57 protein-coding genes, 1 pseudogene and 2 riboswitches (1 of these 60 running past the window's edge) are annotated in these 57,671 nt (G+C 27.9%); of the genes and pseudogenes, 42 read left to right on the top strand and 16 right to left on the bottom strand.

Annotated elements, in window-relative coordinates:
- Positions 1-341 precede the first annotated feature (341 nt).
- From J2Z24_RS10795 to J2Z24_RS10820, 6 genes are all read left to right on the top strand, one after another.
- Positions 342-737 carry a hypothetical protein gene (locus J2Z24_RS10795; RefSeq protein ID WP_035152128.1) on the top strand — a complete coding sequence of 132 codons (396 nt, stop codon included), beginning with the start codon at positions 342-344 and terminating at the stop codon, positions 735-737.
- 132 nt (positions 738-869) lie between these two features.
- Positions 870-1,292, top strand: coding sequence for an efflux RND transporter periplasmic adaptor subunit (locus J2Z24_RS10800; RefSeq protein WP_146750582.1), 423 nt, complete (start codon positions 870-872; stop codon positions 1,290-1,292).
- Between the two features lie 118 nt (positions 1,293-1,410).
- Positions 1,411-2,097 (top strand): response regulator transcription factor, encoded by a 687-nt coding sequence (locus J2Z24_RS10805; RefSeq protein WP_035152133.1) that lies wholly within the window; start codon positions 1,411-1,413, stop codon positions 2,095-2,097.
- A complete protein-coding gene (locus tag J2Z24_RS10810) occupies positions 2,075-3,580 on the top strand; it encodes a sensor histidine kinase (RefSeq protein ID WP_307861364.1) in 1,506 nt (501 codons plus the stop codon). Before J2Z24_RS10805 ends, J2Z24_RS10810 begins: the two co-directional genes overlap by 23 nt.
- A gap of 315 nt (positions 3,581-3,895) precedes the next feature.
- Positions 3,896-4,243 (top strand): GNAT family N-acetyltransferase, encoded by a 348-nt coding sequence (locus tag J2Z24_RS10815; RefSeq protein WP_111947571.1) that lies wholly within the window; start codon positions 3,896-3,898, stop codon positions 4,241-4,243.
- A 133-nt stretch (positions 4,244-4,376) separates the two neighbouring features.
- Positions 4,377-4,655 (top strand): hypothetical protein, encoded by a 279-nt coding sequence (locus J2Z24_RS10820; RefSeq protein WP_035152139.1) that lies wholly within the window; start codon positions 4,377-4,379, stop codon positions 4,653-4,655.
- A gap of 165 nt (positions 4,656-4,820) precedes the next feature.
- On the opposite strand, the gene J2Z24_RS10825 is transcribed toward J2Z24_RS10820, so the two are convergent.
- The gene (locus tag J2Z24_RS10825) at positions 4,821-5,627 is read right to left on the bottom strand and encodes a hypothetical protein (RefSeq protein WP_035152142.1); all 807 of its coding nucleotides are present in this window, start codon (positions 5,625-5,627) and stop codon (positions 4,821-4,823) included.
- A 203-nt stretch (positions 5,628-5,830) separates the two neighbouring features.
- On the opposite strand from J2Z24_RS10825, the gene J2Z24_RS10830 reads away from it, so the two are divergent.
- Positions 5,831-6,334, top strand: a complete 504-nt coding sequence (locus J2Z24_RS10830) for a hypothetical protein (RefSeq protein ID WP_051593436.1) — start codon at positions 5,831-5,833, stop codon at positions 6,332-6,334.
- Between the two features lie 52 nt (positions 6,335-6,386).
- Here the strand turns inward: J2Z24_RS10830 and J2Z24_RS10835 are convergent, their stop codons facing one another.
- Complete coding sequence (locus tag J2Z24_RS10835; RefSeq protein WP_035152144.1) at positions 6,387-6,617, bottom strand: DUF1292 domain-containing protein; 231 nt, start codon at positions 6,615-6,617, stop codon at positions 6,387-6,389.
- Positions 6,618-6,852: 235 nt separating this feature from the next.
- On the opposite strand from J2Z24_RS10835, the gene J2Z24_RS10840 reads away from it, so the two are divergent.
- A complete protein-coding gene (locus J2Z24_RS10840; RefSeq protein ID WP_242990668.1) occupies positions 6,853-10,104 on the top strand; it encodes a DEAD/DEAH box helicase in 3,252 nt (1,083 codons plus the stop codon).
- Between the two features lie 164 nt (positions 10,105-10,268).
- A complete protein-coding gene (locus tag J2Z24_RS10845) occupies positions 10,269-12,113 on the top strand; it encodes an LTA synthase family protein (protein ID WP_051593437.1) in 1,845 nt (614 codons plus the stop codon).
- Between the two features lie 111 nt (positions 12,114-12,224).
- Here the strand turns inward: J2Z24_RS10845 and J2Z24_RS10850 are convergent, their stop codons facing one another.
- A complete protein-coding gene (locus J2Z24_RS10850; RefSeq protein ID WP_035152150.1) occupies positions 12,225-12,713 on the bottom strand; it encodes a hypothetical protein in 489 nt (162 codons plus the stop codon).
- Between the two features lie 226 nt (positions 12,714-12,939).
- Positions 12,940-13,049: riboswitch (TPP riboswitch) on the top strand.
- A gap of 68 nt (positions 13,050-13,117) precedes the next feature.
- Between J2Z24_RS10850 and tenA the strand changes: the two genes are divergently transcribed.
- From tenA to J2Z24_RS10880, 6 genes are all read left to right on the top strand, one after another.
- Positions 13,118-13,777, top strand: a complete 660-nt coding sequence (gene tenA, locus J2Z24_RS10855; protein ID WP_035152152.1) for a thiaminase II — start codon at positions 13,118-13,120, stop codon at positions 13,775-13,777.
- Positions 13,778-13,783: 6 nt separating this feature from the next.
- Complete coding sequence (locus J2Z24_RS10860) at positions 13,784-14,536, top strand: ABC transporter ATP-binding protein (protein ID WP_035152155.1); 753 nt, start codon at positions 13,784-13,786, stop codon at positions 14,534-14,536.
- A complete protein-coding gene (locus J2Z24_RS10865) occupies positions 14,533-15,276 on the top strand; it encodes an ABC transporter permease (protein ID WP_035152158.1) in 744 nt (247 codons plus the stop codon). The genes J2Z24_RS10860 and J2Z24_RS10865 overlap by 4 nt, the downstream gene beginning before the upstream one ends.
- Entirely contained in the window at positions 15,273-16,283 is a 1,011-nt protein-coding gene (locus tag J2Z24_RS10870; protein WP_035152161.1) for an ABC transporter substrate-binding protein, read from the top strand. Before J2Z24_RS10865 ends, J2Z24_RS10870 begins: the two co-directional genes overlap by 4 nt.
- Positions 16,284-16,606: 323 nt before the next feature.
- Entirely contained in the window at positions 16,607-17,671 is a 1,065-nt protein-coding gene (locus J2Z24_RS10875; RefSeq protein ID WP_085059176.1) for an HD-GYP domain-containing protein, read from the top strand.
- A gap of 291 nt (positions 17,672-17,962) precedes the next feature.
- Positions 17,963-19,366, top strand: coding sequence for an APC family permease (locus J2Z24_RS10880; protein ID WP_035144608.1), 1,404 nt, complete (start codon positions 17,963-17,965; stop codon positions 19,364-19,366).
- A gap of 138 nt (positions 19,367-19,504) precedes the next feature.
- Here J2Z24_RS10880 and J2Z24_RS10885 read toward each other — a convergent pair whose 3' ends face one another.
- The 3 genes from J2Z24_RS10885 to J2Z24_RS10895 all read right to left on the bottom strand — a co-directional run bounded on the left by J2Z24_RS10885 (position 19,505) and on the right by J2Z24_RS10895 (position 23,230).
- On the bottom strand, positions 19,505-20,722 hold the full coding sequence (locus J2Z24_RS10885; RefSeq protein WP_035144606.1) for an alanyl-tRNA editing protein: 1,218 nt from the start codon (positions 20,720-20,722) through the stop codon (positions 19,505-19,507).
- A gap of 146 nt (positions 20,723-20,868) precedes the next feature.
- Positions 20,869-22,476 (bottom strand): putative ABC exporter domain-containing protein, encoded by a 1,608-nt coding sequence (locus J2Z24_RS10890; protein ID WP_035144604.1) that lies wholly within the window; start codon positions 22,474-22,476, stop codon positions 20,869-20,871.
- Positions 22,477-22,519: 43 nt separating this feature from the next.
- Positions 22,520-23,230: an ABC transporter ATP-binding protein gene (locus J2Z24_RS10895; RefSeq protein WP_035144617.1), complete on the bottom strand. Its 711-nt coding sequence runs from the start codon at positions 23,228-23,230 to the stop codon at positions 22,520-22,522.
- Between the two features lie 270 nt (positions 23,231-23,500).
- Here J2Z24_RS10895 and J2Z24_RS10900 point away from each other — a divergent pair, with 270 nt between their 5' ends.
- The 4 genes from J2Z24_RS10900 (at position 23,501) to J2Z24_RS10915 (ending at position 28,912) form a co-directional block, all read left to right on the top strand.
- Positions 23,501-24,181 carry an ABC transporter ATP-binding protein gene (locus tag J2Z24_RS10900; RefSeq protein ID WP_035144602.1) on the top strand — a complete coding sequence of 227 codons (681 nt, stop codon included), beginning with the start codon at positions 23,501-23,503 and terminating at the stop codon, positions 24,179-24,181.
- A gap of 13 nt (positions 24,182-24,194) precedes the next feature.
- A complete protein-coding gene (locus J2Z24_RS10905; RefSeq protein WP_035144600.1) occupies positions 24,195-26,720 on the top strand; it encodes an ABC transporter permease in 2,526 nt (841 codons plus the stop codon).
- A 248-nt stretch (positions 26,721-26,968) separates the two neighbouring features.
- Positions 26,969-27,664, top strand: coding sequence for a response regulator transcription factor (locus tag J2Z24_RS10910; RefSeq protein ID WP_035144599.1), 696 nt, complete (start codon positions 26,969-26,971; stop codon positions 27,662-27,664).
- 6 nt (positions 27,665-27,670) lie between these two features.
- On the top strand, positions 27,671-28,912 hold the full coding sequence (locus J2Z24_RS10915) for a sensor histidine kinase (protein WP_035144597.1): 1,242 nt from the start codon (positions 27,671-27,673) through the stop codon (positions 28,910-28,912).
- A 232-nt stretch (positions 28,913-29,144) separates the two neighbouring features.
- Here J2Z24_RS10915 and J2Z24_RS10920 read toward each other — a convergent pair whose 3' ends face one another.
- The 3 genes from J2Z24_RS10920 to J2Z24_RS10930 form a co-directional block, all read right to left on the bottom strand.
- Entirely contained in the window at positions 29,145-29,501 is a 357-nt protein-coding gene (locus J2Z24_RS10920; protein WP_035144595.1) for a YmaF family protein, read from the bottom strand.
- A gap of 77 nt (positions 29,502-29,578) precedes the next feature.
- Positions 29,579-31,480, bottom strand: coding sequence for a sensor histidine kinase (locus tag J2Z24_RS10925; protein ID WP_035144594.1), 1,902 nt, complete (start codon positions 31,478-31,480; stop codon positions 29,579-29,581).
- A gap of 107 nt (positions 31,481-31,587) precedes the next feature.
- Positions 31,588-32,910 (bottom strand): YjiH family protein, encoded by a 1,323-nt coding sequence (locus J2Z24_RS10930; protein WP_111947544.1) that lies wholly within the window; start codon positions 32,908-32,910, stop codon positions 31,588-31,590.
- A gap of 194 nt (positions 32,911-33,104) precedes the next feature.
- On the opposite strand from J2Z24_RS10930, the gene J2Z24_RS10935 reads away from it, so the two are divergent.
- The 3 genes from J2Z24_RS10935 (at position 33,105) to J2Z24_RS10945 (ending at position 35,581) form a co-directional block, all read left to right on the top strand.
- A complete protein-coding gene (locus J2Z24_RS10935) occupies positions 33,105-33,818 on the top strand; it encodes a response regulator transcription factor (protein WP_035144592.1) in 714 nt (237 codons plus the stop codon).
- Between the two features lie 57 nt (positions 33,819-33,875).
- On the top strand, positions 33,876-34,679 hold the full coding sequence (locus J2Z24_RS10940) for a lipid II flippase Amj family protein (RefSeq protein ID WP_035144590.1): 804 nt from the start codon (positions 33,876-33,878) through the stop codon (positions 34,677-34,679).
- A 353-nt stretch (positions 34,680-35,032) separates the two neighbouring features.
- On the top strand, positions 35,033-35,581 hold the full coding sequence (locus J2Z24_RS10945; protein WP_035144588.1) for a hypothetical protein: 549 nt from the start codon (positions 35,033-35,035) through the stop codon (positions 35,579-35,581).
- A 91-nt stretch (positions 35,582-35,672) separates the two neighbouring features.
- On the opposite strand, the gene J2Z24_RS10950 is transcribed toward J2Z24_RS10945, so the two are convergent.
- Positions 35,673-36,200 (bottom strand): biotin transporter BioY, encoded by a 528-nt coding sequence (locus J2Z24_RS10950; RefSeq protein WP_035144587.1) that lies wholly within the window; start codon positions 36,198-36,200, stop codon positions 35,673-35,675.
- A 247-nt stretch (positions 36,201-36,447) separates the two neighbouring features.
- Between J2Z24_RS10950 and J2Z24_RS10955 the strand changes: the two genes are divergently transcribed.
- From J2Z24_RS10955 to J2Z24_RS10970, 4 genes are all read left to right on the top strand, one after another.
- Complete coding sequence (locus tag J2Z24_RS10955) at positions 36,448-36,945, top strand: GNAT family N-acetyltransferase (RefSeq protein ID WP_035144585.1); 498 nt, start codon at positions 36,448-36,450, stop codon at positions 36,943-36,945.
- Positions 36,946-36,998: 53 nt separating this feature from the next.
- Complete coding sequence (locus J2Z24_RS10960) at positions 36,999-37,253, top strand: TfoX/Sxy family protein (RefSeq protein WP_035144583.1); 255 nt, start codon at positions 36,999-37,001, stop codon at positions 37,251-37,253.
- 143 nt (positions 37,254-37,396) lie between these two features.
- Positions 37,397-38,110: a stage II sporulation protein P gene (locus tag J2Z24_RS10965; RefSeq protein ID WP_051593096.1), complete on the top strand. Its 714-nt coding sequence runs from the start codon at positions 37,397-37,399 to the stop codon at positions 38,108-38,110.
- Positions 38,111-38,386: 276 nt separating this feature from the next.
- Positions 38,387-39,277, top strand: a complete 891-nt coding sequence (locus tag J2Z24_RS10970; RefSeq protein WP_173680186.1) for a M23 family metallopeptidase — start codon at positions 38,387-38,389, stop codon at positions 39,275-39,277.
- Between the two features lie 67 nt (positions 39,278-39,344).
- Here J2Z24_RS10970 and J2Z24_RS10975 read toward each other — a convergent pair whose 3' ends face one another.
- From J2Z24_RS10975 to thiD, 3 genes are read right to left on the bottom strand one after another with little or no spacing between them, the layout of a single operon-like run.
- Positions 39,345-39,842: an NUDIX hydrolase gene (locus J2Z24_RS10975; RefSeq protein WP_035144581.1), complete on the bottom strand. Its 498-nt coding sequence runs from the start codon at positions 39,840-39,842 to the stop codon at positions 39,345-39,347.
- A 9-nt stretch (positions 39,843-39,851) separates the two neighbouring features.
- Positions 39,852-40,508 (bottom strand): HAD family hydrolase, encoded by a 657-nt coding sequence (locus J2Z24_RS10980; RefSeq protein WP_035144580.1) that lies wholly within the window; start codon positions 40,506-40,508, stop codon positions 39,852-39,854.
- 36 nt (positions 40,509-40,544) lie between these two features.
- A complete protein-coding gene (gene thiD / locus J2Z24_RS10985) occupies positions 40,545-41,360 on the bottom strand; it encodes a bifunctional hydroxymethylpyrimidine kinase/phosphomethylpyrimidine kinase (RefSeq protein ID WP_035144578.1) in 816 nt (271 codons plus the stop codon).
- Between the two features lie 69 nt (positions 41,361-41,429).
- A riboswitch (TPP riboswitch) is annotated at positions 41,430-41,528 on the bottom strand.
- Positions 41,529-41,726: 198 nt separating this feature from the next.
- Between thiD and J2Z24_RS10990 the strand changes: the two genes are divergently transcribed.
- Together J2Z24_RS10990 and J2Z24_RS10995 are read left to right on the top strand one after the other, a co-directional pair.
- Positions 41,727-42,065, top strand: a complete 339-nt coding sequence (locus tag J2Z24_RS10990) for a DUF4440 domain-containing protein (protein ID WP_051593095.1) — start codon at positions 41,727-41,729, stop codon at positions 42,063-42,065.
- Positions 42,066-42,168: 103 nt separating this feature from the next.
- Positions 42,169-42,750, top strand: a complete 582-nt coding sequence (locus J2Z24_RS10995; RefSeq protein WP_035144577.1) for an HAD family hydrolase — start codon at positions 42,169-42,171, stop codon at positions 42,748-42,750.
- Between the two features lie 259 nt (positions 42,751-43,009).
- On the opposite strand, the gene thiH is transcribed toward J2Z24_RS10995, so the two are convergent.
- The 3 genes from thiH to thiS are packed head-to-tail and all read right to left on the bottom strand — an operon-like array spanning position 43,010 to position 45,203.
- Positions 43,010-44,170 carry a 2-iminoacetate synthase ThiH gene (gene thiH, locus J2Z24_RS11000; RefSeq protein ID WP_035144576.1) on the bottom strand — a complete coding sequence of 387 codons (1,161 nt, stop codon included), beginning with the start codon at positions 44,168-44,170 and terminating at the stop codon, positions 43,010-43,012.
- Between the two features lie 11 nt (positions 44,171-44,181).
- A complete protein-coding gene (locus tag J2Z24_RS11005) occupies positions 44,182-44,952 on the bottom strand; it encodes a thiazole synthase (RefSeq protein WP_035144575.1) in 771 nt (256 codons plus the stop codon).
- Between the two features lie 53 nt (positions 44,953-45,005).
- Entirely contained in the window at positions 45,006-45,203 is a 198-nt protein-coding gene (gene thiS, locus J2Z24_RS11010) for a sulfur carrier protein ThiS (protein WP_035144574.1), read from the bottom strand.
- 301 nt (positions 45,204-45,504) lie between these two features.
- On the opposite strand from thiS, the gene J2Z24_RS11015 reads away from it, so the two are divergent.
- The 14 genes and pseudogenes from J2Z24_RS11015 to J2Z24_RS11075 form a co-directional block, all read left to right on the top strand.
- The gene (locus J2Z24_RS11015; protein ID WP_035144572.1) at positions 45,505-46,041 is read left to right on the top strand and encodes a GNAT family N-acetyltransferase; all 537 of its coding nucleotides are present in this window, start codon (positions 45,505-45,507) and stop codon (positions 46,039-46,041) included.
- Positions 46,042-46,152: 111 nt separating this feature from the next.
- Positions 46,153-46,359, top strand: coding sequence for a M48 family metalloprotease (locus J2Z24_RS11020; RefSeq protein ID WP_338078437.1), 207 nt, complete (start codon positions 46,153-46,155; stop codon positions 46,357-46,359).
- Positions 46,334-46,792, top strand: a complete 459-nt coding sequence (locus J2Z24_RS11025) for a M48 family metalloprotease (protein ID WP_051593094.1) — start codon at positions 46,334-46,336, stop codon at positions 46,790-46,792. Before J2Z24_RS11020 ends, J2Z24_RS11025 begins: the two co-directional genes overlap by 26 nt.
- 663 nt (positions 46,793-47,455) lie before the next feature.
- Positions 47,456-48,424 carry a glycosyltransferase family 2 protein gene (locus J2Z24_RS11030; RefSeq protein ID WP_035144570.1) on the top strand — a complete coding sequence of 323 codons (969 nt, stop codon included), beginning with the start codon at positions 47,456-47,458 and terminating at the stop codon, positions 48,422-48,424.
- Positions 48,408-48,833, top strand: a complete 426-nt coding sequence (locus J2Z24_RS11035) for a GtrA family protein (protein ID WP_035144569.1) — start codon at positions 48,408-48,410, stop codon at positions 48,831-48,833. The genes J2Z24_RS11030 and J2Z24_RS11035 overlap by 17 nt, the downstream gene beginning before the upstream one ends.
- A gap of 65 nt (positions 48,834-48,898) precedes the next feature.
- On the top strand, positions 48,899-51,094 hold the full coding sequence (locus tag J2Z24_RS11040; RefSeq protein WP_035144568.1) for a glycosyltransferase family 39 protein: 2,196 nt from the start codon (positions 48,899-48,901) through the stop codon (positions 51,092-51,094).
- A 50-nt stretch (positions 51,095-51,144) separates the two neighbouring features.
- A pseudogene (locus J2Z24_RS11045) lies at positions 51,145-51,690 on the top strand (UTP--glucose-1-phosphate uridylyltransferase); the annotation flags it as partial.
- Positions 51,691-51,804: 114 nt separating this feature from the next.
- Positions 51,805-52,479, top strand: coding sequence for a response regulator (locus tag J2Z24_RS11050; protein ID WP_035144567.1), 675 nt, complete (start codon positions 51,805-51,807; stop codon positions 52,477-52,479).
- The gene (locus tag J2Z24_RS11055) at positions 52,479-53,981 is read left to right on the top strand and encodes a HAMP domain-containing sensor histidine kinase (protein WP_035144565.1); all 1,503 of its coding nucleotides are present in this window, start codon (positions 52,479-52,481) and stop codon (positions 53,979-53,981) included. The genes J2Z24_RS11050 and J2Z24_RS11055 overlap by 1 nt, the downstream gene beginning before the upstream one ends.
- Positions 53,982-54,240: 259 nt before the next feature.
- Entirely contained in the window at positions 54,241-54,825 is a 585-nt protein-coding gene (locus J2Z24_RS11060; protein WP_035144563.1) for an HMA2 domain-containing protein, read from the top strand.
- 106 nt (positions 54,826-54,931) lie between these two features.
- The gene (locus tag J2Z24_RS11065; RefSeq protein ID WP_241392959.1) at positions 54,932-55,219 is read left to right on the top strand and encodes a hypothetical protein; all 288 of its coding nucleotides are present in this window, start codon (positions 54,932-54,934) and stop codon (positions 55,217-55,219) included.
- Positions 55,220-55,242: 23 nt separating this feature from the next.
- On the top strand, positions 55,243-56,880 hold the full coding sequence (locus J2Z24_RS11070; RefSeq protein ID WP_307861365.1) for an HAD-IC family P-type ATPase: 1,638 nt from the start codon (positions 55,243-55,245) through the stop codon (positions 56,878-56,880).
- A 26-nt stretch (positions 56,881-56,906) separates the two neighbouring features.
- Positions 56,907-57,452 carry an HAD-IC family P-type ATPase gene (locus tag J2Z24_RS21775; RefSeq protein WP_307861366.1) on the top strand — a complete coding sequence of 182 codons (546 nt, stop codon included), beginning with the start codon at positions 56,907-56,909 and terminating at the stop codon, positions 57,450-57,452.
- On the top strand, positions 57,453-57,671 hold the 5' portion of the coding sequence (locus tag J2Z24_RS11075) for a hypothetical protein (RefSeq protein ID WP_035144561.1). The gene runs 627 nt beyond the window's last position; only the first 219 of its 846 coding nucleotides appear in the window; it begins with the start codon at positions 57,453-57,455; its stop codon lies off the right edge, out of view.

The raw sequence follows: 57,671 nt of genomic DNA on the forward strand, positions 1-57,671 counted from the left end.
GGCGAGATTTTCATACGTGCCTTAAGGCACAATGCTGGTAAAGTGCCCTTATAGGGCTTAAGAAAAACCACCAGCTTAGCTGGTGGATATTTATTATGTATATGTAGTATTCATGTCAAAATATTTTGATGTAACTATTCAGCTATTAAAATAATGTTATTAATAATTTGTTTACAACCTTGTCACCTTGTTAACATGTAAAAAAGGTAATATAGTTTCTAGCTTACTGAAGATAAAAAACTTGATTAGGTGATTAGTAGCTTTAAATGAAGTTTACTTAAGATAACAGTGCAGTAAGCATTGTGGAATATAGCTATGGTATAAAAAGAGGAGGAATAAATATGGAGGAATTTTTAAATATTGGCTTTGCAAGGATTAGTACTTATATAGTTATAATACTTTCACTTATATATTTTTTAAGAAGAATAAATGAAAGTTTTTTTTCAAATAAAAATGAAATGTTAAAACTTACTAATTGGGTATTAAGAAGTTATCATAAAACCTTAGGAATAACATTAATATTTACAGGGCTTATTCATGGCGTTTTTTCATCGGAATCTGTATTAAGTATTAATTTAGGAACGATAAGTTGGGTGTTAAGTATAATTCTTGGATTGAATTTTATGTTTAGAAAATATTTTAACAAAAAAGGTTGGATATATTATCACAGAGTTTTAAGTGTTTTATTTATTATTGTATTGTCAGCACACATTTTAATCGTAAAAGTAACTGGATAGAATAAAAATATAATTGAGAAAAATGATTCAGAAACATATGTATTCAATTATAATGATACCAGAAGAAATTATACAAAATCATTAACATATGTAGATGGGGTTATAGAGGCTATAAGTGATGCTCAAAATGAAGTGAATTATGCAATGGATGCCATAAAAGATAAAGTATTTGAAGGAACAGTTGAGTATATTTCACAGGTAGGTAATAGTAGTAATAATGTAACTACTTATGATGTAACTACTTATGATGTAACTGTAGGTATAAAGAATCCTACTAACATAAAAATTGGTATGAATTCAAATGTAAATATTTTAGTTCAAAGTAAAGTCAATGCATTGGTAATACCTGCAGAAGCGTTGATTAAAAAAAATGAAAATAAATATGTTATGGTAGCAAGTAGTGAAAATAACACTGGCAGTTCAAAAGCTAGTGATAATAATTCAAGCAATAAAGAAGCAAAAGATTCACAATCTAATGAAGAAACAGAAACAAATAAAAGACAATCTGACTCAGAAATAGGAAAAATTTTTTATCCAGTGAAGTGGCTATATTGATAACTTTCATTTATTATAATATGGAAGGTAAAGTTGGCAACGGTACTGGATAACTTATTATAATTTTTATTTGTACTCTGAAAAAATTGACCATAATTTTTTAAATAGGGGGTAAAAAATGAAAGAGAAAATTTTAATAGTAGATGATGAAGAGAGAATGAGAAAGCTCATAGTTGCATACTTAAAAAGAGATGGGTATGAAACTATAGAGGCTGAAAATGGGGAAGAAGCTCTTAATATTTTTAAAAATGGAGGGATACATTTAATAATATTAGATGTTATGATGCCTGTTATGGATGGTTGGACAGCATGTAGAGAAATAAGAAAAATTTCTAACATACCTATAATATTTTTAACTGCAAAGGGAGAAGATGAAGATGAACTTCTAGGTTATGAGCTAGGTACAGATCAGTACATTAAAAAACCATTTGATATAAGAATACTTATGGTAAAGGTTAAAGCTTTAATCAATAGAGTTTATCATTCTGAAATTGAGGAAAAAAAGGAGTTTTATTTTGATGGAATACATATTGATGAATTAGCTCATAAAGTAACTTTAGATGGAATAACATTAAATTTATCTCCAAAAGAATATGAGTTATTGCTATATTTTGCTATTAATAATGGTATTGTTTTAACTAGAGAAAAAATATTAGATTATATATGGGGAATGGATTTTGATGGGGATTATAGAACGATAGATACTCATATAAAGAGACTTAGAGAAAAACTAGGGGAAAAGGCCTACTTAATAACTACTATAAGAGGGGTTGGTTATAAATTTGAAAACAGAGATAAACAGTAAAAAAAGCATAACCAAAAAGCTTTTTATTATAACTACTATTATGTTTGCACTTTTTATAGGGATCACATTGATAATTCAAACGGTGTTTTTTCAAAAATTTTATGTAAGTAAGAAAAGAAGTGGATTGAAAAGTAATATTGAAAAATTTAAAAAAGATTATAATAAAGATACTAATAATGAAAGAATTGTTGAGATTATAGATGAATATGAAGGAAATTATAATATAAAAATTGTAATACTGAATAATGCCAATGAATTAAAACTAATAACAAAGCCAACTAAAAATAAGCTAGATATAACAAAATTAAGAGAAATTACGGAATTTATAAAACAATGGATTGAACGTACTAATGCTACCAATTTACAAAGTTTTAAAAAGAGGAATGAAACTGTAACACTATTAACACAAAAGAGAAAGGATAAACCACAAAATATAATTGTTATTTCATCTAATAATGAAAGAGATGAAATAATCTTTGCCTTGGCTTCTCTTCAACCTATTGATGAAGCGGTATCTGTTATAGAAGAATTATATAAATACTTTTCAATAGGAGCAGTTTTTTTTATAGTAATTTTGGCATTTATATATTCAAATATGATAACAAAACCTCTTATAGAGATTAATAAAGTTGCAACAAAAATGGCTAAATTAGACTTTTCAGAAAAATGTAATGTGAAAAGTGAAGATGAAATAGGAAATATGGCTTCTTCTTTGAATTTCTTATCAGAAAATCTTAATGAAGCACTTACATCATTAAAAGAGGCAAATGTAAAGTTAGAAGAAGACATAGAGAAAGAAAGGAAAATGGAGAAGGCCAGAAGGGAATTTGTGGCTGCAGTTTCTCATGAATTAAAAACTCCTATAAGTCTTATAGATGGATATGCTATGGCACTAAAAGATAATATTTTTGGAGAAGAAGAAAAAGATTATTATTTAGATATAATAATAGATGAAGGAAGAAAAATGGGAAGTTTAGTAAATGACATGTTGGATTTATCTAATTTAGAATCTGGAAGTTTTAAACTTACAAGAGAAGAGTTTGATATATGTAATCTTATAAAATTCACATTAAAAAAATACAAAAATATTATTAAAGAAAAAGCAGTAAAAGTAGAATTAAATCTATTAGAAAATATAATGGTTTATGCTGATTGGAATAGAATAGAACAAGTAATTACTAATTTTATTACTAATGCTTTAAGACATGTAAATGAAAATGGTACTATATATGTGGGTATGATAGATAAGGGTAATACAATTTCCATAGGGATTGAAAATACTGGATCAAGAATACCAGAGGAAGAACTGTCTAAAATATGGGATAAATTTTATAAAGTTGATAAATCCAGAAATAGAAAGTTAGGAGGAACTGGATTAGGTCTTTCTATAGTGAAGAATATTCTTACTGCTCATAGGTATTCCTTTGGAGTAGAAAATACGGATAGAGGAGTAAAGTTTTATTTTATAGTTAAAAAAATGTAAAGTAGCTCTTAAATAATAAAGCTCAGCTATTTTATATCATAGAGTAAAAAATTTTTATGGATTTTATTTAGCGAGTTTATTGGAGCCACAGAAAGATTTTTTAATAATAAATTTAATGATTATTCAGATAGTCAATATTCATATACGGAATAATATATTCACTTGCATCTTACCTAACGTAATAATTTATACTTACTTTATATTATTAAATTTATATTATTAGTTGTAGGAGGAGAAGAGATGAATCTGAAATTTTAGCATAATTGTTCAAATATTAATTGGAATTATGTATCTGAAATATTGAAAAAAGTTGGAATGGCGTATTTTGAAGGAGAGGTGCATAAAAAAGCCTTTGAAAATAGTCATACTGTTGTATTTGCTTTTGATGATGATAAGTTAATCGGCTTTGGGCGTTCGATTTCAGACGGAGTGTATCAAGCTGCAATTTATGATGTAGCGGTATTACTTGAATATCAAGGGAAAAATGTGGGCAGATCAATTGTTAACCACATTTTACAATCTGTTCCACAATGTAATTTTATATTGTATGCTTCACCTGGCAAAGAAATTTTTTATGAAAAGTTGAATTTTAAAAAAATTAAAACAGGAATGGCATTATTCCGTAATGAAGAAAAAATGCAGGCAAGGGGATTTACTGAATAAATTAAAATAATAATTGGACATATATTTTGAGTTACTAATTATCTTCTTCATATGTTCTTTATATAAATAATGTACAATACAGCTAAAGCAAATAGCTTTTAAAATTATAGAAAGTACATTGGAGGGGAAAATTATGAATTGTCATGGAGATAACAAAGGAAATAAAAAAAATCATAGTATGTTAAAGCATATGTTGCATATGATTCTTTGTTGTGGTCTACCTATAGTCATTGTTGGATTTTTGCCACTTATAGCAAAAGCTAGTCCTGGTGCTGCAGGTATAGTTGCAAGTATAGTGCCATTTATCTGTCCAATAATGATGGTTTCAATGATAGTAATGATGTTTAGGGGAAACAAAGGTGGAAGCTGTTGTAATAATTCAAAGGAAGAAAATAATAAAGAAATAGTTTAGAATTATTGTATTTAGAAATATATATTGAATAAGAATTAATAAAGAGATAAGGAGAGACTCAATATGGTAGAGTTCTCTCCTTTTTGTGATTTTTTACTAAAAGCTAGTAGTTTTAGTGGTTATCTATATTAAATAATTTGTGGTTTAAAAAATAAGGGTGATTTGTTAAAGAGTTTCATCTTGTATTTGTACTTTTGAATTTGTTTTAGATTTTTCTTTTAAGTTTGCTTTAGAATCGGATTTATTATGTTGTTTTTCTAATGGTTTTAAGCTATCATCCCAATTTCCTATTCTTTCTTTTATTTTTGCTATCATAGCATCAGCTTTTTCTTGAGTGATTTTACCTTCAGAAACTTTTGCATTTATTTTATCAGTTTCAGCTTTTATAGCCATAGATTTAACTTCATCTTCAGTTAAGCCCTTCTTTTCTTTTGCTAAGTCAAATATAGTCTTACCAGATTCTTTTGCAGCTTTAATATCTTCTTTTGTTAGTGCTAATTCATCCATTAATGGGAATTTGTCACCTTTTTTCATTTTATCATGTTTATTAAAGCCTTTTATAGAACCATCCCATTTTGCTGTCTGTTCTTTTAATTTACTAATTAATTCATCAGCTTTTTCTTGAGTAAGCTTTCCATCAGTTACAGCTTTATTTATACATTCAGTTTTAATTTGAATAAGCATTTCACGAACTTGTTCTTCAGTATATCCTTTATCTTTTGCTAGGTCGAATAAAGTTTTACCAGATTCTTTTGCAGCTTTAATATCTTCTTTTGTCAATCCTAATTTTTGGATTAATTGAGTAAACCCATCATCACCACGGGATTTTTTATTTTTAAACATTTCCATCATTTTAGTAGGTGTTTTAGTCTCCTTTGTAGTTGAATTTGTTGCTGCAGAAACTGTAGAACCAAGAGCCACCATCATGGAAAGACTTAATGCGGCTAGTATTTTTGATTTTTTACTAATCATTTTTCTACCTCCTAAAAAGTTAATATTTTAAAGTGATTTTATAGTATTTATTATGTACATCTTATATGGCAGCTAAGTGATGAATTTATGAATAAATTATAAATAATATTATTAAATTATGCATTTTATGGTATATATTATTAAAAATAGTATACATATGATATAATTTAGGTTGGATTTATAATATAAGGAGTGAGTATTTTATGTCTAAACATAAAAAAAATAAAAAAACTATTTTATTTTTTACAATAGTCATATTAATTGCAGTTGCTACTTTTGCAATATATAAATATATTAATTGGAAAAATTGTAATGAAAAAAGTGTTGTTAATACAAATCAAATTAAAGATAAACTAAATTCCAATGAAAAAGTAGAAAAAATAGAAGAAACTAGAGAAGAAGATACAGGAATAACTAAAGAAGAAGCTGAAAATATAGCATTATCTACTAAAGATAAAGAAAATAAAAAATTAAAAGTTAAATATATGGGAAAATTAAAAGTTCCATATTCACATATAGACGAGTCATATAAAAAATTTCCTAAAGAAATACTTAATAAGCAAGTTTATGTATTTGAATTATCAGAGATAATTAATGATAAAACAGATGAAGCTGTATGTGTAGGTCAATATTATGTGGATTCTCATGGTGATGTGTATAAGGACACTTATTTTATGAATTTAGAGTGTGTAAAAGTGAATGAGTAAAAAATATGAAAACCTGTGTGAAATTCAACACAGGTTTTTACATTTAATGGGATTACATCACTTTTGATAGTGATTTTATTCTTGAAAGGTCATTTTCATCTTCCACTAGTTCTAAAGCTTCTTTCCCATTGGTATAATTAAACTTATAAACGTCTATATGAGAGGTATCGTTTTCTGGAGACATTAAAATATACTCATTATCATTTAGTTGTAGAAATTCTTTTACAGTGAATTTCACTAATTCACCATTTTCATTTCTAAAAGAATAAACTTTATTAGGCATATGTAACAACACTCCTTTAATAATATTAATTGATATTATCTTTACCTATTAGTATTTTTAATATTCTTAATTTTGTTATATTTAGTCTTTTTTATATACATTAATTTTTATAGTATAATAAATTAGAATGTGACTTTATTTTTAAAATATTTAACAATGGATATAATTAAAGCAATATTGATATAGTTAATAAACTTAGTATTTTAAAGATTAGAATAAAGAATGGAGGACTTTTGTGTTTAATATAAATGGAAAATTAGTGAAAGAATTAGCAGGAGAATTAATATACGCAAGAGGAGTTAGATGCTATAAAAATAATCAAGTTAAAAGCATGAAAGTAGAAGTAGTACAAAGGGATAAGGAAAAAGTTGCAGAAATTAATTCTATAGTTAAATCTTCTGATAATGACATGGAATATAAAGTATTTTTAAGATTTAAAGATGAAACAACATATATAGAAAGTAGATGTAGTTGTCCTTACTGGGGATATATGTGTAAACATGCTGTAGCTGTTCTTCTTAAATTTATAGATGAGAAAGAAGAATTTTTAAAGGGAGCAGAGGAAAAGAGAACTAAGGATTTTATTTATAAAATTAAGAGTAATATTTTAAGAAATACTTCTGCTGAATCAAAAATATATTTAAATACAGAATATAAAGTTGAAATAAATAGTAGATATAGAAAAACTATATCACTAGAGATGAAAGTAGGAGAAAATAAACTTTATGTAGTGAAAAATATTAAAGATTTTGTGGAAAATTTACATAGCGGAAAAGAAACTTATTTTGGAAAGGGATTTACTCTTAATCCTTATATTCATAAATTTAAAGAAGAGGATAAGGATATAATAAAGCTTTTATGGGAGATATATGAATATAAAAGAACTTTAGAAAATTTAGATGATTACTCTATGTATTCAGCTAAGCTGTTCAAAGGAAAGAAAGTGTATTTTACAGAAAAGGCAGTAGAAAGGTTTTTTAATTCTTTAGGTAATAGAACTATAGATTTAGTTATAGATGGGAAAAATATGAGTAATGTATCTTTTGTTAAAGAAGATTTTATCTTAGATTTTAAGATGGAGTCTAAGAATGATGAAATAATATTAAGACAAACATCAGATATAGCTGTACCTATTATCTCTTCAGGAAAATATTTTTTATATGAAGGTAAAATATATAATCCTTCACAAGAACTTGTAAAGAATTATGAACCATTTTTTAATTATTTTTTAAAGGAAAAGAAGTTACAATTAAATTTTAATAAAAATTATAGTAATGATATAGCATCCTTTGTTTTACCTACTTTAAAAAAAATAAGTAGAGTTTTAGAAGTAGATAATGAATTGAAAGATAAATTTTATCATGAAGAATTAAATACATCTGTTTATTTTGATAAGCGAGAAGAAAAGATACTAGCTAATATACTTTTTAAATATGGAAATATAGAAATAGGACCTTTTCAAAGTGAAGTTGAAGGGGGAGAAAGGATTTTAATCAGAGACATAGAAGGAGAAAAAAAGATTATAAGTATATTAGAAAATTTTCATTTTAAAAGAGAAAATTATAATTATGTATTGGAAGATGAAGAAAAGCTTTTGAATTTTATGTCAAAAGGAATGGAACTTTTACAGGAAGTATCAGAAGTGTATTATTCAGAAAGCTTTAAGAATATAAAGATATATACCAAATCTAGTTATAAATCTAGTATAAAGCTTAATGAAGACAATCTTTTAGAATTTACCTTTGATATTGAAGGTATTGACAAAAAGGAACTTAAAGATATTTTCCATGCTTTAAAGGAAAAGAGAAAATATTATAGATTAAAAAAAGGAGGCTTTATACCTTTAATAGATGAAGAATTACAGGGAATAGGTAATTTAATAGATTATTTAAATATAAAGCTTTCAGATTTAGAAAAGGAAAAAGTACTGCTTAAAAGATATAATGCAGTTTATATAGATGCGGCTATAAAAGAAAAGAATATAAGTTTTATAGAAAAAAATAAAAAGTTTAAGAATTTGGTAAACAATATTGAAGATATGGGAGAAATCCATTATGTTATTCCTAAAAATTTAGAAAAGATAATGAGACCTTATCAAAAGTTTGGATTTAAATGGTTTAAAACTCTTTCTAGTTGTGGCTTTGGAGGAATCCTTGCAGATGAAATGGGGCTTGGGAAAACTTTGCAAACAATAGCTTTTATAAAGTCTGAAGTAGATGAAAATAAGGAAAATAGAATGCCTTCTTTGGTAATTTGTCCCACATCTTTAGTTTATAATTGGCAAGATGAAATAAATAAGTTTGAATCAGATTTGAAGTGTGTAATTATATCTGGAAATAGGGATGAGCGAGAAAAGAATATAGAAAAAATTGAAGAAGCAGATATAGTTGTAACGTCCTATGCTCTTATAAGAAGAGACATTAGTGATTATGAAAAAATTAAATTTAGATATTGTTTTTTAGATGAAGCACAAAATATTAAAAATCCAGAATCTTTAAATGCACAAAGTGTGAAGAGTATAAAGGCTAATTCATATTTTGCTTTAACAGGAACTCCAGTTGAAAATTCTCTTGGGGAACTTTGGTCTATATTTGATTTTATTATGCCAGGATACTTATTAAGTAGTAGAAAATTCTCTCTAAAATATGAAACGCCTATAGTTAAAAATAAAGACTCAAATGCACTTAAAGAACTAAATATACATATAAAACCATTTATTTTAAGAAGACTAAAAAAAGATGTAATAAAGGAATTACCACCTAAAATAGAACATAATATTATAGTAGATATGACTGAGGAACAGAAAAAAGTTTATGGTTCCTTTGTACAACAGGCAAGAGAAGATATGAATAAAGAAATAAAGGAAAAGGGATTTAATAGAAGTAAAATAAAGATTTTATCATTACTTACAAGACTTAGGCAAATATGTTGTGATCCTTCCACATTTATAGAAAATTATGAAGGAAACAGCGGAAAGATGGAAGCTATACTAGATATAGTAGAAAATAATATAAATGAGGGACATAAGATATTATTATTTTCTCAATTTACTTCTGTGCTAGAAAATATAAGAAAAAAATTTGAAAAAAATAATATAAAGTATTTATATCTAGATGGAAGTACTAAGGCAGATATTAGAGGAAATTTAGTTAAAGAATTTAATGAAGGAGATACAAAAATATTTTTGATATCTTTAAAAGCTGGTGGTACAGGACTTAATTTAACTTCAGCAGATATAGTTATACATTTTGATCCTTGGTGGAATCCAGCGGTGGAGCAGCAGGCGTCGGATAGAGCACATAGAATAGGTCAAAGAAAGACAGTGGAAGTTATAAGACTTATTGCAAAGGGAAGCATTGAAGAGAAAATATATAAGATACAAAATAAGAAAAAGGAAATAATAGAAAATGTAATAGATAAAACTTCAGGAGAAGAAATTCTTTTATCAAGTATGAATCAAAAGGAAATTGAAGAGCTTTTTCAATAGAATGAAAATATTTTAGCTGTTGTTTACAATTTATTAACAATACTGTGATATAGCTGTCATGTTAAGTTAGTAGTATTATTTATAAGTAAATAAGATTATTGTTGGAGGCAGGAATGATTATTAAAAACATAGAGCAGAATAGATCACGTAATTTATTTCACAATATGGAGTTACAGTGGATACAGTACTGGGAAGTTTTTTTATTTTTATTTATAGTTATAGCAAAGGTATTATATTATGGTAAACAAATTTCTCCGGAGTATTTTGATGCAAGGATTCTACAGCCACCGGTTATAGCTTCTATATTGCCTATTGTAGCTATATCCTATTTATTTAAAAATAATGCTAGGATAAATTTTCTTTATATAGTTAACATAATCATTAGTATTATTTTATTTGCGGATACAGTTTACTATCGTTATTTTAAAGATGTTATTTCAATAGGGGCAATTAAAGATAGCTTTTTACTAAAAGATGTATCATCAAGTATAGGAGCTTTAATAAGTGTAAAAGATTTTTTTTATTTAATAGATGTAATATTATTTATTCCATTAATAATATTTATGAAGAAGGTTAATAGAAAAGAGTTATCCTTAAGATTGAGATTGATGATTTTTATGTTATTGATTTCATTAGGTGTTGCATTTGATGGAAAATTTATTTATGCGCTTTCTAAAGAACAGCCCTTATTAATTAAAACTATGAGTAATAAGCTTTATTTGACAAAAGTATTAGGAAATATTAATTTTCATATTTTAGATGGATATAATTTTATCACTAACAAAATAAACAACACTAAAAAAATTCCCGAAGACAGAAAAAATGAAATTGTAACTTTTTTATCAAATAAAAATGAGTCCAAAGAAATAAATTTTACTGGAGTAGGTTCTGGAAAGAATTTAATAGTTATTCAAGTAGAAGCTCTTCAGCAATTTGTGATTAACAATAAAGTAAATGGTGAGGAAATCACTCCAAATTTAAATAAGTGGATAAATAAAAGTATGTATTTTGATAATTATTTTTATCAAGTAGCAGCAGGAAATACATCTGATGCGGAATTTATGTCTAATAATTCATTATATCCAGCAGCTTCTGGATCAGCATATTATCAATATACGGGGAATACACTTAATTCATTACCTAAGTTGCTAAAAGACAATGGATATACTACTGCTGCATTTCATGGATATATAGAAGGATTTTGGAATAGAAATGTTATGTATAATACAGAAGGCTTTGATAACTTTTATGGTGAACATAGTTTTAAACTAGATGACAAGGTAGGACTTGGATTAAGTGATAAGTCATTTTTTAATCAATCTATAGATAAAATAAAACAATTAAAAAGTCCCTTTTATTCTTTTATGGTAACATTGAGCAGTCATTTTCCTTATGATGATGTGAGTGGTTATGGAGATTTCAATGTGGGAAACTATGAGAATACTCTTTTAGGAAATTATTTAAAAGGAATTCATTATACGGATGCTCAATTAGGAATGTTCCTGGACAAGCTTCAAAAAGAGGGTATACTTGATAATTCCATTGTTGTTATTTATGGAGACCATAATGCTATTCCCAAAGATAATATCCAACAATTATATGAGTTTGAAGGTGTTAAAAATACTACAGATTTACAATGGTATCAGTATCAAAAGGTACCTATGATAATACATTTTCCTAAGGATGAGTATAAAGGTGTTAATCATACTTATTCAGGACAAATGGACTTGTATCCTACCTTAGCAAATTTATTTAATTTATCTAATAAGTATATGTTTGGAAAAGATATATTAAATACTTCTGAGGAAAAGGTAGTGTTTAGAAATGGATCTTTTACTGATGGAAAGATTTTTTATGTTTCATGGACAAACACCTATTATGATATTAAATCAGGTAAAATAATTTCTGAAACACCGGAGTTAAAAATTATGAAAGAAAATGCTTTAAAGCAACTGAAGTATTCTGATGATATTTTAAATCATAATTTAATAAAAAATGTAGACGAGTAATTATTGACAGATAATTGTTTTCAAATAATAAAGAATAAATAGGTATAATTTTTTATAATAGTTATTATTTTAAATTTACCATATTTATTCTTTATTATTTTTTATAAATTTTTATCTATTGTCTTCTGGTGTTTCTTTTAAATTTGTTTTTGGAGCTGACTTAAAGTTTCCATCCCATCTTTCTATGTTTAACTTCATTTTTGATATAATCATGTCAGCTTTTTCTCTAGTTAGGTTACCCTCAGTAACTTTTTTATTTATGTCATCAGTTTTGGCTTTAATAATTATTGATCTAACTTGTTCAGGGGTCATGCCATTTTTTTCTTTTTCTATATCAAATATAGTTTTACCAGATTTTTTGGCAGCTTCAATGTCTTCAGTTGTTAATCTTAATTCTTTTATTGATGAAAGTCCTTCAAATTTTGTATCTTTAAATTTATTATTGTCAGGTTGTATACTTTCATTCTGTTTTTCTGTTTTATTAATAGGTTGTGTAACTTCTTTAAATTCTGGTGTAGATGATGCAAAAACAGTAGAACTTATCCCTAGCACTAGTGAAAGACTTAATGCCATAGTTTTTTTTCCGTTTTGTCTAAACATGTTGTTGCCTCCTTAAATTTTTATAATTTTTAAATTAACGTAACATTTTTATTATGTGTATTAGTGTTATGAATAATTTATAAAAATATTGTAAAATAATGAATAAATTACAATTGAAATTATTAATAAAAATGGGAAACTAGATATATACTTAATATGTCTATTGACCATATAGCTATATTGTAGTAATATGAATAGGTAATGAAAAATAATTTAATAGTGAAATTAATAATCCCAGGGGGGCTGGTGTTGCCAGCTGAGAGTAAGAACGAAATTCTTAGACCCTATAACCTGATCTGGTTAATACCAGCGTAGGAAGAGGCTTTATATATTTTTGAAGAATATAGGTACAAACCTCTTTTAGGTTTGTGCCTTTTTACTTTAAAAAAGTAGGGGGTTTTAAAATGAAGTTTTCAGAAAGATTATATGAAAGTGTAAAAGAAATTTGGCAGTCTTATTATGAACATCCTTTTGTGAAAGGAATAGGAGATGGAACTTTAGAGGTAGACAAGTTTAAATATTATATGATTCAAGATTACCTTTATCTATTAGACTATGCTAAGATTTACGCATTAGGAATTGTTAAAGCAGATACAGAAGAGGTTATGCAGGGATTTTCTTCTATGGTAAATGGCATACTAAATGGTGAAATGAGTATCCATAGATCCTATATGAAAAGACTTGGAATTAGCCAGGAAGAAATAAAGGATGCTAAGGCTAGTCTTGATAATATTTCCTACACTCACTATATGCTTGCAGTATCTCATACAGGTAATTTAGCAGATCTTACAGTATCACTGCTTTCTTGTATGTGGAGCTATTTAGAAATTGGAAGGAATTTAAGTAAGGTTCCTAATTCCACAGAACATGAATTTTATGGTGAATGGATAAGAGGGTACATATCAAAGGAATATGAAGAGTTAACTCAGTGGGTTATAGATTTAACAGATGAACTTGCAAGGGATATGTCAGAAAAGGAACTTAAAAAATTAGAGGAAATATTTATTAATACTAGTAAATATGAATATATGTTCTGGGAAATGTCCTATAATAAGGGGATGTAGCTTTTTATGTTAAGGTTTTGTGATGTAAATTTTAAATATAGTAATGAAAAAGAATATATTATAGAAAACTTAAGTTTTCATGTAAATGGAGGAGAATTTATAAGTATAATAGGACCTAGTGGTTGTGGGAAAAGTACAATTTTTAGACTGATTACTGGTCTTGAGAAGGTTGAAAGCGGAAATATTTTTGTAAATGATAAAAACATAAATAATTTAAGAGGATATATAGGATATATGCCTCAAAGGGATTTGCTTATACCCTGGAGGACTATTTTAGAAAATGCTTGTTTACCGTTGGAGATTCAAGGAGAAAATTTAAAGGAGGCTAAAAAAGAAGCTGAAAAGTTTTTAACTTCCTTTGGACTTGGTGAGTATAAGGATAAATACCCAAAGGATTTATCTGGAGGAATGAGACAAAGGGTATCTTTTATAAGAACTTTACTTACTGGCTCTGATATTATGCTTCTAGATGAACCTTTCAGTGCTTTAGATGCTATAACTAAAATATCTATGCAGGAATGGATTTTAGAACAGTGGGCAAATTTAAAGAAAACCATATTATTTATAACCCATGATGTAGAAGAAGCATTATTTTTATCTAGTAGAATATTTGTTGTTTCTGAAAAACCTATAACTAAATTAAAGGAAGTAATAGTTCCCGTCATTTATCCAAGAAATAGACATATGTTAAGTGAACCTGAAATATTAAATATAAAAGAAGAATTAGTAAATGAGTTAAAGCAGAGGGTTCAGCTATGAAAAAATATTCATCATCAATAATAGTGAGTATTATATTTTTTATATTTTGGGAAGGACTTGCAAGATATATAAATGCTATGTACATATTACCTTCGCCAATTAAAATAATAGAGAAAGCTTGGATTTTAAGGGAACCACTTTTTAAAGTACATCTTCCAGCAACTTTAGCGGTTACTTTTTTAGGACTTCTAGTTTCTATAGTTTTAGGAGTAGCGTTAGCTATAGCTATGGCGTTAAGTGAAAAGATTGAAAAGGCTATATATCCTATAGTAGTGGTAACTCAAACAATTCCTATAACTGCTTTAGCACCAATATTTGTGCTTTGGTTTGGATATACTATATGGAGTAAAATTTTAGTAACTATACTTATAACTTTTTTTCCTATAACTGTAAATGTCTATGATGGACTTCGTTCAACTAAAAGGGAAATGGAAGAACTTTTAATCACCTATGGTGCTAGTGAAAAACAAATATTTATTAAATTAAAACTTCCGTCTGCATTGCCATATTTTTTTTCAGCTTTAAAAATAGCTATGCCACTTAGTGTAATTGGTGCTGCTATTAGTGAGTGGCTGGGCTCTCAATCTGGTCTTGGATATTTTAGTAAAAGGATGATGACTCAGTTAGATGGAGCTGGTGTATTTGCTCCCATAGTAATTCTATCCTTTGTTGCTTTAATATTTGTTTTAATAGTGAATGTTTTAGAGAATAAGATAATTAAATGGAGGAATGAAGTGTGAAAAAATTTAAGTATTTATCTTTAGTATTAGTATTTTTATTAATAACTCTTACAGGTTGTGCAGGAAAGTCAGAAGACAAAACTTTAACTGATAACAAAAAGTTAGAAGAAGTGGATTTAGTATTAGATTGGTATCCAAATGCAATACATAGCTTTATATATGCAGCTATGGAAAAAGGATATTATGAAGAAGAAGGATTAAAGGTTAATATAAAATTTCCTTCTAATCCAACAGATCCATTAACATTACCAGCAGCAGGTAAAGCAACTTTAGGAATTTATTATCAGCCAGATATAGTAATGGCGAGAGTAAATGAAAAGGTACCAGTAAAATCTATAGGAGCTATAGTACATACTCCTTTAAATGTTATAATTTCTTTAAAGGAAAAAAATATAAATTCACCGAAAGATTTGTCAGGAAAAACTATCGGATTTTCAGGAAATCCTTTAAATACAGAATATGTTAAAACTATGGTAAAAGCAGATGGAGGAGATCCAAATTCAGTAAAGATTATAGATGTAGGTTTTGAATTACTTTCATCTATGATAACAAAAAAAGTAGATGCTACTACTGGAGGACTTATAAACCATGAAGTGCCAGTACTTAAGCATGAAGGACACCAAATCAATTATTTTAGTCCATCCGACTATGGAGTACCAAGATACTATGAAGAAGTGTTTGTTACTAGCGATAATACATTAAAAGAAAAAAAAGAAACTTTAAGGAAGTTTATGAAAGCTTCTAAAAAAGGTTATGAATTTATGAAAAAGAATCCAGATGAAGCTTTAAAAATATTATTAAATAATCAACAGAAAGATAGTTTCCCTCTTACAGAAGCTGTAGAAAAGGAAAGTATGAATATGTTGCTTCCAAAGATGGAATCAAAAGAAGAAGCTTTCTTATATCAAGATAAGAAGGTTTGGGAAGACAATATTAAATGGTTACAAGAAAATGGCATGTTAAAAGAAAAGGTTAATGCAGAAGATTTCTTTGTGAATTTGGATTAAAATATAGCTGCCTAAATAACTAGTTAAAAACTCTATTTAGCTTTAAATTAAATTTAGCTAAATAGAGTTTTGTTTATTCTATGATAATATTTCTAATACCAGAGTTTTTGTAAAAACAACACATAAGCACTGCATTTCATATTAGAGAGTATTATATAGTAATATTAATATTTGAAGGGAGGATTTAGGTGAGCTTATTTATAGACGCACCTATTTATATAAATAGCTAACCTTAGATTTATACTCTATATTAATAAATGGTATAATGTATATGTAATTGTATATATTTTAAATTATAAAAAATATTGGAAAGGTTGAGAGGTATGGGAATATGTGATGAAAAGATTGGCATGAAATTAAAAGATTTAAAAGTAGGAATGATATTAGCTAATGATATTGTAGTAGATAACACTGTCTTAGTGGCAAAAGGAGTGAAAATAACAGAGAATATATTAAATAAATTGAAAAATGTTTACTTTGAAAATAATTTAAGTGTATATGATCTTGAAGAAATGCTAAAAAAAAGTAGGGAAAAAAAGGAAGAATTAAAACAAGTACAATTAGAAATAGAAAGCCTTTCTAAAGAATTAGAAAATATATTTGAAAAAATTGATTATAAAGGTAAGGCGGATTTAGGAGAAGTTAAAGATTTTACTAAAAAAATTATGGAATATTTAAAATCACCTAAAACTATAGTGAAAAATATAATCTTACAAGGAAGTGGAGAAGACTGTATATATAAACATTCAGTTAATGTAACAGCAATGAGCCTTCTTTTAGGCAGGTGGTTAGGATTTGATGAAAATAAATTAAAATTATTAGCATATTCGGCTATTTTACATGATTTTGGAAAGACTAAAATAGACAAAAATATATTGCATCAAAAAAGAAATTTAAAAGAAGATGAATTCAAAAAGATAAAAATGCATCCAATAATAGCCTATAATTTAGTTAAGGATATTTGCTATCTTAGTAATTCTGTTGGATATGGTATATTAATGCACCATGAAAGACTAGATGGTTCAGGATATCCTTTGGGATTAAAAGATGAAAGAATACATGAATTTGCAAAAGTAATAGCTATAGTAGACACTTTTGATGCTTTAAATTCCGATAGAAGTTATAAAGAAAGTAGAGATCCTTTTAAAGTTTTAGAAATTATTAAAAGTGAAAGTTTAGGAAAGTTAGATTACAGTTACTGTAATGTATTTATAGAACATTTAATAAATTATTATATTGGAGAATTTGTTTTACTTAACAATAATACAGTTTGTGAAATAATATGTGTAAATATAAACAATCTATGTAAGCCTTTACTTATGTATAATGGAGATTTTATAGATTTGAAGAAACACAATGAATTAACAGTAGAAAATCTTATATTATAATTCAATGTGAATATTTTGAAAATTCTAACTCAAATATTGTATCATTTACTAATGTATACTAAAATAAATGAATGTAGAGGAAATATAAAAAAAACTAAAATACTTTATATAAATAATAACATTTAATGAAAATGCCTAAAATTTAAAGAAATTTAATGAAAAATACTTGAAATATATTCTATATCACTCTATGTAATCTTTGTATAATTATTTAATTCAAATTATACTTATCACGTTGTAAAAAATTAATTGCTTTTATAATTATGCAAAGTATTATAGGGGGAGTGATCGGTGAACGTATTTAGAAAAAAAACAACTAAAGATTTTAAAGAGGCTGTATCAAAAACTAATTTAAAAAGAAAACTTAGAGCCTTTGATTTGGCAGCTATTGGGATAGGTTCCGTAGTGGGAACGGGTATTTTTGTGGCCACGGGACAAGGATCTCAGTTAGCAGGACCAGCGGTAATAATTTCATTTATCATAGCAGCAATAACTAGTGCATTATGCGCTTTAACATATTCTGAACTTGCATCAATGTTTCCTGTGTCAGGAAGCACCTATTCTTATTCTTATGTAGCTTTTGGAGAGATTATAGCATGGATTATAGGATGGGATTTAATACTAGAATATTTGGTATCAGCTTCAGCAGTTGCTTCAGGATGGTCTGGAACTTTACTAGGAATACTAAAAAATTATGGAATAATTATTCCAGAAGTATTAACCAAAGCACCTGTTGCTGGAGGAATGGTAGATTTACCAGCAGTCTTAATAACTTTTGTAATAACCTTTATATTATATCTTGGAGTATCTGAAAGTGCAAAGGTAAATAACATTATAGTTGGAGTTAAAATACTTGTTATATTTATATTTATAGTATTAGGATTAAGTCACATAAATTTAGCTAATTATCGTCCTTTTGCACCTTTTGGAACTAAAGGAATAATGGCAGGAGCGTCTATTATATTTTTCGCATTCATAGGATTTGATGCAGTATCTACTGCTTCAGAAGAAACACAAAATCCTAAAAAAGATGTGCCACTAGGATTAGCAATATGTTTAATCACAGTGATAATAATGTATATAGGAGTATCCCTTGTATTAACAGGAATAATACCATTTAAATTAGTAAATGTACAAGATGCACTTCCAGGTGCACTATCTCATATAGGTATAAATTGGGGAGCAGCTTTAGTAGGAGTTGGAGCTATTCTTGGAATGATTTCTACTTTACTTGTGACTTTATATGGACAAGTAAGAGTATTTATGGTTATGGCAAGAGATGGATTGCTTCCTAAAAGATTTGCCAGTGTTAATAAGAAATACAGTACTCCAGGATTGTGTACTATAATTACTGGAATTATCACTGCTGTAATTGCAGGGTTCTTACCGTTAAACATAATAATGGAATTATGTAATATAGGAACTTTATTTGCCTTTGTTCTTGTATCTATAGGAGTTATTGTATTGAGAAAAACAATGCCAAATGTGGAAAGAAAGTTTAAATGTCCAGGAGTTCCTTATACACCTGCATTAACAGTAATCTTTTGTGGATATTTAATGACAAGTTTACCTTTAATGACTTGGGTAAGATTTGGAATTTGGCTTGCTTTAGGCTTAATTATATATTTTGCGTATGGATATAAAAATAGTACATTAAATAAAAATTCACAAGAAACATTAGAAAAAGCAATATAAGAAAGTAAAAAGGGTCTATCTCAAAGTGAAAACATATTGCAGTATGTTCTAAGATAGACCGTTATTTATTTTTTGTATAGCTATAATTTTATACTACAAATAGAAATAATGATTAATACTAGCCTTAACAAGTTTAGTTTATATACAGTCAGACAATATAGAAGTTTTAACTTTATTATATGCATATTCTATAGATGAATCTAAATTATTATTGTTTTTACCTCCACCTTGTGCAGAAAAGTCACTTCCACCGCCGCTTCCATCAATTAAAGTTATGGCATCTTTTAGAAGGGAGTTCATACTTATAATACTTAGGTCTTTTGAACGCATAAATATAAGTTGGACTTTATTTTCAGATACTACTCCAAATAAAACTATAATTTTAGAATTTGATACTAACTTTGTTGCTAACATATTAACATATTTTAAATCAACATTAGTATATATGGACTTAAGAATTCGTATATCATTTATATTTTCACAGGAATTGAGCATGTTTTGAACTTCATATTCTGCAACCTGGGCTTTCAAAGCATTTTTTTCAGTAGTAACTTTATTAAAATTCTCTGAAAAAGTTTCTACTTTACTTAATAGATCATCTTCGTTACATTTTAAAAGGTTACACACAGCGGTTATTTTTTCTGATTTTGAAAAGAAATCTGATACTGCCTTACTACCACATAAAATATATATTCGTGTACCATTTTTTAACTTTTCGTATTTGCTAATTTTAATTAGTTGAATTTCAATTGTTGATTTAGGATATATTCCTGTACAGTTACTTATATGGATATGTCCAATTTTAATTATTTTAATTTTTTTATCTTTTTTTCCAGTAGTTTTTTTTATTGATAACTTTTTTAATTCAGCGTTAGTTGCATAGAATATATCTACAGCAATATTATTTAAAATTATTTTGTTGGTCATTTCTTCAACTTTTTTAATTTCATCTTTCCCAATAGTTTTATCAATGTCAATATAGAAGTCATCATTGTCAAAATGAGTATTAATAGCATTAGCATTAAATAATTCTGAAAAGGAAGCAGAGATTATATGTTGAGCAAGATTTTGCTGCATATAAGCATATCTCTTTTCCCAATCTATAATGCATTTAACTTTATGAATTTTTAAAGGTTTTACTTTAACTACATGATATGTTTTTTCATCCTTTTCATATACATTGATTACATCAACAGAATTTATGCAACCAGTATCGTTAGGATGATTTTCATCTCCAGGATAAAAATAAGTTTTATCTAATTCAATATGATATTCATTATGCTTTTCAATTATATTTATAATTTCAGCAATAAACTCCTTTTCATAAGGATTTTCATAATAAAGTTTTTCTAACATCAAAATACTCCTTTTGGTTATTATATTTATACGATAGCTTACATTTAGCACCCACATTTTCTATATAAATGTGGGATAAGAAGTTGTACCACCATGGATAAGTAGGTGTAAATACTCTATAGTTTATATTTTAACATAAACTAAAGCTATTTTAATTCTATATAATGAAATAGTTTTTCACTTATAAATAATATAAAAATAAGCAAAATAAACCCTAAGATATTTATGGATAAAAGTGCAATATTCATAAGTTTAAATTTGATGTATATAATAAGTCCAGGTATTACAGGAAGGAAAAAAACAATATATTGAATAATGCCTTCTAAGATTCCCCCATTTCCTTTATCATCCACAGGAATGAAGAAATGAACTATTATTTTTGAAAGTCCTTTAGATAAATTAATTATTATTAAAGCTATTAAATATATAAGTGATGTGAGTAAATATTCTTTACTGGTTAATCCAATAGGAAGTATTATACTCATTAATATAAATATAGCAAAAGCATAATTGTGAAAAATTATATATAGTAGTTTTTTCTTTACGCTTCCAGGAAGTAAATAAATATATGTTTTGCTAAGTTCATATTTAATTGAGGAAACAGGATTAATTCCTAGAGACATAGAAAGACACATTATAAACATCACTGCATAAATATTATTTTTATCTGGATAAATGCTTAGGTAATATCCTCCTATAAAAGAAATTAGAGCCAATACTAAACATATAATAACATGTCTTTTTAATGATCCATTTCTTTTACTTAATATAGAATTTTTATATAAAAAAGCTCCTTCACCATTTATTTTGTGAAAAATATTTTCCTTAACTGGAGTTATTGATTCCTCTTTATTTGTTGGGATAGAGTCTTCAATGATAATTTGGTCTAGGCTTCGTTCATCTATATTCATATTTTTAAGTTCTACATTTTCACTAACCACTTCATAGTAATCTACAGCAAGAATAATAGTAAATGTAAATATCATAACTGTTAAAGAGAAAATTAAAATTAAATCCAGTAAGGGAAAGACTTCTTTGCTTAGGGGATAGATTATTATATTCTTCATCCAAGATAATAGAGGTATTTTAGTAGTTATTATGTTAATTACAGCAAAAAAGGATTTAGAGGAAGCAAACCAAAAAGTCATTGATATATATACTAATATAGCAACAGCAAGAAATAAACATATCCTCTTTATTAGTTTTTCAGCATTAAATCTAATTTTTATAGAATAAATTAGAAAGTTTAAGCATTTAAAAAACAATACAATTAGTGATACACCAATTAAGCTGAAAAATAATCTCCAAATGTTCAAGTTTAAAGATTTAAATAGTATAACCCATATTAAAATTACATAGAAAAAGTAGTTTAATATAAATTGAAAAGCACCAGTAATTATAGAAAAAATCCAAATAGATCTTTCTCCTATAGGGGAAGGAAATAAGTAATGAACATCCTGTATAGAAAAGTCCAGTGGTTTATAATTAGAAGATGCCTTTAACAGGATATAGAAAAATATTATAAAAAGTATAGTTATAATTATTACTGAAATTAAATTTATATTTATATTAGAAGAATTAATAAAACTTTTTTTACTATTCCTTCTTAGCATACTTAATACAATAAATATAATAGGAAAAATAAGAGTTTCTAGCTTCCTAAGAGCTGTTATTGGATTAGTTAAAAAATATTTAATTTTGTTTTTTACTTGGACAATTTTTATATAGGAAAGGGTTTTAAAGTCTTTAAACATAATAATTTCCTCCTTGGTAAGTAATTAAAATTCAATGTTTTAACTATTTGCTTGAAATATCTAAGAATATATCTTCCAAGGACATTTCTACCTTTGAGTTAATCATATTTTGCAAATCATCTTTTGTTCCATAAGCAAGTACGGTTCCATTTTTCATTATTATAATGTTATCACTTATTTCTTCCACAGAAGACAGAATATGTGTACTTATAAGTATGGTTTTACCTTCATCTCTAAGTAAACTTAAAATAGATTTTAAATCCTTAATTCCTTGAGGATCAAGTCCTACAAAAGGCTCGTCTATTAAAAATATATCTGGATTATGTAAAAGTCCCATAGAAATAGATAATTTCTGCTTCATTCCTTTAGATAGATTTTTACCTAAAGTATTTTTTTTATCTAAAATATTGAAAAGCTTTAATGTTTCATAAGCTTTATTTTCCCAGTTATTCAATTTATAAGCTAATGCTATAAACTTTAAGTGTTCCCAAATTGTAAGATAAGGATATATGTCAGGAGTTTCTGGCATATAAGCTAATTTTTCTCTTACACATTTATCCTTTATACTTTTACCGAATATAAATATATCTCCTTCATTTTTTCTTAAAAGAGATAGTATGCATTTTATAGTTGTAGTTTTGCCTGCACCATTAGGGCCTGCTAGAATAGTGATCTCTCCAGCATTTAGTTTGAAGGATATGCCTTTAAGTGCTTCAGTTTTTCCAAAGTTTTTAACTAAATTATTAACTTCCATTGATATCAATATTATCTCCTCCTTTTAAACTATCTCTATTATAATTGATTTTTTTTATAGTGAATATGACTTTATAAATTCTTTATAATTTATATGAATAAGTTTTTTAACTCTTACAAAACTGTAAGATAAGTTTTTTATATGTAAGATATCAGTTATTGTTTTAAAGATGGTAAAAAAATATAATAAAATCATAGTTTACGAAAATTATTGATAAGTAGCTATTATATAAATAAGATTTTAATTTTTAAGTAGAGAGAGGTAAGAAAGATGGAAATATTAAAGGTTGAAAGTTTATCAAAAATTTATGGAGAAGGCAATAACAAAGTAGAAGCGTTAAAGAATGTATCATTTTCTATAAATAGAGGGGAATTTACTGCTATAGTAGGGGCATCAGGCTCGGGGAAAAGTACTCTACTTCATGTTTTAGGAGGACTTGATAGGCCAAGTTCCGGTAAAGTTTATTTAGATGGAGAAGATATATATAGATTAAATGAAGAAAAGTTAGCTATATTTAGAAGAAGGAATATTGGTTTTGTATTTCAATTTTTTAATCTTATACCTGTATTAGATGTAGAGGAAAACATAGGACTTCCGGCTTTATTAGATAAAGAAAAGGTGGATAAAAGTTACTTAGAAGAAGTAATAAATATGCTTGGATTAAAAGAAAGAATAAAACATCTTCCATCAGAATTGTCAGGAGGACAACAACAGAGAGTTTCCATTGGAAGAGCTTTAATAAATAAACCAGCTATAATTCTTGCAGATGAACCTACAGGAAATTTGGATAGCAAAAATAGCAAAGAAGTAATGGAGCTTTTAAAACTTTCATCTAAAAAGTATAATCAAACACTTATAGTTATAACTCATGACATAAATATTGCAGAACAGGCAGATAGGGTAATAACCATAGCAGATGGTGAAATGAAATCTGATGAAAGAATAAGGTAGGAGGACAAAAGTTATGAATAGCTATAAAGAGATAACTAATAAATATTTAAAACATAATAAAAAAAGAAGTATTCTAACAATTTGTGGAATAATACTTTCTGTAGCACTTATTACATCTATAGGATTATTTATAAAAAGCATGCAAAATACTTTTATTCAAGAGGCTATAAGGGACTATGGGTCCTTTCATGTATCGATTAATAGTAGTAGTGATAAAGACTACAGTAAAGTTAATGACAACCCTAAAATAGAGAAGGTAGGACTTAGAGAAAACTGGGATGAAATTTCTTTGAAATCTTCAAAGGGTATAGAACTTATAAAATTTGATAAAAATGCATTAGAGCTTTTACCTTATGAAGCTGTAGAGGGAAGTCTTCCAAAGGCGGAAGGAGAAATAGCTTTAGAGAATTGGGCATTAAATTATATAGATAATTCATCTAAAATAGGGGATAATATAAAATTAAAACTTTCAGATGGACAGATAAAAGAATTTAAATTAACAGGATTTATTAAGAATAATGCTTATAGTCAGTATAGAGGAATATCTACAGGAATAATTTATTCGGATAAATTTAATATGAATAAAGCTACCATGTATATAACTATATCTAAAAAAGCAGATATTTCCGATACCGTTAAGGAATTGAGAAAAACATTTAAGAAGTTAAATACTAATGAAGATTATATAAGACTTTTAGGAGAAGGATCAAGTAAAAACGTTAATAATTCACTATATTCCATAGCTGCCTTTATAATTGGTATAGTGGTTATTGCTACAGTAGCGGTTATATATAATTCTTTTCAAATCAGTGTTGTGGAGAGAATAAAGCAGTTTGGACTTCTAAGAGCTGTAGGTTCTACTCCAAGGCAGATTAGAAGCATAGTGCTAAGAGAAGCTACTGTAATGAGTTTAATTGGAGTACCAATTGGTCTTTTATGTGGAGTTTTAGCAATATTTGTAGTGGCACAGATATTTAAAATGATGTCAAATTCTGTATTTGGGGAATTGAATGTGGATATATCTTATACAATTTTAGCTATAAGTGCATTAGTAGGATTAATGTCTATATATGTATCAGCATTAATACCAGCAAGATTTGCTGGAAAAATATCTCCACTAGTTGCTATTAGTAGTAGAAATTCTATTGTAAAAGAGAAAATTAAAAAGAATAGAGGAAGAATAGTTAAAAAGTTTTTAAATATTAATAGTTTAATGGCATTTAAAAATATAAAAAGAAATAAGAAGAGATTTAATATAACAGTATTTTCAATAGTAATTAGTATAACTTTATTTATATTTTTTTCTTCATTTGTAAATATGACTATGAATTTCACAGGAAGCAAAACGGAAAGTGAAAATGCTCACTTTTTTGTAATGGGTGTATTAGATAAAAAGGATAATAGTTCTTTAACAGATAAAATAATAGATAAAATAAAAAACAATGAGGAAGTAGCAGAAGTAATTACTAATCGCCAAAATTATATATCAAAGGCTTTAATTTCAACGGATAAAAAGGAAAAGGAACCAGAAAGTATTGTACCTCGTATATATTCGAAAGGTAAATTTGAGTCTGAAGAAATTATTGCATTAAATACAGCATTCGATATTTATGATGATGTTAAGCTTGATAGAACTAAAAGATATGTAACAGCTGGAAAAATAAATAAGGAAAAAATGGCTAAAGAAAATGAGGTTATAATTGTAAAGAATAACTTAATAAGAGGAAAGAAGGGAATGTATGAAGGACCTCTTACAAATTTAAAACTTGGAGATAGTTTTTATATTTATAAAAATGCTTTATTGTATAATGAAGATAACATAAAAATTAATAATAAATTAACTGATTTTAATAAAGAAGATGTGATAAAGGTTAAAGTAGGAGCTGTAGTAGACAAGGCGCCATATAATTTTATTGTTAATTCAGAAAATCTACAAATAATAGTTTCAAAAGATGTTCTTAAAAATATATGTGGCAAAGATATAGAGAAAATTCCTTATATTTCTGCAGGAGTAGTACTAAAAGATGAAAAAAGAGAGCAGAAATTTCAAAAATGGATTCAGCCATTGGGAGATAATAGCGGAATAAAAGTTATGAATACTATAAAGATGAATGAAGAAGCAAGAGCTAGCATTTTGCAGATTCAAATCTTAATGTATGGATTTATAGCAGTAATTTCATTAATTGGTGGTGTTAATATAATTAATACCATTACAACTAATTTAATTTTAAGAAGAAAAGAAATTGCTTCATTAAGTGCCATAGGAATGACTTATAAAAATATAAGAGCAATGGTTTTAACAGAAAGTGTTTTGTATGCTGTATATGGTTCTATTTATGGTGGAATAATTGGAACGACACTGGCATATTTAAATTCTGCTAACTTTAGAAGTTTAAAGAGTTTTAAATGGACAATACCTTGGTCAACTATAGGAATTGCAGTTTTAATAGTCACATTAATAAGTTTAATTTCAGCAGTGAAACCATTAAATAAAATTAAAAAAGAAAATATCATTGATGTAATACGAGGAGAAGAATAAGGGCAAATGATAAGATAATAAATAACTCCATTTTTACATTAAGATATATGAGAAAGTTAAGTATATAGTAAATTAAAAAAGGTGTGTAGCTTAAATTATCCTTAAATTAAGGAAGCTATACATCTTTTTATTATATATGGAATTGCAAAAAATGTACTTTGTGCTTTGTGATCTGTAAAAAGTGCGTGACATTTTTCACTTGTGATATAATAATTCTAAAAATATATTTTTATGGGAGGGTTTTTTATATGAACAAAATACTTCTTTTAGAAGATGATGAAGCCTTGGCTTTGGGAATAGAATTTACACTTAAAGATGAAGGATATGATGTGACTAGATGTGCATATGTAGAAGATGCTATAAAAGCTTTCAACAAAGAAGAATTTAATATAGTCATATTAGATGTAATGTTATCTGATGGAAGTGGATATGATGTATGTAAACATATAAGAGAGAAAAGTGAAGTGCCGGTAATATTTTTAACTGCTTGTGATGATGAAGTCAATGTGGTTTTAGGATTAGATATAGGAGGAGACGATTATATAACAAAACCGTTTAGAGTAAGGGAGCTTATATCAAGGATTAGAGCTATTCAGAGAAGACTAGAGAAAGAGTTTGGTAAAAAGAACATACTAAAATGCAAAGATATTGTATTATACACAGAAAATGCAAAGGTTGAAAAGACAGGAGAAGAGATAACTCTTTCTTCCCAGGAATACAAACTTCTTTTAATATTTATGACAAATCCTAAGAAAATAATGAGTAGAGAAGAAATATTAGATAAATTAATAGAAGGAGCAGGAGCTTATTTCGATACTAATACTCTTTCTGTATATATAAAAAGAGTTAGAGAAAAGATAGAAAATGATTTCTCAAATCCTGAGTATATAAAAACCAAAAGAGGTATTGGTTACATTTGGAATTTAGAAGTGCAGAAGGAGTAATGTAGTATGTTTAAATATTTTATTAATCCGGAACTAAAAAGAAGCTCACTGGTAATAGTAATTATAGCATTTGTAACTTTAATAGGTTCTTTTTTTGCTATAAATCGAAGTTATGAACAAATTAAAATAAATTACATAAAAACTAATACTGCAATAGTAGGAGAATTAGTGAAAAATCATCCTGAATTGAAAGATGAAATAGTTCCCTTAATAACTAAAGGTGTTAATGAAAAAAGTATAGGAGAAGGAGAAAAAGTATTAAAGGAATACGGCTATAATGAAAAATTACAAATTGAATTTATTCCTGCTATGGAAAATAGCTATAATATGGTTATAACATCTGTATTGATTATATTAAGTTGTTTTATTGGTATTATTTTTTTATTAAATTGTATTCAACACACAATAATTTATAAAAGGCTTGAAAGATTAATTTTAGGAGCGCAAAACATATTGGAATATAACTTCGATATTGGAATTTATGAAAATACAGAAGGAACCTTTGCAAAACTTGCACATGCTTTTAATAATATGAGAATAATTATGAAAAATAATTTTGGAACAGTACAAAAAGAAAAACAGTTTTTAGTAGATACCCTTTCAGATATTTCTCATCAACTAAAAACTCCCATAGCTTCTTTAATAATATATAATGATATACTTTTAGAGAGAAATTTAGATGAGGGAAAAAGAAAAGAGTTTTTAAAAAATAGCGGAAAACAGTTAAATAGAATAGAATGGCTTATAAAAAATCTTTTAAAACTTGCTAAGTTAGATGCTGGAGTAATCAAATTTGAAAAAAAAGATTATGATCTAAATAAAACCGTAGAAGAATCTATGGAAGCACTTAAAATAAAAGCAGAACAGAGTAAAATTGATATGAAATTTTATAGTAAAAATTCACAAATTATAATGAAACACGATACAAATTGGCTTGGTGAAGCTGTAATAAATTTAGTAAAGAATGCTGTGGAACATACGAGGGAACATGGAAGTGTAGAAGTTTTTACAGAAAAAACTCCTGTATGTATTAGAATCATTGTTAAAGATAACGGTGAAGGAATTGCCAGAGAAGAAATTCCTCATATTTTCAAAAGATTTTATAAAGGAAAAAGAAGTAAGAATACAGAGTCAGTTGGAATTGGATTAGCTCTTTCAAAATCTATAGTAGAAGGACATGAGGGAATAATAGAGGTGAAAAGTAAGGAAAAAGAAGGGACAATCTTTACTATTACTTTTTTAAAATAAATGTAGCAGAAGTATGTAACTTAAAATTCATGAATTAATTTTGTTCTCTTGGTAAGACTACTTCTGAAAGGAAGTGATACATATGGCTAAAAAAGGGAGCAAGAAGCGTTCTGAATCAAAGGATTCAAACCAAAAGCACCAAGTCAACAATCAAAAGGGAAATACTACAAAATAAATAGTGCAAGGAATTAATAGCATGAAGCCGTTATAAATAACGGCTTCAAATAATATATTAACCAATAGGATTTTCAATTAGTGTAGCAAAGATGAATTGGTGTACATGATTATCATTAAGAGTAGTCGTTCCAGAAACAAAATGCACATGCCTACCCTTGCCAACAGGTATAGCTGGTCCTGTTGTAGCTCCAACCTCATGAAGATGGTCTTCATAAAAATCTGAATTTCCTAGAAGTCGATGAATATGACTATTACCATAAGGTATAGCTTGACTAGTAACACCAGCAAAACGATGATTGTGAGGATCCTCACCTATTTCAGCGATTCTTGTGCTACCTAGATATTCGTGTACGTGAGACTGAGTATCTTCATCATTATTACAATTACAATTTATATCATTGTCTACATACATAATAACTGCCCCCTATTAAATTAACAAGCTTAGCTTGTCTACTTATATATTATGAATAATTAAATATAAGGTTACAGCTATTGTTTCTTATGCAGTTTAATACAAAACCAAAATACACTACCTTTATCAATGTGAGATTTAGCATTAAGTTCACCATCATGGGCTTCAACTATAGACTTTGAAATAAAAAGACCAAGACCATATCCTTTCTGCTTTACATTTATTCCTCTGTAAAAAATATTATATATTCGCTTCATTTCATCTTCACTTATACCCATTCCCTCATCTTTAACTTCGAATTTTATAATATTTGACTGTTGAAGTATAGATATAGTTACTGTGGATCCTTGTTCTGAATATTTAACAGCATTACTAATAAGATTATTCCATACTCTTTTAATTTTTATTTTATCAATATTAAGTATTCCACCTTTAATATCTACATAACTTTTAAAGTTTAGGTTCTTGTTTTCTACATATTCTTTAGCACTTGTAGTAAGTTCTAAAGCAAAATTTTGTAAAGGGATTTTTTCTTTATATAATTTCATGTCCTCCTTTGCTTCATAGGCGGAATCTAAAACATCATATATAATTCTTTCAATTTCTTTTGTCCTATAATATATTCCATCAACAAAACTTTTTCTTACAGCTTCATCTTCAGCAACTTCAGACTTAAGCCCTATTGAATATCCTTTTATAACTGTTATTGAATTTTTTAATTCATGAGACAAGGTAGAAATAAATTTTCCTGTTGAAGCTAATGTGTCTTCAATAGTAAGTGCAAGTTGTTCAGAAGATTTGATAAGTTGATTACTTTCTTTTTCAAATCTTCTTAGCATAATATATATTATTTTTTTTACATCTTTAAATGATTTTTGAAATTTTCCTATTTCGTCATAATTGTTATTCTCAATTTCTTCATAAGATTTAGCTTTATCAGCCTCTTTATAGTTACTTTTTAGTATCTCAATAGATTCTGATATTGATTTGTCTATAATTGAATTTCCTTTTGAAATAATATCAAGATATTCAGTCATGGCAACAATAGGAATGGATATCCTTTTAGTTACATATATTCCGATAAGCATTGCAAATATAAGAGCAATAATAGTTATTATAAGGACGCTGTATAGAAATAACTTTGATTCATGATACATATCTTTTTCAGGAAGAGAGGCAATTAAAATCCAGTTTGTATTTTTCATAAGTTTAAATATTTGAAATTCCTTTTCTTTACTGTTAACCTTTACTGTTTGCTTTATTAATTTTTTGTTGTTTTTCTCAAAGCTTTCATGATTAATATTAAAAGAAAATTGTTTGCCTATCAAATCTTTGTTAGGATGAGATAAAACTAAATTATTTGAATCAACAATGGCATAATAACCGTGTTGTCCTAAAGTAAGATTTTCAGCAAGCTTTGAAAAATATTCAGCATAGATAGCTGTTCCTGCATATCCAAGTACTTCTCCATTTAAGGTTATTATTGGGGATACAGTATTTACAATAAGTTGTCCATTGGCCTTCCCAACTAAAATATCACTTGTAATTGTAGACTTAGCTTTAACACTTTCAATGAAATAGTTTCTTTTGGATAAATCTATGTTCATAGCAGAAGGCATACAGGAGGCAATAATATGACCGCTCTTATTTAAAATAAAAAAATCCATATAATAATGATAAACTTTATTCTTTTTGTTCATTAAATCTAATAAATAGTTATTTATATCTAATAGGCCTACTTCACCAGATAAAAATGCTTCTACTTTTTTATCAAGGGCAAGTCCGCTTGTTTCAAGCTTATTCATATTAACAAGTAAATCTATATTTTCTTGAACTCTATCAAGTTGTGAAACCATAAGGGTTTCAGAGCCTTTATTGATTATAGATACAGATTTAATATATATTAGTGTTCCAAGGGAAGCCATTAAAATAAGGATCATGGTACATATAATCAATGTAATTCTTGTTCTTAACTTCATAGCAATCCTCCCAATTCTGTATAAAAAATTAAAGTGTCTAAATTGCGAAATTTGCAATCAGACACTTTAATATTATCATAAATTGTAGAAATATTTAAGAAATTGTTTTAAAAAAGTAAAAATGCTATAGGAGTTACAATTATTATTGTAAGTAAAGTTCTTTCAAACCATATAATTACAACATCAGAGAGTTTAAGCGGAATTTCTGTTGACATAATACATGGTATTGAAGCTGAGAAGAACAATATTGAAGAAATTGATGTAACACCTATTATAAATTTAGTAACCATTGGAGCATCTTTAACAAGTAGTGCTGGTAAGAACATTTCAGCAATTCCAAGAGCTGCTGCTTTTGATGTAAGCATTGCTTCTGGTATTTGAAGCAGTTTTACAAATGGATAGAATATATATCCAAGTACATCAAATATAGGAGTAAATTTTGCAAGAACAAGTCCTAGAAGTCCTACAGATAAAATTGATGGAAGTATTCCCATTGTCATTACAAGACTATCCTTAAAATTATCCCATACACATTTTCCTATGCTAGGTGAAGCTGAAGCAACTTTTAAACCTTCATTTAAAGCGTTTTCAAAGTAATTGCTATTAATATCTGGTTCAGGATCACCAATTTCAGTAATATAAGAATCACTTTTTTTGCTAAGAGGTCTAATTCTTACTGTTATAGCGGTTACTGTAAAAGTTACTAGAAAGGTTGTCCAAAAATATGTGTTCCATATATTCATAATTCCAAGGGTTTTAGCAACTATAATCATAAAGGTGGCAGATACTGTTGAAAAACCTGTGGCTATAATACATGCTTCTTTTATTGTATATTTACCTTCTTTAAAAACTCTATTTGTTATAAGTAGTGCTAAAGAATAACTTCCTACAAAGGATGCAACTGCATCAATTGCTGATCTTCCTTGAGTTTTAAATATAGGTTTCATAATAGGTCTCATAAATACTCCAGCAAATTCTAAAAAACCATATCCAACTAAGAAAGCAAGAAATGCTCCGCCTATTGGAATTATTAATCCAAGTGGGATAACAAGCTTATCGAAAAGAAATGGTATCATATCAGGTTGGAACATCCAGCTTGGACCAATTCTGAAATAGGCCATAGATCCAATAGCTATACCACAAACTTTTAAAATTGAGAAAATAGTGGTTACTACATCTTTATTCCAAGTTTTTTTAAGAAATGGATATGCAGCACCTAAAACAACAATAATTAGTGCGTAAATAGAGGTTAAAGGACCAAGTAGCTTTTTAAGACCAGTTACAATATGGTCTATTGGTATAGAGGACTGTCCCCATATTTTTAATGGAACGAAGAACATAAAAATACCCACTAAACTGTACCCAATAAACTTAGCAAAGTTATTAACTGTTTTTAAATTATTACACGTGTTTTGCTTCATAGTTTCCATTAGTGTATCCTCCTTATATTTCATTGATTTTAATTTCATTATATATAAGAAAGAAATATTTTTAAACTATTCACACTATTTTGACTTTCTTTTGTCACAGAATTGTCATTATATTTTGGAAATGTCTGTAGATTAATTATTTTTCTTATGATAACATTAAATTATGAAATTTTCTCTAAAAGGGGCAGATAGTTATGGATAAAGTACTAGTTGTTGATGATGATAAATCTATTGTTCACATGATTGCGGAGTTTATGAAATTATATGGATTAGAGGCGGTAACTGCATATAGTGGGGAAACTGCAATAAATAAACTGGATAATTCTATAAGTCTTATTTTACTTGATATAAATATGAGTGAATTAAGTGGTATTGATCTTTGCAAGATTTTTAGAGAACGAACTAATATACCAATAGTTTTTTTAACAGCAAATTCCTCTCAATATGATATGGTACTTGGACTTGGAGTAGGAGCGGATGACTATATAAAAAAGCCTTTTGATCCAATAGAATTAATTGCTAGAGTTAAAGCACATATAAGGCGTTATAATCAATATGGAAATTTGTCAAGTAACCAAGATGGAGAAGTAGTAGAATTTGATGGAATAAAAATTTTTAAAGATTCACATAGAATTTTAAAAGAAAATTCAGAAATTCATCTAACTGCAACAGAATACAATCTTTTAATCTACTTTATTGAAAATGCGGGGAAAGTTCTTACAAGAAAGCAAATATTAAATAATGTTTGGAAAAGTGATATGTATGATGAAAATACAGTTACAACTTATACAAAAAGGCTTAGGGAAAAGATTGAGGATGATAAGAGAAATCCAAGGGTTATAAAATCAGTTAGAGCCATTGGATATATTTTTGATGGAAAAATAAAAGAGAGTATGGAGGAGATATAGTTTCTGTTACTTAAGTTAATGTATTGCTGGAGTTAGAAGAAATGAGGGAATATATAAATGTCAGTACAAATAATTATTGTTTTAATTCTTACTTTTATTATTAGTGTTATTTCAACTTTAGCATATTCAGTGAGAATTGTAGGGGTTAGAACAGGAAGAATAGCTATATCTTTTGCAGTATTTAATGTGTTTGCTTTAATTTCAAGAACTGCTAACACAATTCAAGCACCATTAATGGCTAAAAATATTGAAAATAGTATAAAAGTAGGCAATAGCCAGAACTTATTATATATGTTTAGATGGATATTACTAGCCACTACTGTGGCTACAATTACTGGAGCCATACTAATGCCAACATTTATAAAAGTTTTTCAAAAGGCAGTAGAATCCTTAAGTGTTCATCGTTCTATACCAAAATTATTATTACATGGTTTTTCTAAATCTGGTATAGACCAATTTAAAAAGAGCATTACTAAACCTAAAAGAGAAAATATAACTCAATTAAAAAGTTTTAAAAAAATACCTAAAAAAATTATTCTATTAAACACCATAGCTTTTTCAATATCTACGGTTGGTGTATTATCATCATTATATGCAGGCTGTTTAAATCCTGATTTAAGGCAAACTTGCAGTACACTATCTTCTGTAATAAATGGATCTGCAACTATAATTATGTTTATGTGTATAGACCCATTTATATCTATGTTAACAGATGATGTGATTAGAGGGGAATGTACAGAACTGCATTTTGATAGATGTATTATTTTTATAGTAGGAGGACTGATAGCAGGAACTATTTTAGCTCAATTTATATTGGTTCCAGCGGCCGATATAATAGTTTTTATAGCAAAAATTATATAGGTAAAGTATATACAAATTAAATAAATCTAGAACATTTAACATGATTATATAAGATGTTACTAAAAGTACAATAGTCTGTGATATGGTAGGGGAATTTTATGTTTAGAATGGAAAATAATTCACGATATTATATATAATGGAACACAGAAATAAGAAAATAAAATTAGCATTTTAGTCTATATTTTTTTACTCTAGATCCATAGATAAAATATTGCTAGTAATATATGAAACTATGAGGTATGAAATCAATATATGCAAATTAATAATAGAAATAATAGAATGTTGAAGTTATATGGAAAAGGGTTTAATTCAGAAAAGTTAATAGAAATATTAAAAGGGGAGAGGGATAAATCATGAATTTTGTTATTGAAGAAGAAAAAGTTCATAATTTTATCAAAGATTATTTTAAATATTTATATTTAAAAACATTTTTGCTTATGGATGTTATATGGATTTTAATATTTTATATTGAAGAGAAGAATATAAACATATTAACTTTAGCAATAATTATATTTACTACTATTATGGGAACTACTATGGGAACTTTTTTTATGTATAGGTTGCATTATAATGAAGTTGCTAAATATGTTAAAAATTTTTACAGTAGTAATCAGCATAAGGAAAAAGAAGATTCAATTAAACTGATATGTAATTTTAAAAAATATGATGGTCCTACGTTTGGTGTTTTACATGTTTATTGCAAAAAAATACTATTTATTCCCTTTAAGGAAGAGCTTCAATATGAAAAGATAATAATTAACCATAATAATATAAAAGATATTCGTATTAATAAAAGTTCTAAAGCTATAGAGATTTCATACAATAATAGAAAAGTTTTATTTGCATTACCGGAAAGGGAATATTGTATTAAACAAATAAAAAATAAGATTTTGCTGAATTAATGAAATTAATAAAATTAGTCTAAGGTTCAGTTAGAGTTTAGTTAAGAAAAGTATTCTATTCAGATGAACCTTAGTCTTTTATTTAAGTGTTTTATATATTTATGTTTACTCTACTTTTAATCTTTAATCCTATAATGTAAGCAATAAAGATTTTAATAAGATCAAATAGTACGAAAGGTAATACTGCTACATTTATGGCCTTTAAAATAGACATACCAGTGACTATAGAAAGTTGAATTGTTCCTAATGTATAGCAAAAAACTAATGATAACAGAAGTCCTATAGCTAGCATACCTTTATCTTTGGATTTTTCAAAAAAATAGCCAACTATTAGTGCCATAAAAGGAAAGGCTATAATAAATCCACCAGTAGGTCCAACAATTGATTGTATTCCACCACGAAAGTTTGAAAATAAAGGTACTCCTACAGCACCTAAAGCCACATATATTAATTGAGATATAAAAGCTTTTTTATAACCTAGTATTATTCCAGTTAAATAAACAGCGAAAACCTGCAGTGTAAAAGGTATTGGATGGATAGGTATAGAAATTTGAGAGACAACACCTGTTATTGCAGCAAACATTCCACATAAGACTAAATCTTTAGTTGATAATTTCATTCATAATGCCCCCTTTGAAAATTACATTTCTAATATTTAAAACTAAGAAATTCTTGATTGAGTATAATAGTATCATAGATAATTCAATTTGTAAACTTTAAAATTTTAATAGGTTAACAATAGTTTGGTAAATTCAATTATATTTTGAGTATCTCTGCAATAAAATATATTTACTAAGAAGGGTTTCTTTTTAAATAAATTAAATGCTATAATATTTACAAAATTTAAAATTAGAGGTGAGGAATAAATGAGAAAAGCTGTTATAGAAGATTTAAAAGATATTATGGCAATTATAAAGGAAACTATAGTTGAGATGCATTCTTATAACAATTATCAATGGGACGAAAATTATCCTAGAGAAAAGGATTTTATAGATGATATTAAAAAGGAACATTTATTTGTTAAAGAAAAAGAAGGAAAATTAGTTGGTTTTGTGTGTATTAATAAAGTACAACCAGTTGAATACAATGAATTAAATTGGTCATTGAATGAGGAAGCTATAGTTATCCATCGAATGGCGGTTAATCCATCCTGTAGAAGAGAAGGAATTGGCACAAAATTAATAAAATTTGCGGATAAATTAGCTTTAGAGAACAATATAAAATATTTAAAAACAGATACATATTCATTAAATAAAAAAATGGATGCTTTATTTAGAAAGTGTGGATATAATTTTGTTGGAGAAATGAGTTTTATAGGAAAAGGAAAGCCATTTTATTGTTATGAAAAAGTATTAAATGGATAATATCAATCTAAATAAAGTTTATAAGACAAATAAAGAAAAGCAGGGGGTTGTTTATGGAAAAACTATCTGATATGCCCAATATAGGCAAAACCTTAGAAAAGAAATTAATAGAAGCAGAAATCAATAGTCCAGAAATGTTAAAAAGCTTAGGAAGTAAAGAAGCTTTTATAAGAATAAAGATTATTGATAATACTGTATGTTACAATACATTATGTGCATTAGAAGGTGCAGTACAAGGTACTCGATGGCATAACTTGACTGAGATGTGTAAACAGGACTTAAAAAACTTTTTTCAATCCTTTAAATAGAGAAAAGAAGATACTTAAAATGAGTTTTCATTATAGTGCAAAAACTTGGTATGTGGATTAATTTTAATTATGGAGAATTCACTTTATTTTCGCATAATAAAGCATAGGTTCTAATATAATTATGTGAAAGGAAGTGAATAAATATGAGAAATACTTACAAAAGTATTATAATTGTAGCAGTAGTTTTTACTTTAGGAATTCTAGCATGGCACAATTTTTCGGATTCAGGAGTGAAATCTAATGCTAAAAACACAGATGATAAAAGCAATGTTACTTTAAATAATAGTAATAAATTGAGTGAAGAGAAGACTATAGAAAAGTCTTCACGTAATATAGTAATATACAACACTCATGCTGATGAAGAATATGTGTCTGGTAAAAAAGTAACAGATGCAGCTGCTTTAATTAATGACAGACTTAATAAAGAAGGGTTAAATAGTAAGTTTATAAAATGTAATCCGCCTAAGAAGTATGCAAAGGCGTACGAAGCTTCTCGTGAGATAATAACTAATAATGTAAAGGATTATGTTAATGCAGTTTTACTCGACATACATCGAGATATAAGTGAAAATCCTAAGTCAGATACAAAGAAAATACTTATAACACTTGCTAAAAAAAGTCCACATTATGAAAGTAATAAAAAATTTGCTGAAAATCTATTAAAAGAGATAAATAAATCAAAGTCAGTTAAAGGAGAAATAACATTATTTGAACAAGGTATATTATATTTTAATCAAGACCTATCTAGTAATTCAGTTCTTATAGAACTAGGTAATAATAAATCTAGTAACAGCGATGTTGAAGAATGTATAAATGCGCTTGTTTCAGCATTAAAGAATGTAGAAAATATTTCTTAAAATATTAAATGATGTGCTGATTGCAGAAGAGCTAGAAAGCAATAAAACAACAATAGAAGATACGATAGATAGTATTAAAAAAGTTATAAGAGGTTTCTCTTATAGCTTTTTTTACTTGTCTGATGGTGGTAAACATTTTATAAGTGAATCTAGTATAACCAGAAATATAAATATTGAATAAATTTTATATTTAAATTATCGATAAAATAAAAAAGACAAAAAATATTTATATTAAGAAGTTACTTATAACCGTTTAATAAAATAAGGAGGAATAGCATGAAGAAAGTAAATTTTATTAGTATATTAAACTGTATAATGATTATTATGTTAGTTGTAATATGGGGAAGTGTTTTTCTTATTCATGGAATAACAGGAGCCGTTGCATGGGCATTAGCTAAAATGGTGATTGCACCACTTGGCGTTATTTTATTAGTTATTAATTTGATATTTTTTATTAAATGTTTAATTAAAAATGAAAAATACATTCCATCTTTAATTGCTGTTATTTTATCAATTTTAACTGCACTTCCTATATTAATGCTTACCAATGTTTTAAAGGTGGAGTATCCTGCTAATATTGATAAAGTTCAACCTTCAATTACAGTAAAATGGCCATTAAAGGAAAAATCTATAGTTGGATGGGGTGGAAATACCATTGAGGTAAATGCTCCACACTCTATATGGGCATCTGAAAGATGGGCCTATGATTTAGTTATGGAACCTGAGAATATAGGTAGTAATAAGCTTAAAGATTATGGGATTTATGATAAAGAGGTTATTTCACCTGTTAATGGAACAGTTATTGCTGCCTATGATGATGAAGAGGATATAACGCCAAATACAGAAGAATTTTTATCAATGGAAGGTAATCATGTGTATATAAAAATAGATGAAACAGGTACTTATTTATTGTTAAATCATTTGAAAAAAGGTAGTGTAGATTTGAAGGTAGGAGATAAGATAAGTGAAGGTGAATTTATTGGAAAAGTCGGAAATTCAGGTTCAACTTCTGAACCACACCTACATATACATCATCAACGTCAAGATCCAACTAAAACTATTTATCCGATTTTTGCAGAAGGATTACCACTTTATTTTAAGAATATAAAAGGCAAAGATGGAAAAGTCATGCCTAAAAGAGGAGAAATCGTAATTCCTGAAAACTGAGGTGGGGGAAAATTTAATTTTCCCTCGTACTTTTTGCTATAATGGTATTATGTTTGTTATTTTTAATTTATATAGGATTGCTAAAATCCCATGGCAAATAATTTAACAGTGGATGTAAACAACCATTATAAAACAGATTTTTTATTTCATGCTCTGACATCCATTTTGCGTTGATAACTTCTTCTTTTTGTAATACCAAATCATATGGTGTGGCATTTGAATGAAACAGCCACACATCGTAAAAATCCTGGTTTTTTTCTCGACGTTCACTATGGAGTAATTGACCTGCGCTTGCTTCAAGGTCAATGCCTAATTCCTCTTTAACTTCACGCAATGCTCCTTGTAAACTTGTTTCTCCTAATAAAACAGAACCGCCGGTACATTCCCAACATTTTGGATATGGTTTATCTGGATGTCTTTGTGACATGAGATAGTTCCCATCCTGGTTTTTTATCCATATACTTACTACAAGATGATAAAGTCCTGAGGGTATAGGATTTCCTCTTTGATGCTGCAAAGTTGTTTTTTCTCTATTTTCATTATATAAATCCCACAATTCTACCATAGTTTCACCTCACCTTTTTTCTGGAATAGGAGCATTACAAAAGTCATATAAATAACCATCAGCAATATTTATAATATCTGTTTTATACATTTCGCAATACTTATCATATATTCCGTAAACTTTCATACCTGCCTTTTTGGAGCTTTCTATGGCAGGAGCTACATCTTCAAAAACAATACAGTCTTTTGGAGATACGCCTAACCTTTCAGCTGCTAACAAAAAAACATCTGGACGTTCCTTTCCATAGTTAACTTCATCTGTAGAACATATTGTATCAAACAACTGAAGAATGTTGTTATTTTGCAGGGCAGGAGTATAAAGAACCCTTGGCAATCCTGTGGCAATTGCTAGTTTTACACCTAAAGATTTTAATTTTAGTAAATATTCTCTTGCATATGGTTTTAATTGAACGTTGCAACTGTATTCATGTATAGCCATGTTGTTCCATTCGATAATTATATCTTCCACTTTTTCATCCAACCCAAACAGGCCAATTGTATATTCAGCCGCTTTTTGAAAGCTACGTGCACAAATTTCATTTATGTATCCATTTGGAACTGACAATCCTCTTTTATTAAGAAAATCTATATCTATCTTTTCCCATACATCCATTGAATTAAGCAATGTTCCATCTAAATCAAAAATTGCTGCTTTGAAGTTATCCAAAACTAAATTCTCCTTTCAATAAAGATTTTATTAATGTTATTTTTCATTAGTTCCTTTGAACAAGCCATTCTCATATAAGTTATAAAAATGATGAGTAGGACCGTTTCCTTTACCAATAGGAAGAGAATGTTCAATAGCCGTTGTTATATACTTCTTTGCTTGTTCTATTGCTTGTGGTATAGAAAAGCCAAGTGCTAGGTTTGAAGCAATAGCAGAAGAAAAGGTACAGCCTGTACCATGTGTATTTTTAGTGTTTATACGATGAGTTTGAAAGTTATAAAACTGTTTTCCATCATAAAGAATATCTAAGGCATTTTCTATAGCATGACCACCTTTCACGATAACATTTTTACAGCCCATTTCATAAATTATTTTTGCTGCTGTTTTCATGTCATCAGTACAATTAATTTTCATGTTTGCTATTTTTTCAACTTCAGGAATATTAGGAGTAAGAACATCAGCACAAGGAATAACAATTTTTATTAAGGTATCTACTGAATTAGGGTTCATTAGAGGACATCCATTTTTTGCATACATTACTGGATCAATTACAATATTTTGAGGTTTATATTGATGTAGTTTATTTACAACAGCTTCCATGCAAGGTGGGGTGGATAGCATACCCACTTTTACTGCATCAACATCAATATCTTCAAAAATTGCATCTATTTGTTTTTCAATAATATCTGGTGTAACATCCTGTATGTCTATTACACGACTTGTATTTTCTGCTACTACAGAAACAATAACACTCATTCCAAAAACACCATGAGCGGAAAATGTTTTTAAATCTGCTTGTATTCCAGCGCCTCCGCTACAATCTGAGCCTGCGATACTTAAAACTTTTTTCATTTTACAACAACTCCTTTCAAAATAAAAAAGAGTGCTTTTTTAAGAAGCACTCAAAAATCACATACACCTAGCGTAGGTGATTTGGCTCCCTACGTTAGTATTAGCTAACAGGTTCTAAGGGTCAGATGTTAATCTTTCTCAACTAAATAAGTTCCCCTGCAAATAAAATGGTTTTCAATTTTTAAACATTATGGAACAGTTTGACATAAATGTTCAAATTTATTATATCACAAAAATATGGACTATTATACAATAAAATATAACAAAGTTTGGTTTTATTTCATTGATATGTAAATGACATAGTAGTAAAATAATAGAGAAAGGATTCAAGATTAGGCTTAATGACAATATTTCGGGAGGATAATAATGAAAACAGAATTGCTTGAAAAACATATATATGACCTTGAAAAAGAAGCATTAAAAACTGAAACACGGCAATCAGCAAAACGAATAAGTGAACTGCTTTCAGATGATTTTACGGAATTTTCTAGCTCTGGACAAGTATATTACTATAATAAAGGTGATGTGTTTGATGAAAATAATGATTCTGTTGAAATAAATTGGGAAATTAAAGAATTTGCAATAAAATTACTATCTCATGATGTTATATTATCAATGTATAAAGTAATTAAACATAGTGAATTAAATGAATCTAAAAAATATTCACTTCGTAGTTCTATATGGAAATGCTTTAATGGCACATAGAAAATGATTTTTCATCAAGGTACGTTAACATCTAAGTTTTAAATGTAGGGTATAAACTTTGGATATAAAGATCAAGTGAATCTAGAATGAATGAGGGGATTAAATGATTAAGAATGTTATTTTTGATTTAGGTAATGTATTAATAAATTTCAATCCAATGGAGTATTTACACAAAAAGGTAAGTGATAAAGAGAAGATTCAAGAAATTTTTGAAGAAATATTTTTAAGTGAAGAATGGGCCATGCTTGATAAAGGTGTAATTACAGAAGAAGAAGCTATAGAAAGAATATGTAGTAGAAGTAATGGAAATGACGAACTAATAAGAGTAGTTATGGACAATTGGTATGAGATGCTTACACCTATTGAGGATATAGTAGAGACATTAAAAAGACTAAAAGATAAAGGATATAAAGTTTATTATCTATCAAATTTTCATATGCTAGCTTTTGAAAATGTTACTAATAGACATGAGTTTTTTAAATACTTTGATGGAGGAGTTGTATCATTTAAAGAAAAATTATTAAAGCCTGAAAAAGATATTTATAATAAATTAATAGAAAGATACAAAATTAATCCCAAAGAATCAGTTTTTATTGATGATACGGAGATAAATATTGAAGGAGCAAAAAAACTTGGATTTAACACAATACATTTTAAAGATAATATTGATCTAAAAGACCTTTAAATTCATGAAAATATAAACTATAGGGAAAGCGCAACTATTTTTTAGAAGATAGGGTACTTTTAGCTTTAAAATATGCAAATAGACCAGAGTAAATATATTTTAAATTAAAAGAACATTAATAGTATTTTACTCAAAAAGATTATACATTTTTTGCTTAAGAGATAAAAGAGGCTGCCTGAAAATAAGAAATATATTACAATATATTTTCGGACAGCTCTTTGTTTAGCAATTTTAGAAAAAATATTACTTGAATTTAACTTTAGACATATACATAGTCATTCATTACTGGCTGTAATCCATGGTCTTTTATTGACTGATATACTTCTTCTACAGAGCGGCTATCTGCAATTTCAAATTGGTCATCCCCTGTATCATCTATTTCTTCCACATGACTTCCAATGCCAGTGCTGACACCAGCTGAAATCTTAGTAGCTGCTAAACCAATTACATTATCACGGAATCTGGCACATTCTCTTGTCGAAATAGTAATACTTGCAAAAGGCATAAAGAGACGATATGCTGTAATAACCTGTAAAAGCTGTGGTTCATGTACATCTTTAGGATTGATTTTATCATTATTTATAATGGGTCTAAGCCTTGGACATGAAAATGCAATTTCTGCATGAGGATATTTTCTTTGCAGAAGATATGCATGTATTCCTGTAGCAAAAGCATCTTTACGAAAATCATCTAGGCCAAGCAAAGCTGCAAAGCCAACGCCACGCATTCCACCCTTTAATGCTCTTTCTTGAGCATTAAGTCTATATGGAAATATACGCTTATGTCCTTCCAGATGAAGAGTCTCATATTTATCTGAATTATAAGTTTCCTGAAATACAGTAACAAAATCTGCACCACATTGATGAAGATATTCATATTCATCAGAATTCATAGGATATACTTCTAAAGCTACTAGCTTAAAATATTTACGTGCAATTTTACATGTTTCACCAATATATTTTACATCTGACATCTTACGGCTTTCACCAGTAAGGATCAGAACTTCTTCTAAACCAGTTTTAGATATAGCCTGCATTTCCTTTTCTATTTCTTCTGAATTTAATTTTGCACGACGTATTTTATTATGGCAATTAAATCCGCAGTAAATACAATAATTTTCACAGTAATTGGCTATATATAAAGGGGTAAACATATAAACAGAATTACCAAAATGTTTTCTTGTCTCCTTTTGTGCTAACTGAGCCATTTCTTCTAAAAATGGGGCAGCTGCAGGAGATAATAAAGCTGCAAAGTCTTCTACTGTACGAGAATCATGACTTAAAGCTTTTTGTACATCTGTTGCTGTATATTGATTGTAATCATAGGCCTCCATACGGCTGATAACTTGATCCATTACGTCTGACTTAAGTACTTCCATTCCTAGCATATATTCCATATGATTTATACGCTGCTTATTCATGACTAAACCTCCTATTGTTTTAAAAATCCAGTTAATGGTGAAGAGGCAGATGCACCCTTGTCCAATACACGACCTAAACCAGAAAGATAGGCTGCACGTCCTGATTCAATAGCTTGTTTAAAGGCTCCTGCCATAGTTGGAATATCACCAGCAGTTGCGATTGCAGTATTAGCCATAACAGCTGCAACCCCCATTTCCATAGCTTCGCAGGCTTGAGATGGACGACCTATTCCTGCATCAACTATAATTGGAAGGTCAATTTCATCTACTAATATTTTTATAAAATCTTTTGCACATAGTCCCTTATTAGAACCAATTGGAGATGCCAATGGCATAATACAGGCAGCTCCTGCGTTAGCTAAATCACGAGCCACATTTAAATCCGCATGCATATATGGCATTACTATAAACCCTTCCTTGGCAAGAATTTCTGTAGCTTTAATGGTTTCATAATTATCGGGAAATAGATATTTTGAATCACGAATAATTTCAACTTTTACAAAGTTTCCACAACTCATTTCTCTTGCCAGTCTTGCAATTCGAACTGCTTCTTCTGCACTTCTAGCTCCGGATGTATTAGGTAGTAAAGTTACCCCATCTGGAATATAGTCTAAAATATTTTCCTGACTATTGGTATTAGCACGTCTTAATGCTAATGTAATCATCTCTGCACCAGCATACTCTACTGCTGCTTTAATTAAATTTAAATTGTATTTTCCTGATCCTAGGATAAATCTGGAGGAAAATTCATGGCCTCCAATTGAGAATGTATCTTTTTTCATTATATCTTCTCCTTTAAACGTATTCTATAATTAAGATAATGGTATGCTTGATTCTAGCCACCTCCCACAAAACTAACTACTTCTAAGGAATCACCATCTTTAATATTTATCTGGTTATACTGAGATTTTGATATTATCTCACCATTTAATTCAACCACAATTCTTATTAACGAATATCCTTCATTAATAAGAAGATTATATAAAGATATTCCATTTGCATTATGTATTTGTTTACCGTTTACTTTTATCATTTATTCACCTCTTTTTTGTTTGTTAAGCAAAAAAGGCCACACGAAGAACTACACCCATGGTGGTGTACCCCTTCGTGTGACCTTCACACTCTGGCAATCATTATAGCATTATAGTAAGTTAGTGTCAAATTGAATTTAATGGGAAAATAGATTGCATAAATAATATAAACTTTACAACACGCTTATTATATTATAAATGATAGATTAGATGAATAGGGCATAGAGAATAGAAATGGCTTGGATTTAATTTATGATAATGATAAAATATAGGATAAAAACAAATAAATGGAGGGGTTATTCTATGTATTATGGAGAAAAAATTAAATTAAGAGCCTACAAAAGAGAGGACATACCTTTAGCTTATGAATATATGAATGATAGTGAGTTGAAAAGATTACTAGGAAACAAAATACCGTATCCTATGATATTGGAAGAGGAAGAGAGATGGTTTGAAAATCTTATAAATTCAGAGAATAGTTATGATTTTGCTATAGAAGATTTAAAAAGTGGCAAGTATATAGGTGGATGCGGAATAAATCAGATTAATTGGCTTAATAGAATAGCAACTATAGGTATATTTATAGGAGATAAAAATTATTGGGGAAAAGGATATGGAACAGATGTTATAAACACTTTAGTTAAATTTATATTTGAACAAATGAACATGAATAAAGTAAAGTTAAAGGTGTTTTCTTTTAATGAAAGAGCAAAAAAATGTTATGAAAAGTGTGGATTTAGGTTGGAAGGAGTTTTAAGACAAGAACTTTTTAGAGATGGAAAATATAATGATGAATATATTATGTCTATTTTGTTTGAGGAATGGAATAAAATAAGCTAAAAATATGGAGTTAGATTAATCTATATATTAACATATTTGATAACATTATCTATAATAGTATGTGGAAGGAGTCGATTAGTTGAAGGAGTATTATAAATTAGTCTTAAGAAAATCAATAATGCTTTTACCTATGGACACATTCCAAAGAATGCAAGATTAGTGGTTACAACAGGTATTTTAGACATATTAAATGAAGAAGAACAAAAAGCTGTAATTGCCCATGAGTTAGGGCATATAAAGCATTATGATTTTATTGTTATGATGATAGTATCATTAATTCCAATGATACTTTATGATATATATAGCAACAAAAGCTAAGAAAACAGATAAAAAATATATTATTGGATTAGGTGCTTATGCAGCATATCTATTAAGTGGATTTTTAGTTTTGGGGTTCTCAAGAATAAGGGAATATTATTCTGATAATTTTTCTAAAGAGATAATGGGAACTGGTGAACATTTAAAAAGTGCTTTAATAAAGATAGCCTATGGTACTGCTAGCAGAAATAAAGATGAAAATCCTAGAACTTCTTGTATGGCTTTCACAAATAATCTTCAAAATGATTTTTTGATGTTGTCAACTTATAAATTAGAAGGAGAAAGTAAGTTGAATCTTAATTTAATGAAATGGGATCTAAAAAATCCATGGGCAAAGTGGTATGAAATAAATAGTACTCATCCATTAACAGGAAAAAGAAGTGGAAGTTATAGGATGATACAAAAGAAATACAAGACCTTATTTTGTATGTAAATATATAATAAATGATGAAAAGAAGATTCAGTGTTATAACTATTTATTAATGAAAATACTTGCGTATTCTCTTATAGTTATAGGCTTGTGTATTAAATTTTTTTAATTTAAATAGTTTAAAAAACAGCCCTGTGCAGTTATATTATCTGCATTGGGCTTTTGTTTTGGTTAACAATGTGATGATTTTTAACGGAAGTTATCTTTCTGTATCAATTTCAATAATTTGTCCGCACTTACGACAGTGGAATATGTGATTTTTAGCATACAGTAGACGTTCCATATTCTCTCTTGTACCACAATAAGGACAACGGCATTTTTTAAACATAATAATTAGACCAATAGTAAATGGAATTAATGAAATGATAAAAAGTGGCCACCATATTATGCCTAAAAAAAATAATAACATAAATGTTAACAATAAAAATAAAATGATTTTCATCATTTCCCAAGATATTTTTTTCATAAAATAGTTTCTTCCTAAAAACTTTTTATGATGAATTATATGATAGCTATGAAATAAATTGTATTTATATATTTATTATAACATTTAAATTGTAGTTAAGTTGTGATTAGACTGTAACAAAACTGTGACAATTTAAATCTAAAATACAGATATAGATTAAGCATTATAATTTTAAATTTAAAATGATTGAGGTGAGAGAAATGAGTGAAATTATAGTTTATTCTGTGGTAGTGCCTTTATTTAATGAAGAACTTGTTATTGATGAAAGCTACAAAAGATTAAAACAGGTTATGGGTTCTACAAAAGAAAATTATGAGATCATATTTGTAAATGATGGAAGTAGAGATAGAACAATAGATAAAGTAAAAAGCATATGTAACAATGATAAAAATATAAAACTTATTAATTTTTCAAGAAATTTTGGTCATCAAGCTGCTATAACAGCAGGAATGGATTTAGCACTAGGAGAAGCAGTAATTGTAATAGATGCAGATCTTCAAGACCCACCTGAAGTCATGCTTAAGATGATTGAGAAGTGGAAGGAAGGGTATCAGGTTGTATATGGAAAAAGAGTAAAAAGACAGGGAGAGACATTTTTTAAAAAATTCACTGCTAAAATGTTTTATAGAATACTAAAGAGTATGACTACTATTGATATTCCTGTAGATACAGGAGACTTTAGGCTTATAGATCGAAAAGTATGTGATGCTATGATAGCACTCCCTGAAAAAAATAGATATGTAAGAGGGCTAGTTAGCTGGGTTGGATATAAACAAACATGTGTGGAATTTGTAAGACAAGAAAGATTTGCCGGGGAAACTAAATATCCTTTAAAGAAAATGATGAAGCTAGCTTTAGATGGCATAACGTCTTTTTCTTATAAACCTCTTATAATCTCTGGATATTTTGGCAGTATGGCTTTCTTAGGAGGAATAGTTACATCTATATTTATTATTATAAAAAATATATTTAATAGAACAGAAGTAATAAACTTTGCATTGATTATGTTAATTAATATAATGATGTTTGGTTTAATTCTTGGTAGCATAGGTGTAATGGGACAATATATTGGTAGAATTTTTGATGAAAGTAAGGGAAGACCTATTTATATAATTGAAAGCACAATAAATTATAAGAGAGTTGATAAAAATTATGAAAATAGTAGGTAGAATAACCAATTATATTTTTAATGGAAGATTTAAAAAAGTAAGCCGTTTTTCTATAGTTGGAGTATTAAATACTATTATAGATTTTACTGTATTTACAGTGTTTAATAGTTTATTTGGATTAAATTATGCCATAAGTCAAATAGCAGGATATAGCTTTGGTATTCTAAATAGCTTTATATTTAATAAAAATTGGACTTTTGAACGTAAAAAGGCTAGTAAAAAGACAGTTCATGAACTTTTGAAGTTTATTTTAGTTAATATATTTTCGCTTATAATTACAATAATATCTATGAGAGTTTTTATAGATAATTTTAATTTTAATGTATATGCAGCAAAAATAGTTGTAACTTTTATAGCTCAAATAACAAATTTTCTTGGTTATAAGTTATTGGTGTTCAATCAAGTATAATGGTGAATTTTGAAATAAATATTTAAAAATGAAACATAGAACTTTCTAATGGGAGGCGATAAATTATGAAAAAAATAAAATTTACAAAAGAAACTTTAGCATTATCACTAATTTTAATATTATCTGCAGTATTAAATTTTGCCAATATAGCTATAGAAGGATATGCAAATGGATATTATGCTGCTGGTGTAAAAAGTATGCTTATGAATTTTAAAAATTTCTTTTTTGTATCCTTTGATCCAGCAGGATTTGTAACTATTGATAAACCTCCTTTGGGTTTTTGGATACAAACTATATCAGCAAAAATATTTGGATTTAGTGGATGGAGTATACTTTTACCTCAAGCTCTTGCAGGAGTAATTTCTGTTGGAGTTATATATCACCTTGTTAAAAGATCCTTTGGAAGTATAGCAGGATTAATTTCAGCGTTATGTCTTGCAGTAACTCCAGTTTTTGTAGCAGCAAGTAGAAGTAATACAATAGACAATTTACTTCTTGTAACTTTGTTGTTTGCTTGCTTAGCTCTTCTAAAAGCAGCAGAAAAAGGGAAAATTAAGTATCTTATTATAAGTTTAGCACTTGTAGGTATTGGATTTAATATAAAAATGTTGCAGGCTTATATGATAGCTCCAGCTTTATATATAACTTATCTTTTAGGTTCAGTTATACCTTTCAAAAATAGAATAAAACATCTTATTATAGGTACAGTTGTTCTTTTTGCAGTATCTTTGTCTTGGGCTGTAGTAGTAGATTTAGTACCAGCGCAAAATAGACCATTCGTGGGAAGTAGTACAAATAATACAGTTAAAGAACTTATATTTGGACATAATGGTTTAGAGAGAATTATTGGCGGCAATGGAACACCAGGAGGAACAGCTCCAGGTAAAGATGGACAGGAGATTAAGCCACCTAAAGATCAGATAGATAGCACTTCTAGTGCAACTGAAAATACAGAAAATAAAAATCAAAGTAGTGATGGAAGAATGATAGGAAATATTTCTAATGGCAACGGACAATATTCAGGACAGATGGAATTTAACCCAAATGGGCGAGATATGCAGCCACCTAAAATGGGAGACATGGGACATGGTCAAGGAGGATTAGCAGGGTCTTTTGGAGGAGAAACACCAGCTGATATTGCAAGATTATTTTCTAAAAATGTTTTATCAGATCAAATAGTTTGGTTTTTGCCACTTGCTATATTTGGATTTTTAGCAGCAGCAATAAAAGAAAAATTAAGATTTCCTTTTGATAATGAAAGAAAGTTATCTTTAATGTTATGGATTATTTGGTTAGTACCTGAATTTATATACTTTAGTTATACGAAAGGATTATTTCATCCATACTATTTAACCATGATGGCACCACCAGTTGCAGCATTAACAGGAATTGGAGTTACAGAAATGTGGAAGCTTTATAAAGAAAATGAATGGAAATCATGGATTTTACCAGTGGCATTTATTATAGAGGGTTTAATTCAATTATTAATGCTATCCTATTTTAACAATATACCAAATACTATGAAAGTGATAATTATAGCATCACTAATTTTATGTTTTGTATGTTCCATTGCACTTGGAATAACTAATTTAGTAAAAAATAAAGAAACAATTTCAGAGAATATTGATAATGAATTAAAACAGAATAAAATTATAAAATTTAAAAAAGTACTAGTAACTATTGGATTTATGGGGATTTTAGTAACACCTGCAATTGGTGCAAGTACTCCAATATACAATAAACTTAATGCAGTTACACCTTCTGCTGGTTTAGAGCTTCTTTCTAGTAATAAAGCTCCAAGATTTGGAGGAAAGGAGTTTAATAGTAAAAATACAAAACTTATAGAGTTTTTACAAAGCAATAAGACAAATGAAAAATATCTTTTAGTAGTTTCATCAGCTAATGAGGCTCAAGACATAATAATTAATACAGGTGAGTCTGTAATGGCTCTTGGAGGTTTTTCAGGAAGTGATAAAATACTTACTTTAGATGAATTCAAGAAAATGGTTACTAAAGGAGAAGTAAGATATGTAATGGTAGGAGGGATGAGAGGAAGAGATTCAAGCAGTGATATTATGAACTGGGTTAAAGAAAATGGTAAGATTGTTCCAGAAAATCAATGGAAGGATGTTACTCAATCAAATGGTGAAATAAAAAATAATGACATGGAAAAGAAGTCTACAGATTCAGAAAATCAGCAAATGGGTAGACTAGGTGAAATGAACTCCCAGCAGTTATATGATTTAAAAGGTAATAACTAAGAATAATATACACAAAATTTAAAATGCTTTAGAGAAAGGAGTTAATTTTTATGAAGGTAAGAAAGGCAATAATTCCTGCAGCAGGCTTAGAAACAAGATTTCTACCAGTGACAAAAGCTCAACCTAAAGAAATGATGCCTATAGTAGATAAACCTACTATTCAATATATAGTTGAAGAAGCTGTTGCTTCAGGTATTGAAGAAATATTGATAATTACAGGTAGGAATAAAAGGGCTATAGAAGACCATTTTGATAAATCTGTTGAACTTGAAGATGAGCTTAAGAGTAGTAATAAAAAAGAATTACTTAAATTAGTTCAAAATAAAAGTAATATATCAGATATTTATTATATACGTCAAAAGGAGCCAAAAGGATTAGGACATGCTATAAGTCTAGCTAAAACTTTTGTAGGAAATGAACCTTTTGCAGTAATGCTTGGTGATGACATAGTCCATAGCAAAGTTCCATGTCTTAAGCAACTGATGAATTGTTATGATAAATATAAAACATCTATTTTGGGGGTACAAGAAGTTAATAAGAAGGATGTATTTAAATATGGCATTGTAGATGGAATAAAAATTGATGATAGAGTTTATTGAGAGAAGATCTTATGTCATATCTTCTAAATATAAATAAAAAATAATATTGTCACAAAACTGTAATAATAATGGTATATAATATATGCAAAAACAGTTTTGCGGAGGGGTATTATGAAGGGCAGAAAGATATTAGTAGTCGATGATGAACCTTTAATAAGGAAACTTGTAACAGATTTTCTTAAAAAGGAAGAATATATTACTACTGAAGCTGAGGATGGAAGAAAAGCTTTAGAGATATTTTCAAATGAACAAGATATAGATTTAATTATTTTAGATGTTATGATTCCTGAATATGACGGATGGACTGTGTGTAGAGAAATAAGAAAAAAATCTAAAATTCCAATTATAATGTTAACTGCAAGAGGAGAAGAATTTGATGAAGTTTTTGGACTAGATATTGGAGCGGATGAGTATATTACAAAGCCATTTAGTGCAAACATATTAATAGCAAGAGTAAATGCTGTATTAAGAAGAACACTAGATATGGATGAATCTATTAAAGAATTTGGTGGATTAACAATAGATCATAATGCACGCCACGTAGCTATTGAGGGTTATACAATTGATTTAAGCCCAAAAGAGTATGAACTATTAATTTATCTTACTGAAAACTATGGTAGAGCACTAAGCAGAGAACAAATATTAGATAAGGTATGGGGATATGATTATTATGGAGATTTAAGAACAGTAGATACACATATAAATAGACTAAGAATAAAATTAGAGTCAAAGAGTAACTATATTCATACTGTAAGAGGATATGGATATAGATTTGAGGTCCAATAATGAATAGGTCTATAAGATCAAAGCTTTTTATATTTATAACCTTTCTATTAATATTTTTTAGTGCTCTTTTATGGATTTTAAATAGTGTATATTTTCAACAATACTATATAAATAAAAAGAAAAATATACTTATACAAAATGCAAAAAAATTAGCCGTTATGTATAAAGGGAATGTAATAGATATACAGGATGAATTGGATAGAACAGCTAATATAACAGGAAGTAATATTGACATAATTAATAAGAATGGAAAGTTAGTATATAATTCTTCCCGTAGAATGTTAGAAGAAAAAAATATTATAGATAATGGTGAATTAAAGGAAAGACCTAAACCTCCATTAGATGGACCACCTGATATTGATACTATTGATAAATATATTGAAGGAGAATATATTTTTGAAACTCGAAGGGATATTAAATTAAAAATAGATTTTCTTGCTCTTGTAACAAAATTAAGTAATCAAGATATACTTACTATAAGAGTTCCCTTAGTTTCTATAAAAGAAAGTGTAGATATTGCAAATAAGTTTGTTATTATTACAGGAGTTATAATTATAATTTTTGGAAGTGCGGGAGCTTATATATTCTCTAGAAAATTTACAAAACCTATTTTAGAGTTGAATAGTATTGCACAAAATATGGCTAAATTTGATTTTACCCAAAAATGTAACATAAGTGGTAAAGATGAAATAGGGCAACTTGGTAAAAGTGTTAATCACTTATCTGATGAGTTGTATAAGGCAATTACAGAGTTAAATATAAAGAATCAAAAGCTTGAAAAGGATATTGAGAAAGAAAGAAAAATAGATGAAATGAGAAAAGAGTTTATATCTAGTGTTTCGCATGAGTTAAGAACTCCTTTAGCTCTAATACAAGGTTATGCAGAAGGACTTATTAGTAATGTTGCTGAAAGTGAAGAAGATAGAAAATTCTACTGTGATGTTATTATGGATGAGACTATTAAAATGAATAAACTAGTAAGGGACTTACTAAATCTTTCTCAAATTGAATCGGGATATTTTCAAATTGAAAAAAGTGAATTTGATCTAATGGTTTTAATAAAGGATGTACTTAATAAATATAAATCTATTTTTGTGGAGAAAAATATTAGTATAAAATTTGAAGCTGGAGAAAGCTGCATTGTCTATGGAGATAGAGTAAGAATTGAGCAAATACTTATAAATTATGTGAATAATGCTATAAATCATGTGGATGAAAATAAAATCATTGAAATAAGTAAAGTTATTAAAGAAGACAAAATAAAAGTAGGTGTATTTAATACTGGAAAGCATATACCAAAAGAATCTTTAGAAAAATTATGGGATAGTTTTTATAAGGTAGATAAAGCAAGAACAAGAGCTTATGGAGGATATGGATTGGGACTTTCTATAGTAAAAGCAATTCAAGAACTTCACAATAATGAATATGGTGTAGAAAATGTCCAAGGAGGAGTAAATTTTTGGTTCGAAATAAATAGAAGAAAAAATAAAATTTTGGATTAATTTGTTTGAAATTTAGATAAAATATGATGAAATTAACTGCAATAACAAGATAGTGCAGTTAATTTTTTATATACTAATAAATATAAGAAATATAAAATAAATTTGCAATTTGATATTGAAATTCATTATCAATAATGTATAATAATTTTATGGATATTTCTATGTATAATTTTGGGGAAATAAGTTAAAGTTTTACTAAACTCCACTATATGTATACAATAATGGTTTGAAATTAAAAACTTTTAAAAGGGGTGACTTAATGAATAATAGTATTTTGAAGTATGTACTATATAGTTTAAGCATATGGGCAGTAAATGAAGTTAGAGACAAAGCTAATTTAAGTGGAAATAACAAAAAAAATTTAAAATCAAATATTCCAAGTTTTAGAGGAATTTTAGAAGTAAAACATTATTTGCCTGGAAGAATAAGACTTTATATACCACTGTTAAAAAATAACAAAGAGGTAGAAGATGTGTTATTTACTCAACTTACAAGAATAGATTCTATCCAATCTATAGAAATAAGTCTAGTAACAGGAAGTATACTTATACATTATGATGAAAGTAAAATAAAACCTATTCTTTTAATGGGAGTTATTATAAAACTTTTAGGTTTTGAACAGGAAATAAATAAAGAACCTGAATCTTTAGTTAAAAAAGAAATTATGAATCTAAAGGATAGTGTAAATTTAGCAGTTTATGAGAAAACAAAAGGAATTTTCGATATAAAAGCAATTATGGTACTAGCATTATTAGTAAGTGGTATTAATAAGTGTATAAAAGCTCCAAATATGTCCCCAGGAGGAATAACATATCTATGGTGGGCTTATTCTTATATCAAATAATTGGGAAGGATTTTATGTTTGATTTAAAAAAATATATAATAAAACATTTACCAAAATTAAAGTTGTACATAGTATACCAGGAAGAATAAGACTAAAATTATCCAATATGACAAAGTTACCAAAAGAATGTAAGTTTTATGATAACTATTTAAAAGGAGCTATTACAATGATTGAAGGTATAGAAGAGGTAAACTTTAATTATATTATAGGAACCATAATTATTAAATATAACATTAACAAAGTTTATGAAATTAAAATATTAAAATGGTTGGATAAAATAGTAGAAATAGGAATAGATAATTTTGAATTTATTCAAACATATGGTGAGAAGAATCTAGATTATGTAATAAAAACTTTAGAACAGGATTTAAAGGATGCTATTAATATTATTTAAAATAAGTTTTTAGGAGGAGACATATGACACTTAGAAAAAGCATACCACTGTTTAAATGTAGTGTTGTACATAGTATTTCTGGTAGAATACGTATAAACTGTAGAGCTTTGAAACATTTATCTAAGTTTAAATATAAAATACAAGAAACACTAAAAGACATGAATTTTATAAAGGATGCTTCCATAAATAATATAACCAAAAATGCGCTTATATACTATGATAAAAATTTGATATCTCAAGATGAAATAATAAATGTTTTTGAAGAAGTTATTTCTGCTTATTCCCTTGTAGCATATAAAGCTGAAAGGGAAGAACAGGCAAAGGAAATATCCCAAGAAAGAAGTGCAAAACAGGAATCAACAAGCAGTATACTTAAAAGAGTAGCTATTAATGTAGGAACTTTAACTTATTCATTAATGAAAAAAAATAGTATTCCAGTAAACACTAATAATTCTATATATAGTAGATTTACAACAGTACCAGCAGTAGCAAGCATGTATTTAACATTACCTTTATTTAAAACAGGATTAGGATGTTTTAAAAAGTCTTTAAAACCTAATGCAGACACATTAAATATAACTTCAATTATTACTAGTTTATTATTAGGTAAAGATATTTCAGCTTTAACAGTGATATTATTATCGGATATTGCAGAACTTTTAACATCTTATACTATGGAAAAAACTAGAAATTCTATAAAAAATATGATTGCATTGAATGAAGAATATGTATGGAAACAACTAGAAGATAAAAGGGTAAAAAAAATATCTGTAAAAGAAATAAAAGAAAAAGATCTAGTAGTAATGCATACAGGTGAAAAAATATGTGTTGATGGAAAGGTAGTATCAGGAGAGGCAGTAGTAGATCAATCTCCTATAACTGGTGAGTTTATACCACAGATAAAAAGAAAAGGAAGTTATGTATTTGCAGGAACGGTAATTAAAAACGGAAATATAACTGTATGTACAGAAAAAGCTGGTGATAAAACTGTAGTATCGAGAATAATACATCTTGTGGAAGATGCAGCTTCAAAAAAAGCTCCTATTCAAGATTATGCAGATAAATTTGCAAGCTATTTAGTTCCATTTAATTTTATTTTTGCAGGAATAACCTATTGGGTAACTAAAAGTGCTACTAGAGCACTAAATATGATGATTATAGATTACTCTTGTGGAATAAAGCTTTCAACAGCAACAGCTTTTTCAGCAGCTATTAATACTGCAGTTAAAAATGGAGTTCTTGTAAAGGGTGGAAACTATATAGAAGTTTTAGCAAATTCAGATACTTTAATATTTGATAAAACAGGAACTCTAACTGAAGGGAAACCACAAATAGTAAGCATTATTCCAGGAGACAATTCTATAGGAGAAAATGAAATAATAGAAATAGCTGCCGCAGCAGAAGAAACCTCTAGTCATCCTATGGCGTCAGCTATTATGGCAAAATTGAGGCAAGAAGGATTAAAAGCTCCTAACCATAATGACATAATAACTTATGTAGGCAGAGGGACAGAAACTAATATAGATAAAGGCGTTGTAAGAGTTGGAAGTAAAGCATTTATGGAAGAAAATAATATAGATTATAAGAATCTAGAAAATAAATCACAGGTGCTTATTTCACGGGGAGAAAGCATTATATATGTAGCTTTAGAAAAAAGGTAATAGGATTACTAGGAATACAAGATAAAATGAGAGAAAATATGAGAAAGTCTATAAATAATTTGAGATATAAAGGCATAGATGAAATAATGCTTCTAACAGGAGATTTAAAAGAACAAGCAGAAATAGTAGCTAATAAAATGGGCGTTGATAGTTATAAAGCAGAACTTTTACCAGAGGATAAAGCCGAAACAGTATTAAAACTTCAATCACAGGGTTCTAAGGTTATAATGGTTGGAGATGGAATAAATGATGCCCCAGCTCTTGCCTATGCCAATGCAGGAATAGCTCTTGGGGGAAAAAGTACAGATGTAGCTGTGGAAGCTTCAGATATTACTATTCAGAGCAATAATCCTATGATGCTAACAACTACAGTAGATTTATCGAAAAAGACTATGAATATAGTAAAACAGAATTTTGGATTAGTAATAAGTATAAATAGTATAGGGCTTCTTTTAAGTGCAGCAGGTGTGTTGCCAGTATTTTGGGGAGCTGTACTACATAACTCCAGTACTATATTTGTGGTTTCAAATTCACTTAGGCTGCTTTTTTATGATATGGAAAGGGGAGTATAAATGAATCAACCTGAAATAATAATTTTACATAGTCTTCACAATAGAATCAGAGTAAAGTTATCACATCCATTAAGAAACGTTGGACAGGCTATTCGTAAGATTAAAGAAAATAACGAAATACTTAAAGTAGAATATAATCCTATTACTAAATCTATACTTGTGCATTTTAATTATTTAAAAGTGGAAATGGAAGAAGTAATTTTTAGAATAGCTATTGCC

The sequence above is a fragment of the Clostridium tetanomorphum genome (assembly GCF_017873215.1).
Taxonomy (GTDB): domain Bacteria; phylum Bacillota; class Clostridia; order Clostridiales; family Clostridiaceae; genus Clostridium_AO; species Clostridium_AO tetanomorphum.

What these genes read in the sequence shown, in the direction of transcription:
- J2Z24_RS10795 (WP_035152128.1), top strand. Translation starts at nt 342, where the DNA reads ATGGAGGAATTTTTAAATATTGGCTTTGCAAGGATTAGTACTTATATA.
- J2Z24_RS10805 (WP_035152133.1), top strand. Translation starts at nt 1,411, where the DNA reads ATGAAAGAGAAAATTTTAATAGTAGATGATGAAGAGAGAATGAGAAAG.
- J2Z24_RS10815 (WP_111947571.1), top strand. Translation starts at nt 3,896, where the DNA reads ATGGCGTATTTTGAAGGAGAGGTGCATAAAAAAGCCTTTGAAAATAGT.
- J2Z24_RS10820 (WP_035152139.1), top strand. Translation starts at nt 4,377, where the DNA reads ATGAATTGTCATGGAGATAACAAAGGAAATAAAAAAAATCATAGTATG.
- J2Z24_RS10825 (WP_035152142.1), bottom strand. Translation starts at nt 5,627, where the DNA reads ATGATTAGTAAAAAATCAAAAATACTAGCCGCATTAAGTCTTTCCATG.
- J2Z24_RS10830 (WP_051593436.1), top strand. Translation starts at nt 5,831, where the DNA reads ATGTCTAAACATAAAAAAAATAAAAAAACTATTTTATTTTTTACAATA.
- J2Z24_RS10835 (WP_035152144.1), bottom strand. Translation starts at nt 6,617, where the DNA reads ATGCCTAATAAAGTTTATTCTTTTAGAAATGAAAATGGTGAATTAGTG.
- J2Z24_RS10845 (WP_051593437.1), top strand. Translation starts at nt 10,269, where the DNA reads ATGGAGTTACAGTGGATACAGTACTGGGAAGTTTTTTTATTTTTATTT.
- J2Z24_RS10850 (WP_035152150.1), bottom strand. Translation starts at nt 12,713, where the DNA reads ATGTTTAGACAAAACGGAAAAAAAACTATGGCATTAAGTCTTTCACTA.
- tenA (WP_035152152.1), top strand. Translation starts at nt 13,118, where the DNA reads ATGAAGTTTTCAGAAAGATTATATGAAAGTGTAAAAGAAATTTGGCAG.
- J2Z24_RS10860 (WP_035152155.1), top strand. Translation starts at nt 13,784, where the DNA reads ATGTTAAGGTTTTGTGATGTAAATTTTAAATATAGTAATGAAAAAGAA.
- J2Z24_RS10865 (WP_035152158.1), top strand. Translation starts at nt 14,533, where the DNA reads ATGAAAAAATATTCATCATCAATAATAGTGAGTATTATATTTTTTATA.
- J2Z24_RS10875 (WP_085059176.1), top strand. Translation starts at nt 16,607, where the DNA reads ATGGGAATATGTGATGAAAAGATTGGCATGAAATTAAAAGATTTAAAA.
- J2Z24_RS10885 (WP_035144606.1), bottom strand. Translation starts at nt 20,722, where the DNA reads ATGTTAGAAAAACTTTATTATGAAAATCCTTATGAAAAGGAGTTTATT.
- J2Z24_RS10890 (WP_035144604.1), bottom strand. Translation starts at nt 22,476, where the DNA reads ATGTTTAAAGACTTTAAAACCCTTTCCTATATAAAAATTGTCCAAGTA.
- J2Z24_RS10895 (WP_035144617.1), bottom strand. Translation starts at nt 23,230, where the DNA reads ATGGAAGTTAATAATTTAGTTAAAAACTTTGGAAAAACTGAAGCACTT.
- J2Z24_RS10900 (WP_035144602.1), top strand. Translation starts at nt 23,501, where the DNA reads ATGGAAATATTAAAGGTTGAAAGTTTATCAAAAATTTATGGAGAAGGC.
- J2Z24_RS10905 (WP_035144600.1), top strand. Translation starts at nt 24,195, where the DNA reads ATGAATAGCTATAAAGAGATAACTAATAAATATTTAAAACATAATAAA.
- J2Z24_RS10910 (WP_035144599.1), top strand. Translation starts at nt 26,969, where the DNA reads ATGAACAAAATACTTCTTTTAGAAGATGATGAAGCCTTGGCTTTGGGA.
- J2Z24_RS10915 (WP_035144597.1), top strand. Translation starts at nt 27,671, where the DNA reads ATGTTTAAATATTTTATTAATCCGGAACTAAAAAGAAGCTCACTGGTA.
- J2Z24_RS10920 (WP_035144595.1), bottom strand. Translation starts at nt 29,501, where the DNA reads ATGTATGTAGACAATGATATAAATTGTAATTGTAATAATGATGAAGAT.
- J2Z24_RS10925 (WP_035144594.1), bottom strand. Translation starts at nt 31,480, where the DNA reads ATGAAGTTAAGAACAAGAATTACATTGATTATATGTACCATGATCCTT.
- J2Z24_RS10930 (WP_111947544.1), bottom strand. Translation starts at nt 32,910, where the DNA reads ATGGAAACTATGAAGCAAAACACGTGTAATAATTTAAAAACAGTTAAT.
- J2Z24_RS10935 (WP_035144592.1), top strand. Translation starts at nt 33,105, where the DNA reads ATGGATAAAGTACTAGTTGTTGATGATGATAAATCTATTGTTCACATG.
- J2Z24_RS10940 (WP_035144590.1), top strand. Translation starts at nt 33,876, where the DNA reads ATGTCAGTACAAATAATTATTGTTTTAATTCTTACTTTTATTATTAGT.
- J2Z24_RS10945 (WP_035144588.1), top strand. Translation starts at nt 35,033, where the DNA reads ATGAATTTTGTTATTGAAGAAGAAAAAGTTCATAATTTTATCAAAGAT.
- J2Z24_RS10950 (WP_035144587.1), bottom strand. Translation starts at nt 36,200, where the DNA reads ATGAAATTATCAACTAAAGATTTAGTCTTATGTGGAATGTTTGCTGCA.
- J2Z24_RS10955 (WP_035144585.1), top strand. Translation starts at nt 36,448, where the DNA reads ATGAGAAAAGCTGTTATAGAAGATTTAAAAGATATTATGGCAATTATA.
- J2Z24_RS10960 (WP_035144583.1), top strand. Translation starts at nt 36,999, where the DNA reads ATGGAAAAACTATCTGATATGCCCAATATAGGCAAAACCTTAGAAAAG.
- J2Z24_RS10965 (WP_051593096.1), top strand. Translation starts at nt 37,397, where the DNA reads ATGAGAAATACTTACAAAAGTATTATAATTGTAGCAGTAGTTTTTACT.
- J2Z24_RS10970 (WP_173680186.1), top strand. Translation starts at nt 38,387, where the DNA reads ATGAAGAAAGTAAATTTTATTAGTATATTAAACTGTATAATGATTATT.
- J2Z24_RS10975 (WP_035144581.1), bottom strand. Translation starts at nt 39,842, where the DNA reads ATGGTAGAATTGTGGGATTTATATAATGAAAATAGAGAAAAAACAACT.
- thiD (WP_035144578.1), bottom strand. Translation starts at nt 41,360, where the DNA reads ATGAAAAAAGTTTTAAGTATCGCAGGCTCAGATTGTAGCGGAGGCGCT.
- J2Z24_RS10990 (WP_051593095.1), top strand. Translation starts at nt 41,727, where the DNA reads ATGAAAACAGAATTGCTTGAAAAACATATATATGACCTTGAAAAAGAA.
- J2Z24_RS10995 (WP_035144577.1), top strand. Translation starts at nt 42,169, where the DNA reads ATGATTAAGAATGTTATTTTTGATTTAGGTAATGTATTAATAAATTTC.
- thiH (WP_035144576.1), bottom strand. Translation starts at nt 44,170, where the DNA reads ATGAATAAGCAGCGTATAAATCATATGGAATATATGCTAGGAATGGAA.
- J2Z24_RS11005 (WP_035144575.1), bottom strand. Translation starts at nt 44,952, where the DNA reads ATGAAAAAAGATACATTCTCAATTGGAGGCCATGAATTTTCCTCCAGA.
- thiS (WP_035144574.1), bottom strand. Translation starts at nt 45,203, where the DNA reads ATGATAAAAGTAAACGGTAAACAAATACATAATGCAAATGGAATATCT.
- J2Z24_RS11015 (WP_035144572.1), top strand. Translation starts at nt 45,505, where the DNA reads ATGTATTATGGAGAAAAAATTAAATTAAGAGCCTACAAAAGAGAGGAC.
- J2Z24_RS11025 (WP_051593094.1), top strand. Translation starts at nt 46,334, where the DNA reads ATGATATATATAGCAACAAAAGCTAAGAAAACAGATAAAAAATATATT.
- J2Z24_RS11030 (WP_035144570.1), top strand. Translation starts at nt 47,456, where the DNA reads ATGAGTGAAATTATAGTTTATTCTGTGGTAGTGCCTTTATTTAATGAA.
- J2Z24_RS11035 (WP_035144569.1), top strand. Translation starts at nt 48,408, where the DNA reads ATGAAAATAGTAGGTAGAATAACCAATTATATTTTTAATGGAAGATTT.
- J2Z24_RS11040 (WP_035144568.1), top strand. Translation starts at nt 48,899, where the DNA reads ATGAAAAAAATAAAATTTACAAAAGAAACTTTAGCATTATCACTAATT.
- J2Z24_RS11050 (WP_035144567.1), top strand. Translation starts at nt 51,805, where the DNA reads ATGAAGGGCAGAAAGATATTAGTAGTCGATGATGAACCTTTAATAAGG.
- J2Z24_RS11055 (WP_035144565.1), top strand. Translation starts at nt 52,479, where the DNA reads ATGAATAGGTCTATAAGATCAAAGCTTTTTATATTTATAACCTTTCTA.
- J2Z24_RS11060 (WP_035144563.1), top strand. Translation starts at nt 54,241, where the DNA reads ATGAATAATAGTATTTTGAAGTATGTACTATATAGTTTAAGCATATGG.
- J2Z24_RS11065 (WP_241392959.1), top strand. Translation starts at nt 54,932, where the DNA reads ATGACAAAGTTACCAAAAGAATGTAAGTTTTATGATAACTATTTAAAA.
- J2Z24_RS11070 (WP_307861365.1), top strand. Translation starts at nt 55,243, where the DNA reads ATGACACTTAGAAAAAGCATACCACTGTTTAAATGTAGTGTTGTACAT.
- J2Z24_RS21775 (WP_307861366.1), top strand. Translation starts at nt 56,907, where the DNA reads ATGAGAGAAAATATGAGAAAGTCTATAAATAATTTGAGATATAAAGGC.